The sequence below is a fragment of the Paraburkholderia sp. NMBU_R16 genome, assembly GCF_013282575.1.
Lineage (GTDB): Bacteria > Pseudomonadota > Gammaproteobacteria > Burkholderiales > Burkholderiaceae > Trinickia.
This window is the reverse complement of record NZ_JAAAYE010000028.1, coordinates 1-56,211: the sequence shown is the minus strand read 5'-3', so window position 1 is coordinate 56,211 and position 56,211 is coordinate 1. Positions and strand designations below refer to the sequence as shown.

At 64.8% G+C, this 56,211-nt stretch carries 54 protein-coding genes and 2 tRNA genes (1 of these 56 only partly in view); 34 read left to right on the top strand and 22 right to left on the bottom strand.

The window, feature by feature from the left end; genetic code table 11:
• The 10 genes from GWC77_RS15955 to fdxA all read right to left on the bottom strand — a co-directional run.
• On the bottom strand, window positions 1-969 hold the 5' portion of the coding sequence (locus tag GWC77_RS15955; protein WP_367949054.1) for a phospholipase D family protein. 597 nt of this gene lie to the left of the window's left edge; the window shows 969 of its 1,566 coding nt (coding positions 1-969); its start codon is at window positions 967-969; the stop codon falls past the left edge of the window.
• A 281-nt stretch (window positions 970-1,250) separates the two neighbouring features.
• The gene (locus GWC77_RS15950) at window positions 1,251-2,651 is read right to left on the bottom strand and encodes an MATE family efflux transporter (protein WP_173258417.1); all 1,401 of its coding nucleotides are present in this window, start codon (window positions 2,649-2,651) and stop codon (window positions 1,251-1,253) included.
• A gap of 189 nt (window positions 2,652-2,840) precedes the next feature.
• Window positions 2,841-3,062 (bottom strand): RNA-binding S4 domain-containing protein, encoded by a 222-nt coding sequence (locus GWC77_RS15945; protein WP_173258415.1) that lies wholly within the window; start codon window positions 3,060-3,062, stop codon window positions 2,841-2,843.
• A 136-nt stretch (window positions 3,063-3,198) separates the two neighbouring features.
• A complete protein-coding gene (locus tag GWC77_RS15940; RefSeq protein ID WP_173258413.1) occupies window positions 3,199-3,966 on the bottom strand; it encodes a DUF4088 domain-containing protein in 768 nt (255 codons plus the stop codon).
• Between the two features lie 242 nt (window positions 3,967-4,208).
• Complete coding sequence (locus tag GWC77_RS15935) at window positions 4,209-4,532, bottom strand: AzlD domain-containing protein (RefSeq protein WP_173258411.1); 324 nt, start codon at window positions 4,530-4,532, stop codon at window positions 4,209-4,211.
• Complete coding sequence (locus GWC77_RS15930; protein WP_173258469.1) at window positions 4,529-5,209, bottom strand: AzlC family ABC transporter permease; 681 nt, start codon at window positions 5,207-5,209, stop codon at window positions 4,529-4,531. Before GWC77_RS15930 ends, GWC77_RS15935 begins: the two co-directional genes overlap by 4 nt.
• A gap of 157 nt (window positions 5,210-5,366) precedes the next feature.
• On the bottom strand, window positions 5,367-6,197 hold the full coding sequence (locus GWC77_RS15925) for an AraC family transcriptional regulator (RefSeq protein ID WP_173258409.1): 831 nt from the start codon (window positions 6,195-6,197) through the stop codon (window positions 5,367-5,369).
• 156 nt (window positions 6,198-6,353) lie between these two features.
• Window positions 6,354-6,429 (bottom strand) — tRNA-Asn (locus GWC77_RS15920).
• A gap of 76 nt (window positions 6,430-6,505) precedes the next feature.
• Window positions 6,506-6,581, bottom strand: a tRNA-Asn gene (locus GWC77_RS15915).
• Between the two features lie 182 nt (window positions 6,582-6,763).
• Window positions 6,764-7,087 (bottom strand): ferredoxin FdxA, encoded by a 324-nt coding sequence (fdxA, locus tag GWC77_RS15910; RefSeq protein WP_173258407.1) that lies wholly within the window; start codon window positions 7,085-7,087, stop codon window positions 6,764-6,766.
• Between the two features lie 251 nt (window positions 7,088-7,338).
• On the opposite strand from fdxA, the gene pncB reads away from it, so the two are divergent.
• From pncB to rmuC, 5 genes are all read left to right on the top strand, one after another.
• Entirely contained in the window at window positions 7,339-8,535 is a 1,197-nt protein-coding gene (gene pncB, locus GWC77_RS15905; protein ID WP_173258405.1) for a nicotinate phosphoribosyltransferase, read from the top strand.
• A gap of 132 nt (window positions 8,536-8,667) precedes the next feature.
• A complete protein-coding gene (locus tag GWC77_RS15900; RefSeq protein ID WP_173258403.1) occupies window positions 8,668-9,339 on the top strand; it encodes a lactate utilization protein C in 672 nt (223 codons plus the stop codon).
• Window positions 9,340-9,470: 131 nt separating this feature from the next.
• Window positions 9,471-10,907, top strand: a complete 1,437-nt coding sequence (locus GWC77_RS15895) for a sodium:proton antiporter (RefSeq protein ID WP_254366989.1) — start codon at window positions 9,471-9,473, stop codon at window positions 10,905-10,907.
• 32 nt (window positions 10,908-10,939) lie between these two features.
• On the top strand, window positions 10,940-11,929 hold the full coding sequence (locus GWC77_RS15890; protein ID WP_173258399.1) for a D-glycerate dehydrogenase: 990 nt from the start codon (window positions 10,940-10,942) through the stop codon (window positions 11,927-11,929).
• On the top strand, window positions 11,926-13,416 hold the full coding sequence (rmuC, locus tag GWC77_RS15885; RefSeq protein ID WP_173258397.1) for a DNA recombination protein RmuC: 1,491 nt from the start codon (window positions 11,926-11,928) through the stop codon (window positions 13,414-13,416). The genes GWC77_RS15890 and rmuC overlap by 4 nt, the downstream gene beginning before the upstream one ends.
• Before the next feature lie 21 nt (window positions 13,417-13,437).
• Here the strand turns inward: rmuC and GWC77_RS15880 are convergent, their stop codons facing one another.
• From GWC77_RS15880 to GWC77_RS15860, 5 genes are all read right to left on the bottom strand, one after another.
• Window positions 13,438-13,713 (bottom strand): hypothetical protein, encoded by a 276-nt coding sequence (locus GWC77_RS15880; protein ID WP_173258395.1) that lies wholly within the window; start codon window positions 13,711-13,713, stop codon window positions 13,438-13,440.
• A gap of 42 nt (window positions 13,714-13,755) precedes the next feature.
• Entirely contained in the window at window positions 13,756-15,063 is a 1,308-nt protein-coding gene (gene glp, locus GWC77_RS15875) for a gephyrin-like molybdotransferase Glp (RefSeq protein WP_173258393.1), read from the bottom strand.
• Window positions 15,064-15,187: 124 nt separating this feature from the next.
• The gene (gene mobA / locus GWC77_RS15870; RefSeq protein ID WP_254366988.1) at window positions 15,188-15,805 is read right to left on the bottom strand and encodes a molybdenum cofactor guanylyltransferase MobA; all 618 of its coding nucleotides are present in this window, start codon (window positions 15,803-15,805) and stop codon (window positions 15,188-15,190) included.
• Between the two features lie 16 nt (window positions 15,806-15,821).
• On the bottom strand, window positions 15,822-16,931 hold the full coding sequence (gene moaA / locus GWC77_RS15865) for a GTP 3',8-cyclase MoaA (protein WP_173258389.1): 1,110 nt from the start codon (window positions 16,929-16,931) through the stop codon (window positions 15,822-15,824).
• A gap of 186 nt (window positions 16,932-17,117) precedes the next feature.
• The gene (locus GWC77_RS15860; protein ID WP_173258387.1) at window positions 17,118-20,219 is read right to left on the bottom strand and encodes an Rne/Rng family ribonuclease; all 3,102 of its coding nucleotides are present in this window, start codon (window positions 20,217-20,219) and stop codon (window positions 17,118-17,120) included.
• Between the two features lie 727 nt (window positions 20,220-20,946).
• Between GWC77_RS15860 and GWC77_RS15855 the strand changes: the two genes are divergently transcribed.
• From GWC77_RS15855 to GWC77_RS15840, 4 genes are all read left to right on the top strand, one after another.
• Window positions 20,947-21,972 (top strand): RluA family pseudouridine synthase, encoded by a 1,026-nt coding sequence (locus GWC77_RS15855; RefSeq protein WP_173258385.1) that lies wholly within the window; start codon window positions 20,947-20,949, stop codon window positions 21,970-21,972.
• Window positions 21,953-22,612 (top strand): HAD-IA family hydrolase, encoded by a 660-nt coding sequence (locus GWC77_RS15850; RefSeq protein ID WP_173258383.1) that lies wholly within the window; start codon window positions 21,953-21,955, stop codon window positions 22,610-22,612. Before GWC77_RS15855 ends, GWC77_RS15850 begins: the two co-directional genes overlap by 20 nt.
• Window positions 22,609-23,025 (top strand): Rieske 2Fe-2S domain-containing protein, encoded by a 417-nt coding sequence (locus GWC77_RS15845; protein ID WP_173258382.1) that lies wholly within the window; start codon window positions 22,609-22,611, stop codon window positions 23,023-23,025. Before GWC77_RS15850 ends, GWC77_RS15845 begins: the two co-directional genes overlap by 4 nt.
• 78 nt (window positions 23,026-23,103) lie before the next feature.
• On the top strand, window positions 23,104-24,126 hold the full coding sequence (locus tag GWC77_RS15840; protein WP_173258380.1) for a S49 family peptidase: 1,023 nt from the start codon (window positions 23,104-23,106) through the stop codon (window positions 24,124-24,126).
• Window positions 24,127-24,149: 23 nt separating this feature from the next.
• On the opposite strand, the gene GWC77_RS15835 is transcribed toward GWC77_RS15840, so the two are convergent.
• The gene (locus tag GWC77_RS15835) at window positions 24,150-24,869 is read right to left on the bottom strand and encodes an SAM-dependent methyltransferase (RefSeq protein ID WP_173258378.1); all 720 of its coding nucleotides are present in this window, start codon (window positions 24,867-24,869) and stop codon (window positions 24,150-24,152) included.
• Window positions 24,866-25,513 carry a Maf-like protein gene (locus GWC77_RS15830; protein WP_173258376.1) on the bottom strand — a complete coding sequence of 216 codons (648 nt, stop codon included), beginning with the start codon at window positions 25,511-25,513 and terminating at the stop codon, window positions 24,866-24,868. The genes GWC77_RS15835 and GWC77_RS15830 overlap by 4 nt, the downstream gene beginning before the upstream one ends.
• A gap of 99 nt (window positions 25,514-25,612) precedes the next feature.
• On the opposite strand from GWC77_RS15830, the gene GWC77_RS15825 reads away from it, so the two are divergent.
• The 22 genes from GWC77_RS15825 (at window position 25,613) to nagZ (ending at window position 45,614) form a co-directional block, all read left to right on the top strand.
• Window positions 25,613-26,287 (top strand): DUF177 domain-containing protein, encoded by a 675-nt coding sequence (locus GWC77_RS15825; protein ID WP_173258375.1) that lies wholly within the window; start codon window positions 25,613-25,615, stop codon window positions 26,285-26,287.
• Window positions 26,288-26,405: 118 nt separating this feature from the next.
• Window positions 26,406-26,585 (top strand): 50S ribosomal protein L32, encoded by a 180-nt coding sequence (gene rpmF, locus GWC77_RS15820; RefSeq protein ID WP_007741736.1) that lies wholly within the window; start codon window positions 26,406-26,408, stop codon window positions 26,583-26,585.
• A 195-nt stretch (window positions 26,586-26,780) separates the two neighbouring features.
• Window positions 26,781-27,884, top strand: coding sequence for a phosphate acyltransferase PlsX (gene plsX / locus GWC77_RS15815; RefSeq protein WP_173258374.1), 1,104 nt, complete (start codon window positions 26,781-26,783; stop codon window positions 27,882-27,884).
• The gene (locus GWC77_RS15810) at window positions 27,884-28,873 is read left to right on the top strand and encodes a beta-ketoacyl-ACP synthase III (protein ID WP_173258373.1); all 990 of its coding nucleotides are present in this window, start codon (window positions 27,884-27,886) and stop codon (window positions 28,871-28,873) included. The genes plsX and GWC77_RS15810 overlap by 1 nt, the downstream gene beginning before the upstream one ends.
• Before the next feature lie 105 nt (window positions 28,874-28,978).
• Window positions 28,979-29,917: an ACP S-malonyltransferase gene (gene fabD, locus GWC77_RS15805; protein WP_173258372.1), complete on the top strand. Its 939-nt coding sequence runs from the start codon at window positions 28,979-28,981 to the stop codon at window positions 29,915-29,917.
• 134 nt (window positions 29,918-30,051) lie between these two features.
• Window positions 30,052-30,801, top strand: a complete 750-nt coding sequence (fabG, locus tag GWC77_RS15800) for a 3-oxoacyl-ACP reductase FabG (RefSeq protein WP_173258370.1) — start codon at window positions 30,052-30,054, stop codon at window positions 30,799-30,801.
• A gap of 156 nt (window positions 30,802-30,957) precedes the next feature.
• On the top strand, window positions 30,958-31,197 hold the full coding sequence (gene acpP / locus GWC77_RS15795) for an acyl carrier protein (RefSeq protein WP_004197638.1): 240 nt from the start codon (window positions 30,958-30,960) through the stop codon (window positions 31,195-31,197).
• Between the two features lie 155 nt (window positions 31,198-31,352).
• Complete coding sequence (gene fabF / locus GWC77_RS15790) at window positions 31,353-32,591, top strand: beta-ketoacyl-ACP synthase II (protein ID WP_173258368.1); 1,239 nt, start codon at window positions 31,353-31,355, stop codon at window positions 32,589-32,591.
• Window positions 32,592-32,606: 15 nt separating this feature from the next.
• Window positions 32,607-33,071: a hypothetical protein gene (locus GWC77_RS15785; RefSeq protein ID WP_173258366.1), complete on the top strand. Its 465-nt coding sequence runs from the start codon at window positions 32,607-32,609 to the stop codon at window positions 33,069-33,071.
• Between the two features lie 100 nt (window positions 33,072-33,171).
• A complete protein-coding gene (gene rpoE, locus GWC77_RS15780; RefSeq protein ID WP_173258364.1) occupies window positions 33,172-33,771 on the top strand; it encodes an RNA polymerase sigma factor RpoE in 600 nt (199 codons plus the stop codon).
• A gap of 80 nt (window positions 33,772-33,851) precedes the next feature.
• Window positions 33,852-34,472: a sigma-E factor negative regulatory protein gene (locus GWC77_RS15775; protein ID WP_173258362.1), complete on the top strand. Its 621-nt coding sequence runs from the start codon at window positions 33,852-33,854 to the stop codon at window positions 34,470-34,472.
• Window positions 34,473-34,476: 4 nt separating this feature from the next.
• Window positions 34,477-35,541, top strand: coding sequence for a MucB/RseB C-terminal domain-containing protein (locus GWC77_RS15770; protein ID WP_173258359.1), 1,065 nt, complete (start codon window positions 34,477-34,479; stop codon window positions 35,539-35,541).
• Between the two features lie 19 nt (window positions 35,542-35,560).
• A complete protein-coding gene (locus GWC77_RS15765; protein WP_173258357.1) occupies window positions 35,561-37,090 on the top strand; it encodes a DegQ family serine endoprotease in 1,530 nt (509 codons plus the stop codon).
• The gene (locus GWC77_RS15760) at window positions 37,087-37,356 is read left to right on the top strand and encodes a glutaredoxin family protein (protein WP_367949053.1); all 270 of its coding nucleotides are present in this window, start codon (window positions 37,087-37,089) and stop codon (window positions 37,354-37,356) included. The genes GWC77_RS15765 and GWC77_RS15760 overlap by 4 nt, the downstream gene beginning before the upstream one ends.
• 167 nt (window positions 37,357-37,523) lie before the next feature.
• Window positions 37,524-39,317, top strand: coding sequence for a translation elongation factor 4 (lepA, locus tag GWC77_RS15755; protein WP_173258355.1), 1,794 nt, complete (start codon window positions 37,524-37,526; stop codon window positions 39,315-39,317).
• Window positions 39,318-39,335: 18 nt separating this feature from the next.
• Window positions 39,336-40,229, top strand: coding sequence for a signal peptidase I (gene lepB / locus GWC77_RS15750; RefSeq protein WP_173258353.1), 894 nt, complete (start codon window positions 39,336-39,338; stop codon window positions 40,227-40,229).
• A gap of 168 nt (window positions 40,230-40,397) precedes the next feature.
• Window positions 40,398-41,474, top strand: coding sequence for a ribonuclease III (rnc, locus tag GWC77_RS15745; protein ID WP_173258351.1), 1,077 nt, complete (start codon window positions 40,398-40,400; stop codon window positions 41,472-41,474).
• Between the two features lie 64 nt (window positions 41,475-41,538).
• Window positions 41,539-42,438, top strand: a complete 900-nt coding sequence (era, locus tag GWC77_RS15740; RefSeq protein WP_173258350.1) for a GTPase Era — start codon at window positions 41,539-41,541, stop codon at window positions 42,436-42,438.
• Window positions 42,425-43,330, top strand: coding sequence for a DNA repair protein RecO (recO, locus tag GWC77_RS15735; protein ID WP_173258348.1), 906 nt, complete (start codon window positions 42,425-42,427; stop codon window positions 43,328-43,330). Before era ends, recO begins: the two co-directional genes overlap by 14 nt.
• Complete coding sequence (gene pdxJ / locus GWC77_RS15730) at window positions 43,327-44,091, top strand: pyridoxine 5'-phosphate synthase (RefSeq protein WP_173258346.1); 765 nt, start codon at window positions 43,327-43,329, stop codon at window positions 44,089-44,091. Before recO ends, pdxJ begins: the two co-directional genes overlap by 4 nt.
• A 36-nt stretch (window positions 44,092-44,127) precedes the next feature.
• A complete protein-coding gene (gene acpS, locus GWC77_RS15725) occupies window positions 44,128-44,535 on the top strand; it encodes a holo-ACP synthase (protein ID WP_173258344.1) in 408 nt (135 codons plus the stop codon).
• 50 nt (window positions 44,536-44,585) lie between these two features.
• Complete coding sequence (gene nagZ, locus GWC77_RS15720) at window positions 44,586-45,614, top strand: beta-N-acetylhexosaminidase (RefSeq protein WP_173258342.1); 1,029 nt, start codon at window positions 44,586-44,588, stop codon at window positions 45,612-45,614.
• Between the two features lie 35 nt (window positions 45,615-45,649).
• On the opposite strand, the gene GWC77_RS15715 is transcribed toward nagZ, so the two are convergent.
• The 3 genes from GWC77_RS15715 to earP form a co-directional block, all read right to left on the bottom strand.
• Window positions 45,650-47,026, bottom strand: a complete 1,377-nt coding sequence (locus GWC77_RS15715; RefSeq protein ID WP_173258340.1) for a sigma-54 dependent transcriptional regulator — start codon at window positions 47,024-47,026, stop codon at window positions 45,650-45,652.
• Window positions 47,027-47,336: 310 nt separating this feature from the next.
• Window positions 47,337-47,894, bottom strand: a complete 558-nt coding sequence (gene efp / locus GWC77_RS15710; RefSeq protein WP_173258338.1) for an elongation factor P — start codon at window positions 47,892-47,894, stop codon at window positions 47,337-47,339.
• 88 nt (window positions 47,895-47,982) lie between these two features.
• Window positions 47,983-49,179: an elongation factor P maturation arginine rhamnosyltransferase EarP gene (gene earP / locus GWC77_RS15705; protein WP_173258336.1), complete on the bottom strand. Its 1,197-nt coding sequence runs from the start codon at window positions 49,177-49,179 to the stop codon at window positions 47,983-47,985.
• 113 nt (window positions 49,180-49,292) lie between these two features.
• Here earP and uvrC point away from each other — a divergent pair, with 113 nt between their 5' ends.
• Together uvrC and pgsA are read left to right on the top strand one after the other, a co-directional pair.
• Window positions 49,293-51,317, top strand: a complete 2,025-nt coding sequence (gene uvrC / locus GWC77_RS15700; RefSeq protein ID WP_173258334.1) for an excinuclease ABC subunit UvrC — start codon at window positions 49,293-49,295, stop codon at window positions 51,315-51,317.
• A 127-nt stretch (window positions 51,318-51,444) separates the two neighbouring features.
• On the top strand, window positions 51,445-52,035 hold the full coding sequence (gene pgsA, locus GWC77_RS15695) for a CDP-diacylglycerol--glycerol-3-phosphate 3-phosphatidyltransferase (protein WP_173258332.1): 591 nt from the start codon (window positions 51,445-51,447) through the stop codon (window positions 52,033-52,035).
• Between the two features lie 53 nt (window positions 52,036-52,088).
• Here pgsA and GWC77_RS15690 read toward each other — a convergent pair whose 3' ends face one another.
• Complete coding sequence (locus tag GWC77_RS15690) at window positions 52,089-53,999, bottom strand: tetratricopeptide repeat protein (RefSeq protein ID WP_254366986.1); 1,911 nt, start codon at window positions 53,997-53,999, stop codon at window positions 52,089-52,091.
• Window positions 54,000-54,140: 141 nt separating this feature from the next.
• On the opposite strand from GWC77_RS15690, the gene GWC77_RS15685 reads away from it, so the two are divergent.
• Entirely contained in the window at window positions 54,141-55,862 is a 1,722-nt protein-coding gene (locus tag GWC77_RS15685; RefSeq protein ID WP_173258328.1) for an FAD-dependent monooxygenase, read from the top strand.
• Window positions 55,863-55,904: 42 nt separating this feature from the next.
• On the opposite strand, the gene GWC77_RS15680 is transcribed toward GWC77_RS15685, so the two are convergent.
• On the bottom strand, window positions 55,905-56,147 hold the full coding sequence (locus tag GWC77_RS15680) for a formate dehydrogenase subunit delta (protein WP_173258326.1): 243 nt from the start codon (window positions 56,145-56,147) through the stop codon (window positions 55,905-55,907).
• Window positions 56,148-56,211 lie beyond the last annotated feature (64 nt).

The window sequence follows — 56,211 nt, the reverse complement described above, 5'->3', positions numbered from 1 at the left end:
CACGAAGTACGGGGAAAGAATCAGCACTTCGTGCTGTGCACTTTTCAGCAGATCCGCGAGCCGGTGCATGGGCGGACTGCGGTAGCTGCCATCGTCATCGGTGACTTTACGCGGTGAATCGAAGACAAACTGTGCCGGAGCCCATACGAGGCCGAGTTCTTTCTTCGAGATCTGCACGTCCAGCGATTCGCCGTTGAGCGGTTTTGCGCCGACCGCCTGCGCTTGCGCTCGCCAATGCGCGCGCAATGCCTCGCGAACATCGTGGAGTTCCTTGGGGGCGTAACGGTGTTTCTCTAGCGCGCCGACGGGGTAGGCGAGTGCGCTCGACCAGAAAATGTCGAAACTGCGGGAAACCTGCTGCACGATGGGGCCGGCGGCGAGTACGTCGAGATCGCGAAACTGCAGCGTCGGGCTCGCACTGAAATACTCGTCGCCGAGATTGCGCCCGCCGACGATGGCCACGGAACCATCGGCGATCATCGCTTTGTTATGCATACGTCGCGTGAAGCGGTCGATGCGCGTGAACACGTCTTCGGTGCGCGCGAAAACGCTGCGGCTGCTGCCGAACGGATTGAACACGCGTACCTCGATCGACGGATGCGTCGAGAGGGCGGCCATGAGGCGCTGGCTGTCGTGGAAGTTGAGATCGTCGACTAGCATGCGCACGCGTACGCCGCGGTCTGCCGCGTAGAGCGCGGCGGCGAGCAGCAGCCGCCCGGTCGTATCCTCGGAGGCGATGTAGTACTGCAGATCGAGTGTTTTCGTTGCGGCGCGCGCGAGTGCGACGCGCATTTGCAGTGCATCGGTGCCATCGGTCAGCAGACGAAAGCCCGTTTGGCCGGGATGCGCCGCATCGAGTGGGGCGAGCGCTTTGCCCAGCGGTGTATTTTGCGGGTCGGCGAGCGCGTGGCTTTCGGGGCGATGGAGCGAAGTGGCGGGCGGCAGCGTCGAACATGCCGCCAGCAACACGAGGGCGAGACCGAGCGCGAAGGTGACGGCACGCCGCGTTGCCTCCCGCGCCGCGGCGCAGCGTGCGATTTCGAGGCGTGGCTGAACGGGCAACCCCGCGGGATGCGGCGCCGATCGCTTTCGCCTCGATTGGTACACGTTGCGGACCCTCCGTCGCCAAGAATGGTTATTGCGCCGCAGTAAAACCGTCTGCTCTGGCACGAAAACTCATTCTATGCGCACTGCCCGCAATCCATGCAAGAAGAAGGCCCATGCGGACAGGGGCCTGGAGTTTGGCCGATTCAGCCTAGCGTCGTTGGCTGGCGTCGCGGGGTCGCGCGCGTCATGCGATCGAAGCGCAGCGTCATGAGGAGCGCGACGCTCGCGAGCCCGGCGGCGAGCCCCCACCACAATCCACGCGCGCCGAGGCCGGCATGGAATGCAAGCACATAGCCGGTTGGAAAGCCGACGCCCCAATAGCCGAAGGCGGCGGCGAGCATGGGGATGCGCGTGTCTTTCAAGCCGCGCAAGCATCCGGAACCGATCGTCTGCATGCCGTCGACGATCTGGAAGACCGCCGCCACACCGAGCAGCGACGCCGCGATGGCCGCCGTCGGGGCGTTGGCTGGATCGTCGAGCCGCAGGTAGAGCCCGACGATGGCGCGCGGCGCGACGATCAGGACGAGCCCGGAGAGCGACATGAACGCGATGCCAAGACCGAGCGCCACGAAGCCCGCGTGCCGCGCGGCGACAGGCTGCCCCGCGCCGAGCCAGTACCCCACGCGAACGTTGGCTGCCTGGCCGATCGCGAGGGGCACCATGAACGAAACGGAGGCCACGTTGAGCGCGATCTGATGCGCGGCGAGCTGCGTCTCGCCGAGCAGGCCGATCGTGAGACCGGTGCCCAGAAAGAGCATCGACTCGACACCGTACGTGATCGCCACCGGCCAGCCGATGCCGAAGAGCTCGCCCATGAGCGGCATGTTCGGGCGCGCCGCGCTGACGAAGTGGCGGTAGCGCCGGCGGCCGTGCAGCAAGACGACGAGCGCCAGCGCGGTGGCCCAGACGGTGATCGACGTAGCCGCCGCGGAGCCCAGCAAGCCGAGCCGCGGCAATCCGTAGGCACCATGAATGAGACCGTAGTTGAGCACCGCGTTGACACCGACACTGGCAATCGATATCCAGAGCAGCCGCTTGGCCGCGCCGATGGCCGGCAAGAAGGCGCGCATCATGCCGATGCCGATGAGACTGCCGAGCGACGCCCAGCGCAGTACGCCGGTGTAGGCACCGACGTCACGCGCGAGCGCGGCCGGTTCGCCGAATGCCAGCAGGATGGGCTGGCTGAACGACAGTAGAACGAACGCCGGCACGGCGAGCAGCGCGGACAGTACGAGGCCGGTCCAATAAATATGCGGCACGCGATCCTCGGCTTGGGCGCCGCGCGCGTTGGCAACGGTGACGCTGACCGAAGTGAGCACCCCTTGCAACAGCGTGACGACGACAAAAAAGATGCCGGCGCCGAGGCCGCCGGCCGCGAGCGCGTCTGCCCCGAGCGAGCCCAGCAGGATGGTGTCGGTCACGCCCATCGCCATTTGCGAGAGCTGAGAGATTGCGAGCGGCGCCGCCAGCCGGGCCGTTTCGGCGGCGTGGCGGGAGAACGTGGGTGGCGCGCCGGCGGCGTGCGAGAGACCTGAGTGCGACATGAGAGATCGAGAGCGCAAAGCGCCAGCCAAAGCGGCTGCGATAGACGGGCGACGGATTCGGTCGAAAGAACGGAAAGCTTATTGCGTTGCGGCGTGCGTGTCGATGGATGCCCCTGTCCGCGGCAGGTGCAACGCATGTCGGCGAATGGCGGGGCGGTACCGGCGGCGCTTACGAGCGGCGCGAGCGGTTCACGGCGCTTCGAGCACGGCGATGCGTGTATCGCCCAACATGACGACCTGGCCTGCGCGAATCTTGCAGGTCTTGCGTAGCTCGGGGCGGCCATCGACCTTGACGGCGCCCGAGGCGACGAGCATCTTCGCCGAGCCGCCGCTATCGGCCAGCCCCGTCACCTTGAGCAGATTGTGCAATTCGACGTATTCGCCGGTGAGCGTGAAATTGAGATTGGCCATGGCAAATGCGCGCACCGAGGGAAGACAGGGCACGCATCATAAGCCAAGTAGCGGGGTGGGGGAATAGGACAAGTCCGATTCGCGTTGGCCGGCGCGGACCGCATGCGTGGAATGCCGGGCGTGAGCGCCCGCTCCGCTAGCGCTGGCGGCGCTCTTGGGCGCGAGGCTGCTGCGTGGGTGGCATAAAGAAATTGCGCAGCCAGACTGCCATGCGCGAAAAAATGTCGTACGGCTCTTCGACAAAGATTTCGGGCTTGAGCAGGCGCAGGAATTCCATGATCTGCTGAGCTTCCTGCTTTTGGAACGAACCGTGCGCGAGCCCCAGCTTGAGCAGGCCGCGTAGCTCCCCGAGTTTCTCGCGCGCCGTGCTGCCGACGCTCGTCTCGCAGGCGATCTTGGCTTCGTAGACGCGCTGGCGCAGCGATTCCGCCAGACGCCAGGCGGGCGTCTGCATTTTTTCTTCGAGCGCCAGGATGTCCTTGGCCGACGATTTGATTTGCGCCGAGAGCGGATCGACGAGCGCCGCGTCGCCGCCGGCTTCCTTGACGATGGCCGCGGCCCAGTCGCGGCAGGCTTTGGCCAGCTCCTCCGGCGTCCATTGCGAGCGGTAAGCGAATGCGAAGCCGAACTCCTCGGCTTGTCGCACGAGGATCGCGACGACGTCGGGAAATTCCTTGTCGAGCGTGCGCTTGGCCCATGCGTATTGACCGCCCTGGAGCATGCGCTGCACAGCGTGCTCGGTCAGCGGCACCATGTTGTCGAGCAGCTTCGCGCGCAGGAAATCCTCGAACGACGGCGTCGCGAATTGCGGGTCGAGCTTCAGCGACACGCGCACGAAGGCTTCGAAGTCCTTGTGCAGCGAGGCAATGGTCTCATCTCGAAGAGAAAGGGTGATCTGACCCATGGCATGTCCTGATAGCTCGTCCGTCCGTGCGTGTGCGCCGGCGCCGACGCGCGGGCGGGACATCGACATGCCGTGCGCCTCGCCTCGCGGCCGAGTGCCGGCGCGTGCGCAATCCGCACGTTCCACGCGGCGTCGATGTATCCCAAGTACGAGGCGTGCAGCCCGGCTGCTGTCCGGCGCACGCGTTTCGTCTGTTTATCGGCCGCGCGAGCCGGAACTTGAGGCGGTTTTCGTGCACCGGATCAGTGCGCGACGAGCCATTGCCAGGCGAAGAAGACGATGAGCCCGGCCGCGATCGTGACGAGCGGTCTGCGCGTGGCGGCGGATACGACGCAGGCGGCGAGTGCGCCGACGAGCTGCGGGTTGCGCCAGGTGAGCTCCGGCTGCCCGCCATGCGGCGCCAGGGCCATCGGTACGATGATGGCCGTCAGGACGGTAACGGGGACGAAGCCGAGCGCGGTGCGCACGAGCGGCGGGAACGTAACGCGCTCGCCGAGCACGAAGAGCGTGGCGCGGATCAGGCACGTAATGACGGCCATGCCGAGGATGAGGACGACCGCATTCATTGAGTGGCCTCCGCATGCGCCGGCCGGCGAGCCCACGGACGCGACAGCACCACGCCGACCGCGACACCTCCCGCCACGGCCGCGAGCAACCCGAGCTTGTAGGGCCATGCGGCGCAGGCCAGCGCGAGAACGCCGGCTGTCAGTGCGGCCGCGATGAAGCGCAGGGCGACGAGCTGCGGCACGACGATCGCAATGAAGGTGGCGACCATGGCGAAATCGAGGCCCATCGATTGCAGACGCGGAAACGCGGCCCCGAACAGCAGTCCGACGAGGGTCCAGATCTGCCAGTTCACGTACATGGCGACCCCTGCGCCGAGGAAGTAATGCGGACCGATCGCCCCGGGCGGGGCGTGGCGATAGTGCGCGTAGGCGACGGCGAAGACCTCGTCGGTCAGGACTGCCGCGAGCGCCCATCGCCAGCGCGCCGGCAGCTTCGCGACATAGGGTGCGAGCGTCGCGCTGTAGAGCAGATGGCGCAGATTGACGATGAACGTGGTCGCCCATACCACGGCGAGCCCGGCATGACCGGCGATGAGGCCGAGCGCGATGAACTGGGCCGAGCCGGCGAATACCGTCAGCGACATCAGCTGGCCCTGCCACAGATGCAGCGGGCCAGAGCTCACGAGCGTGCCGAAAATGACGCCGAACGGCGCCGCGCCGACCATCATCGGGACCATGTCGCGCGCGCCGTCGGCAAATTCGTTGAGCGAAGTGCGTGGGTTCACTGCCGAATCCTCCTTTCCCGCCGAGCTTAGCCGTGCGTGGGAAAAGGAGCTTGTATGTTCTTGCGCTGGGCGCTTACGCGGGCAGGCCCGGGCCGCGGCGAGCGAACGTTCAGCTCGTCGTCTGCCAGCGGCCCGGCGGCACGCCGAACATGCGCCGGAAGTGCCGGGTGAAGTGGCTTTGGTCCGTGAACCCGCTTGCGGCGGCGACCTCGGTGACGGGCACGCCGGCCCGCAACGGCGCGAGCGCGCGTTGCAGCCGCAACTGGTTGCGCCATGCGTGCGGTGGCAGGCCTGTCGCGCGCGCGAACAGGCGCGCCGCGTGGAACGCGGAAAGCCCGACTTCGCTCGCGAGTTCGGTGAGGCTCAGCGATTCCGAGAGATCCGCAGCCAGCCGCGCCTGCATCGCGGCGACGCGCGGATGATCGATGCCGGCGAGCGCGGGATCCGGCCGCGCTTGCGCATGGCGGGTGACGAGCGTCGTCAATGCGTCGAGAAGTGCGGTCTCGGCGGCAAGCGAATTCGTGCCGTCCTCCAGCAGGCGATGCGCGCGCGCAATGCGCACGGCCAGATCGGTATCGCGTATCGGCTCTACCTGAAACCACGGCATCGCCTGCCGCTTGTTCGCAACCTGTTCGGCGAGGCGTTCGACATAGTCGATCGGCACATACAGCACACGGTAGCGCCAGCCGGCCTCGATCGCGCGCGAGCCGGTGTGAACCTCGCCCGGATTGATGATGGGTACCATGCCCGCATCGGCGACATGATGGGTCCCGCGATAGTCGTAGCCCTCGGCGCCCGCCTCGATCACCGCCACGGTATACGCCTCGTGCCAGTGCGGCGCGAACGTGTGCTCGCGGTATTCGGCAGTCAGCATCTCGGCTCCGGGCACGAGCGGCGTGCGCCAGTAGCGGGCTGAGTCGCGAAAGCGGGGCAAAGTCATGGGCGTCGATCAAAGAGGCGCGCGAGCCGCGAAAAAGCTTGGCTGCGAGGGGGCGACCGTTATCTCGAAACGGTAACACAGGTGGCGAAGGCGCATGGGACCGCCAAAGCGAAAGGCCCGCCGGGTGGGCGGGCCTTTCGCTTGCCTGCGCGTATTTGGCTCCCCGACCTGGGCTCGAACCAGGGACCTACGGATTAACAGTCCGGCGCTCTACCGACTGAGCTATCGGGGAAAAGACTGGCTGCTGAATCTAACGAGCTCGATGCAAAAGAGCCCGTCTTGAGAACGGGCTCTTCGCGTGCATTCTTTGGCTCCCCGACCTGGGCTCGAACCAGGGACCTACGGATTAACAGTCCGGCGCTCTACCGACTGAGCTATCGGGGAACAACAGCAGAGAAGCGAGATTCTATGGGGCGACGCCGGTACTGTCAATACCCCGGGTGCTCGAAGCACGGTCTGTCATCAGAGGCAAAGCCGTGCAAACCGCGCGAGGAGCAGGGGCGGTGGCGCGGGGGACGAACACGCCGGCGCGCAAGAACCGGCGCATTCGGCGAGCGTTCGACGCGTTATCGTTCGAGCTGGCTCAGCTTTTCCGCGACGTCTTTCCACTGATCGGCTTCGGGCAGCGCCCCTTTGGTCTTCGTAATGCTCGGCCAGCCTTTGGCCAGCTCGGCATTCAGTTCGATGAACTGCTGCTGATCGCCGGGGACGTCTTCCTCGGCGTAGATCGCATTCACCGGGCACTCGGCCACGCACACGGCGCAGTCGATGCATTCATCGGGATCGATCGCGAGGAAGTTGGGACCTTCGCGAAAGCAGTCGACCGGACAGACGTCCACGCAGTCGGTGTATTTGCACTTGATGCAGCTTTCGGTCACAACGTGAGTCATTCAAACTCCTGCATACGGAATATCGGGGGAAGCGGATGCCAGGCGAGCAAACGAGATATTGTAGCGTAAGGTAAAGGCCCGATCGGCCAAACGCCCCGACTCCGCTTTAGATTGATTCGTGATTAGTTTATGGCGCGCGAAGTGCGACGTCCGCGCGCGGGCAGCCTGCCATTGCTTCTTTTGGCGTGCGCCGCGCGAAGTAGTGCAAGAATAGGGGTTCCCATCGACAGGCTCTGTGGCACGTGCGTTCCATGATCATTACCTCGCTGCTCGACACCGATCTTTACAAGTTCACGATGATGCAGGTGGTGCTGCATCATTTCCCCGCGGCGAACGTGGAGTATCGGTTCCGCTGCCGTACGCCGAACGTCGATCTCACGCCGTACGTCGAAGAGATTCGCGACGAGATTCGCCAGCTCTGCCGGGTTTCGTTCAACGAGGACGAACTCGACTATCTGCGCCGTATGCGCTTCATCAAAAGCGATTTCGTCGACTTTCTCGCGCTCTTTCACCTGAACGAGAAGTACATCTCGGTTTCGCCGTCCCCCAAACGCAACGGCGAGATCGACATCGTCATCAACGGCCCCTGGTTGCACACGATTCTCTTCGAGATTCCGGTGCTGGCCATCGTGAACGAGGTCTACTTCCGCAATACGCAGCGTCAGCCCGATTACGCGATCGGTCGCGAGCGCCTGCGCGAGAAGATTGCGCTGCTCGGCGCGCGCCCCGAGTTCGCCGATTGCAAGATCGCCGATTACGGCACCCGGCGGCGCTTCTCGCGGCGCTGGCACGAAGAAGTGCTGCTTACGCTGATGAGCGGGATCGGCGAGCAGTTTGCCGGCACGAGCAACGTCTATTACGCGAAAAAGCACGGTCTCACGCCGCTCGGCACGATGGCCCACGAGTACTTGCAGGCCTGCCAGGCGCTCGGGCCGCGGCTGCGCGACTCGCAGACCTACGGTTTCGAGGTCTGGGCAAAAGAGTACCGGGGCGATCTCGGCATCGCGCTGTCGGACGTCTACGGCATGCAGGCGTTCCTGCGCGACTTCGACATGTATTTCTGCAAGCTGTTCGACGGCGCGCGCCACGATTCGGGCGATCCGTTCGAATGGGGCGAGCAACTCCTGCGCCACTACGAAGAGAATCGCTGCGATCCGCGTACGAAGGTGCTCGTCTTCTCGGACGCGCTCGACATCCCCAAGGTGCTGCAGCTCTATGAACGGTTTCGCGGACGCTGCAAACTCGCGTTCGGCGTCGGCACCAATCTCACCAACGATCTCGGCTACAGTCCGCTGCAGATCGTCATCAAGATGGTCCGCTGCAATGGCCAGCCCGTCGCGAAGCTCTCCGATTCGCCGGGCAAGAACATGTGCGACGACAAAGCCTACATCGCTTATTTACGACAGGTCTTCGGCATCACGACACCGATCGACGTCGGCGGCGAGTAGCGCGGCGGTTCGCCGGCATCGCCGAGAATCGTCTCATTTGCGGCGCTTCGTCCGGTTCGCCCGTCGGGACGGTATATCTCGAAAAAGTCCATCGGTATAATCGGCCATTCGATGTCGCCAAGGAGAATCGTCATGGATACAACGGCTGCCCGCCGCAACATCCTCGCGCGCATACGCGCCGCGAGCGGTCGTGCTGCGCAGCCGGAGGCGGACGAACTCGAGGCCGCGGCCGATTATCTCGCGCGGCATCCGGCGGGGCCGCGTCCTCCGATGCCTGAGGATGCCGCCGGGCTTGTCGCGCGGTTCATCGCAGAAGCGCGTCTCATGGGCACTACCGTAGACGAAGTGGCGACGCTCGCCGAGGTCCCCGAGGCTGTCGCGCGTTATCTGGCAGCGGGTGGTTTGCCGGTGCGCGCCGTTGCGTGGCGGGATCTGGAGCCGCTGCCGTGGGCGCAGGCGGGTCTGTCGGTCGAGTTTCGCAAACCGCAAGACGCCGATCTGATCGGCATCACCGGCTGTTTTTGCGCGACGGCCGAAACCGGCTCGCTCGCGCTGCTTTCAGGGCCCGGCATGGAGGTCTCGGCGGGACTCCTGCCCGAGACCCATATCGCCGTCGTGTCCGCTTCGCGCATCGTTGCCGGGCATGAGGAGGCATTCGCCCTCCTGCGTGCGGAGCGCGGGCAGTTGCCGCGCGCAGTTAATTTCATCTCGGGACCTTCGCGCACGGGCGACATCGAGCAGACCATCGTGCTGGGCGCGCACGGTCCCTATCGCGTTCACGCGATCGTCGTCCGGGGTGCCTGAGCGCCCCGATACCTGGTATGCGGCAGGCTTCGCGACGCGTCGGCGCGTCGGCAGGCCACGGGCGTCCTGCGCACCGCACACCGCATCACAAGAGGAAGTCAATGAAACCACGACATGCGGCAATGCCGCGCATGCCGTTCGACGGTCGTATTGCAATCATGCTGCTCGTGGCGCTCTCAAGCGCTGTATTGCCAGCGCCCGCTGCCGCGGCAACGCTCGACGGTGCGGCGCTTTCCCCCGCCTGGGCATTGCCGTTTGCCGGCATCTTGCTGTCGATCGCGATCGCTCCGCTCATGGCACCCGCGCTTTGGCATCGCCATTTCGGCAAGATCGCGGCGGCCTGGGCCGTGCTGTTCGTCGTGCCCTTCGGCTATGCGAACGGCGGCGGGGCGGCACTGGCAACATTGGCGCATGCGCTCTTCGAGGAATATCTGCCGTTCATCGTGTTGCTGACGGCGCTTTATACGATCGCCGGCGGGATTTGCGTGCGCGGCAACCTGCACGGTTCGCCGAGGACGAATACCGTCATGCTCGCGCTCGGAACTTTGCTTGCCAGCATCATGGGCACGACGGGCGCGGCGATGCTCCTCATTCGGCCGGTCTTGCGTGCGAACGACAATCGAAAGCATGTCGTCCATGTCGTCGTGTTCTTCATCTTTCTCGTCGCCAATGCCGGGGGCTCCCTTACGCCGCTGGGAGATCCGCCGCTTTTTCTCGGCTTTTTGAACGGCGTCGGTTTCTTTTGGACGACGCAACATCTGGTAGCGCCGATGCTCGTCATCTGCGGCCTGCTGCTCGCGCTCTTTTATGTGCTCGACAGCTACTACTATCGGCGCGAAGGTGAAGAGCGCACGCCGTTTCTCGATCCCTCGCCCGACACGCGGGGTCTCGCGATCGAGGGCAAAGCGAACTTCGCGCTGCTTGCGCTCGTGATCGCCGCCGTGCTGGCGAGCGGGCTTTGGCGGCCCGGCCTGGCGCTCGAAGTACTGGGTGTCCACGTCGAGCTGCAAAACGCGGCGCGCGATGTGCTGCTCGTCGTGCTGACGCTCGCATCGCTTGCGCTCACGCCGCGCTCCGCACGGGTCGGTAACGCCTTCAACTGGGCGCCGATCGAGGAAGTCGCCAAGCTGTTCGCCGGCATCTTCGTCACCATCGCGCCCGTCATCATGATGTTGCGCGCGGGGCCGCAGGGGCCGTTTGCGGCTGTCGTCGATCTCGTCACCGATGCGCGCGGCCAGCCGATCGACGCGATGTACTTCTGGGCCACGGGTCTTTTGTCGTCGTTTCTCGACAATGCGCCGACCTATCTCGTGTTCTTCAATCTCGCGGGTGGCGATGCGCAGGTGCTGACGACGTCAGGCGCGACGACACTCGCGGCCATTTCAGCCGGCGCGGTGTTCATGGGCGCGATGAGCTACATTGGCAACGCACCGAATTTCATGGTGAAGTCGATGGCCGAGGCGCGCGGCGTACGCATGCCCAGCTTCTTCGCTTATCTCGGCTGGTCGGGGGTCATCCTCGTACCGGTTTTTCTGCTGACGACGTGGTTGTTTTTTTGGGGGCCGTGACGAACGCGCGGCCTCAGTGACGGAGACACCCGATGCAAAAAATTCTTGTCGCGCGCCCAATCTTTCCGGAGGTCGTCGAGCGGCTCAAAGCGCATTTCGAGGTCGATTGGAACGACGGCCCCGCGCTTGCACCCGACGAACTCGTGCGCCGGCTTGCCGATAAGGACGGCGCGCTGACGGCCGGCGACATGATCGATGCCACCGTCCTCGCCGCCGCGCCACGCTTGCGCGTGGTGGCCAACATGGCGGTGGGCTACAACAATTTCGATATCGCCGCATTCAACGCGGCAAACGTGCTCGCCACCAACACGCCCGACGTACTCAACGAATCGACGGCCGATTTCGGCTGGGCACTGATGATGGCGGCGGCGCGCAGAATTACGGAGAGCGAGCGCTGGCTGCGCGACGGGCAATGGCAGGGCTGGCGCCATGACGGCTTTCTCGGCGTCGATATCCACGGTTCGACGCTCGGGATCATCGGCATGGGGCGCATCGGGCAGGCGCTCGCTCGACGCGCGCGCGGCTTCGGCATGCACGTCATCTATCACAATCGCTCGCGCGTCGCGCCCGACGTCGAAGCCGAGCTTGCTGCCCAGTACCGGCCAAAGGCGGATTTGCTGCGTGAAGCCGATCACGTCGTCCTCGTGTTGCCGTATACACCCGAGAATCGCCATACCATCGGCGCGGCCGAGCTCGCGCTGATGAAACGTACGGCCACCCTGACGAATATCGCCCGCGGCGGGATCGTCGACGATGCGGCGCTCGCCGTCGCGTTGCGCGAGCGGCGCATCGCGGCCGCAGGCCTCGATGTCTTCGAGGGCGAACCGGGCGTGCATCCCGGCCTGCTTTCGGTGCCGAACGTGGTGCTGACACCGCACATTGCCAGCGCGAGCGAGACGACGCGCCGGGCGATGGCCGATCTCGCGGCGGACAATCTGATAGCGGGGCTCGACGTCGGACCGCTTGCGGGGCAGCCGCCCAATCCGATCAATCCGCAAGTGCTCGGGAAGGCGCGCTCATGACGACACTGCTTACCGTCGCGCTCTCGATCGCCGTTGTTATCCTCGCTTTTTCGCTGGCGCTGGCCTTGCGCGGTCTCACGCGGGCCAGCGAGCGCGACGCGCTCGCCGAACTTGGGGCGCGCGTCGAGGCCGCCGGGCAGCACCAGACGCAGGCATATGAGCGGCTCGAACGCGAACTGCGCTCGGAAATCGCGGAAACGGCGCGGCTGTCCCGCGGGGAACTAGGCGGCGGTTTTGCGCAGTTCCAACAGACGCTTGCGACCCAGTTGACGAGTGTCGCCGCGGTTCAGAACCAGCAGATCAACGGGTTCTCGGAGCGTCTCGCGTTGCTCGTCGATACGAATGCGAAGCAGCTGGAATCGATGCGCGAGAGCTTGCAACGTCAGGCGCTCCAGTCTCGCGAAGAGCAAAGCGCCACGCTCAAACGTTTTGGCGACACGCTCGCGCAGCAACTGGCGCAGCTCATGGAAGCCAACGACCGCCGTTTTGCCGAAGTACGTGCCACGCTCGAAGCGCGCCTGAAGGACATCGAAGCGAATAACGCGGCGAAGCTCGAGGAGATGCGCCGCACCGTCGATGAAAAGCTGCATGCGACGCTCGAGCAGCGCCTTGGCGAATCGTTCAAGCTCGTATCGGATCGGCTCGAGCAGGTGCATCGGGGGTTGGGCGAGATGCAGACGCTTGCGGCCGGTGTGGGCGATCTCAAGAAGGTGCTGACGAACGTCAAGACACGCGGCACCTGGGGAGAGGTTCAGCTCGAAGCGCTGCTCGAGCAGATACTGACGGCGGACCAATACGCCAAGAACGTTGCGACGGTGCCCGGAAGCGGCGAGCGCGTCGAATTCGCGATCAAGCTGCCGGGGCGTGCGGAACGCGGTAACGGCGAGGGCGCCGCGGCACCTGTCTGGCTGCCCGTCGACGCGAAGTTTCCGCGGGAAGACTACGAGCGCCTCATCGATGCGCAGGAGCGCGCCGATCCTGTGGCCGTGGAGGAGGCATCGCGCGCGCTTGAGACGCGCGTGCGCAACGAGGCGCGCACGATTGCCGAAAAATATCTGGCGCCGCCGCATACGACCGATTTCGCGCTGCTGTTTCTGCCCACGGAAGGGCTATACGCCGAGGTGTTGCGCCGCCCCGGGCTCACCGACCTGTTGCAGCGGGATTACCGGGTGACGGTTGCGGGTCCTACGACGCTGACTGCGTTGCTCAATAGCCTGCAGATGGGTTTCCGTACGCTTGCGATCGAAAGGCGTTCGAGCGAAGTCTGGCAGGTGCTCGGCGCGGTGAAGACCGAATTCGGCAAGTTCGGCGACGTGCTCGCGAAGACGAAATCGCAGTTGGAGACGGTGACGCGCTCGATCGAGGCGGCCGAGCGCCGTACGCGCGTCATGAGTACCAAGCTGCGCACGGTCGAAGCTTTGCCCGGAGACGAAGCGCAGGGCTTGCTCGGCGATGCGGACTCGAGCGGGTCGGAACCGGACGCTTGAGGGCGGCCGTGGCAATGGCCGTCAGGCTTCTTCCGGCACGTCCGCCAGAACGATCTCGATGCCGCCGAAACGCGAGGCCACCCAGTTATAAGCGTGGCAGGCGATCCAGAGCAGCACGAAGCCGAGGATCGCGTTGAGCAGCAACGCGCTGAAAATCGTGCTCAGTTCGACGGAACCGTACTTGATGAACGCGACGAGCATGCCGAGCAACACGATCGGTACGCTGAAGGTGAGATAGACGAGGATGAGCGCTTTGGCGGTCTGACCGGGTGCGATCGAGAGGATTTGTTTTTTCATGTGGAACGTGCCCCGTTGGAGACGATATTTTCGATTGGACGATCAGATCAGGCCGTCGAAGGGCACGATCTCGACTGGCGCGCCGGCCGCGACGTCGCCTTGCTCATGCGCAAGGACGATCAGGCAATTGGCTCGGCTCATCGAGCTCAAAACGCCCGAGCCTTGAGAGCCGGTCGGTGCGACGAGCCATGTGCCGTCGGCTGCGCGTGTCGCAACGCCGCGCTGATATTCGGTGCGGCCCGGGCGTTTTTTGATCGGTGTCGAACTGGTCGCCCGCAACTGCAAAGGTGCTTCGACTTTTGCTCCCGACATCGCCAGCAGCGCTTCGCGCACGAACTGGTAGAACGTCACCATGACGGCGACGGGATTGCCCGGCAGGCCAAAAAAAAGCGCGGGGCGCAGACCGTCGTCCCGGTGCGTGGGCCATAGCCGGCCGAATGCGAGCGGACGTCCCGGGCGCATCGCGAGTTGCCAGAACCCCACGTCGCCCAGCGTTTCGAACAGGCGGCGCGTGAAATCGGCATCGCCAACGGAGACGCCGCCCGAGCTCAGAACCACGTCCGCACAGGACGCGGCACTTCGCAATGCGGCTTCGAGCGCCGCCGGCTCGTCGCGTACGATGCCGAGATCGAGTGCCTCGACATTCAGGCGCGCGAGCATCGCGCCGAGCGTGTAGCGGTTGCTGTCGTAGACGCACCCCGTATCGAGCGGCTCGCCCACCGAGCGAAGTTCGTCGCCCGTCGAAAAGAAAGCGACGCGCAGCCGGCGATGCACCGCGACTTCTGCCACGCCGAGCGAAGCAAGCAGACCTACATCGGCGGCGCGGACGATACGTCCAGCGGTGAGCGCGGCGCGTCCCCGTGCCAGGTCTTCGCCGGCGCGCCGGCAGTTGGAGCCTTGCGATATCCGCCGTGCGTCGAAGGCAATGCGCTCGCCGGTGCGTACGGTTTGCTCCTGAGCGATGACCGTATCGCATTCGGCTGGAATTGTCGCGCCTGTCATGATGCGCACGCATTGACCGCGCGCCACATGACCAGTGAACGCATGTCCGGCCAGCGCCTGCCCGGCCACTTCGAGCTCGAGCTCCGCTGAGCCGCCGGGGGCGGGATCGGCGAGGACGGCGCTGTCGAACGCATAGCCGTCCATGGCGGCGTTGTTGTGCGACGGCACGTCGATCGGCGAAATCACATCCTCGGCCAGCACGCGGTCGAGCGAGGCGCGCAATGCAACGCGCTCCGCCGTCGCGACCGGCTGCGCCCAGCGACGCACGATGGCTCGCGCCTGGGCGACCGGCAGTGCCTGGGCGTCATGTTCGGGGACGCAGCGGGAAATGTCTTCGGAGGTGGTCATCGATGATTGGACGCGGCGATTATCTGCGATTGGCCGCGAACGTCCTTCTTTTTGGGGTGGCCCGGCCGTCGGCGCGGTGCGCGCACCGGCGGCTTGCATGCCCGGCCGGTCCACACCTTCGATATCAGGCACGCTCGAGGTCGGCGAGCTCCTGCAAGGAGTTGGCATTGTAAAACGCGTGCTCGTCGGCAAATGCGACTTCGACGTGCCTGTGGCGCGCGTACCACGCGCGAACCTTGCGCTCCCCGGCCGCGAGCCGGGCTGAGAGGTCGTCGGCAAGCGATGTGCGCATCAACGCGAAGACGGGGTGCAGCGTGGTTCGGCCGGTGCCGTCCCGTGTGGTGACGGTGGCGATGTCCGCTGACGCGGCATCGAGCGCGTTGCCGAGACACTCGGCGAGATCGGACGGCAGGTTCGGCGCGTCGCAGGGCACCGCGAGGACGAACGGCGTGCGCGCCGCGCGCAATCCGGCCAGCATGCCGGCCAGCGGGCCAGGGAAGTCGCCGCTGGCGTCGCTGACGATGCTCGCTTGAAACGCCGCGCCAAGCGACGCATAGGCATCGAGGTTACGGTTTGCACTGATGAGCATCGCGCCGACCTGCGGTGCGAGGCGTCTGGCGACATGCAGCGCCAGCGGCTCGCCGCGCAGCGGCTGCAGGCCCTTGTCGAGGCCGCCCATGCGTGTACCACGCCCGCCCGCGAGGATCAGGCCGGTGACGAGGGAAGAGGGCGGGTGCTCCATGCGAGCCATGGCGGCATCAACCGCCGATATAGGACATTTCGACGCGCGGTGCATCGTTGTCGGGGCCGGCCGGCACGCCACTGCCTCGCAACTGCGAGTAGCGATCATCGCGCGCCTGCCAGATACGCGCGATGGCTGTCGCAATGTCGGCGTCGGACGATCCGTTGCGCACGAGCGCACGCAGGTCGTGCCCCGATGAGGCGAAGAGACAGAGGTACAGCTTGCCTTCGGTCGAGAGCCGCGCCCGTGTGCAGCTACCGCAAAAGGCCCGCGTGACGCTCGAAATGACGCCGATTTCGCCCGTGCCGTCCGCGTAACCCCAGCGTTGAGCCGTTTCGGCCGCGCTATTCGGCTCGAGAGGAACGAGCGGAAAGACTTCGCCGATGCGCGCTACGACTTCCGCCGAAGGCAGCACTTCGGTCATGTTCCAGCCGTTGGACGTACCGACGTCCATGTATTCGATGAAGCGCAGCACCACGCCGGAGCCTTTGAAATGCCGGGCCATCGGGAGGATTTCACCGTCATTGGTACCGCGCTTGACGACCATGTTGACTTTCAGCGGCGCGAGGCCGCTCGCCTCGGCGGCTGCAATGCCGTCGAGGACGGCCGACGGCGCGAAGTCGGCGTCGTTCATGCGTTTGAAGAGCGCATCGTCGAGCGCGTCGAGACTGACCGTGACGCGCGTGAGCCCGGCGTCCCTGAGCGAGCGGGCTTTGCGCGCGAGCAGCGAACCGTTCGTCGTCAGTGTCACGTCGAGCGGCCGGCCGCTGGCGGTGCTCATGCGCGCGAGCCGTTCGATGAGCCATTCGATGTTCTTGCGCAAAAGCGGCTCGCCGCCGGTCAACCGGATCTTTTCGACACCGTGGGCGACGAAAACACGCGCCAGACGCTCGATTTCCTCGAACGTCAGTAATGCGCTGTGGGGCAGGAACGGGTAATCCTTGTCGAACACGGCGCGCGGCATGCAGTAGACGCAGCGGAAATTGCACCGGTCGGTGATCGATATGCGCAAATCGCGCATGGGACGGCTGCGTGCATCGGTCAGTGTCCCGCGGGGCGCGAACGCGGCGCCGGCGATATCGGGGACCGCGCTGATATCGGCGACGGGAATGATACGGCGGGACATGGTCGAATCGGGAAAAGGTCAGAAGGCCATTCTAGCTGAACGCGCAACATTCGGCCGGTTTTGCCCGGTCGGTGTTGCGGGTATCGCCGAGCGGAGAGATCCAGGCTTCGGGTCGCCGGCGCTCAGGCATAAAAAAGCCCGCCTCGGGGAGGCGGGCTGGCGCGGTGGGACAACAACCGATTCGAATTACTCGGACTTGCGAGTTTCGATCTGCTGCATCGGCGTGGTGTCGACGGTCGGCATTGGCTTGCGCTCGCGCGGCACCCGAGCGGGCGGAGCAATCCGCGCGGCCGCCTCCTGCGCGCTGCGCAGTTTTTCGGCGTCGGTGCTGACCCAGACGAGGCCGGCCGACTCGAGCATCGGCTGCAAGTCGCTCACCGATAGACCGTTTGCCCGCTTGGCGGGCGCCGCAGCAGGTGTCGTTTCGACTGCTGCCTGCTGCTGCGCCGGTTCTTCGGCCACGGCAGTGGGCTGAGCGGCTGCCGCGGGCGTTTCCGTTGCCGGTTCTGCGTGCGTCGGCGCGAGCTTCGCGGCGACGTCCGGATCGGACAGCGCGCCGCCCGACACCGCCGACACCGGTTCGGCCGTGGCAGCTGCAGGCTGCTCGACCGCGCCGAGGGCGGCAGGGGTGGCTTCGACGGGAGTCCGCTCGAGCGCAGCTTCCGCGGCGGCAGGCAGCGGCTCGGCGTGCGGTACGACCTCGGGCGCTGGCTCGGCGGCGGCAATCGGCGCTTCGGCAGGGATGGCCGGCGTCGACTCGCGTGCCTCGGCGGGTGCCGAGGGGGCTTCGGTCGCCGGCAGCGGCGTTGCGGCGGGTGCTTGCATCGGCACGGGGGTGACCACAGCATCGGCCGCGTGCGTCACGGCGGCGGGCTCGGCATGAGTAGTAGCCGGCGTTTGCGGCGCGACTTCGGCCACGGCGCCCTCGGCTTCGGCGACATCGGCCGCATGCGTGACATTCACGCCATCCTCTTCGCGCTCGCGACGTCCGCCACGGCGGCCGCGGCGACGGCGGCGACGCTCTTCCCCATCACGGGCGGCACCGGCATCCTGCTCGGCCGCAGCGGCGGGTCCTCCCGCCGTAGCGGCGGCTGAAGCACCGGCTTCGACGACAGGCGCCTCGGGACGCGTGACCGTCTCGGGGGCGATTTCGGTCAGCGGTTTGCGGCGCTCGCCGCGTTCGGGCCGCTCCCGGCGCTCGCCGCGTTCTTGCCGTTCGCCGCGTGCGGTCGCTTCGGCACCTTGTTCGGTACGTTCCTGCGCGCGCTCGCGGCCATCGCGGGCCTCCCGACCTTCCCGGCCTTCGCGTTGTTCGCGCTGACCGCGACCTTCGCGCGGCTCGCGCGGTTCGCGGGACTGCGGTTGCTCGTCGCGGCGTTGCCCCGGGGCTTGCTGGCGCGGGCTCGTCCCTTCGGCGCGTGCTGCGCCATCTCGGCCTCCGGCGCCGCCACGACGGTTGGTCCGGCCACGCTCGCCACCGCTACGCTCGCTCCGCTCGCGCGCAGGCTTCGGCTGTTGCACGGGTTCGGGGGCGACGGGCGCCGGGGCAGCCGGCGCAGCGCCGAACAGTCCCTTGAGCCAGCCGAAGAATCCGCCGCCGCCTGTGCGCACGGGTGCGATGACGGGCTGCGCGACGGATACCGGCCGGCTGGGCGCGCTCGGCGCCGGCTTCTCGGGCGTAATGCCTTTGACAGCCGCTTCCTGTTTGGGCTTCAGGTCTTCGCTGCGCTTGCTGTAACCGGTCTCCGATTCGAGCTCGCGCGCGGCTTCTTCGGCCATCTTCCACGAAGCGCGCGGATCATCGAGGCGGGCGTCGTCATGACGCAGGCGCTCGAGCTTGTAATGCGGCGTATCGAGATGCTTGTTCGGAATGAGGACGACGTTGACCTTGAAGCGCGATTCGATCTTGTTGATTTCCTGACGCTTCTCGTTGAGCAGAAACGCCGTGACCTCCACGGGCACCTGGCAATGGATCGCCGCGGTGTTTTCCTTCATCGCCTCTTCCTGGATGATGCGCAGCACCTGAAGGGCCGACGATTCGGTATCGCGGATGTGGCCGGTGCCGTTGCAACGCGGACAGGTGACGTGGCTACCCTCGGACAGCGCCGGGCGCAGGCGCTGGCGGGACAGCTCCATGAGGCCGAAGCGCGAAATCTTGCCCATTTGCACACGGGCGCGGTCGTGCTTGAGGGCATCCTTGAGCCGCTGTTCGACTTCGCGCTGGCTCTTGGCCGATTCCATATCGATGAAATCGATGACGATGAGGCCGCCCAGATCGCGCAGACGCAACTGGCGGGCCACTTCGTCGGCCGCCTCGAGGTTCGTGCGCGTGGCCGTCTCCTCGATGTCCGCGCCCTTGGTGGCACGCGCCGAGTTGACGTCGATGGCGACGAGCGCCTCGGTGTGGTCGATCACGATCGCGCCGCCCGAAGGCAGCGGCACCGTGCGCGAGTACGCCGTTTCGATCTGGTGCTCGATCTGAAAACGCGAGAAGAGCGGAACGTCGTCGTGGTAGCGCTTCACCTTGCCGACGTTGTCCGGCATGACGATATCCATGAAGGCGCGCGCCTGATCGTGGATTTCGGTCGTATCGATCAGTATCTCGCCGATATCGGGCTGGAAATAGTCGCGAATCGCGCGGATGACGAGGCTCGATTCGAGGTAGATCAGCATCGGCTGGCCGGTCTGGCCGCTTTGCGAGGCGGCTTCGATCGCGCGCCACAGCTGCATCAGATAGTTCAGATCCCATTGCAGCTCTTCGGCGCTGCGGCCGATCCCGGCCGTGCGCGCAATGATGCTCATGCCGTCGGGCAGTTGCAGTTGCGCCATCGTTTCGCGCAGTTCCTGGCGATCGTCGCCCTCGATTCGGCGCGACACGCCGCCGCCGCGAGGGTTGTTCGGCATGAGGACCAGATAGCGGCCGGCCAGCGAAATGAACGTGGTCAGGGCCGCGCCCTTGTTGCCGCGTTCTTCCTTTTCGACCTGGACGATCAACTCCTGGCCTTCGCGCAGCGCATCCTGGATGCGTGCCGAGCGCATTTCCACGCCGTCGCGGAAGTACTGACGGGCGACCTCCTTGAACGGCAGGAAGCCGTGGCGGTCTTCGCCGTAATTGACGAAGCAGGCTTCGAGCGACGGCTCGATACGGGTGACGATGCCTTTGTAGATGTTGCCCTTGCGCTGTTCGCGCCCGGCGGTCTCGATATCGATATCGATGAGCTTTTGCCCATCGACGATGGCGACGCGCAGTTCTTCCTGCTGCGTCGCATTGAACAGCATGCGTTTCATTGAACGGCTCCAGAGCGGCTTGGCCGGCGAGGGCGGACGGGGCATGGAGCCGCGACCGCATTCGCGAAGGCGCGCCGCGTCTTCGTTTTGTTGTCACAAGCACGCTGGAGCAGGAACGATGGCGGGGAGAATTGCCTGGATGGGGTTCGCTGCGGGTCCAATGGGCCGCGAACCGCCGGGCGCATGCGAACACGGCTTCAAATAACGGCGATGCACAGGGCGCGCTTTGCGTCGCCGTGCCTCGTGTGCCGCGGCTCGTAGCGTGCGGTGCACGCCTGCCGGCCGGAGCGGTGCCGCGTCGTCAGCGACGCGGCACGAAGCCCGTATGACGCTCGACAGCCGCGCGGGATGTCTCGCCAGTATTGACGTCGCCCAAAGCTCCGCTCGTCGCGGAACGCTCGCGGGCGCTCGCCGTAGTTTTCGCAATCGGGAGCCTCGTGACCTACGACATCGTCCGATACCGAGGCTCGCCTGATGAATTCTTTTTTACCACCCTTCCGTTACCGTCGGGACCGGCTGCGACCGAACGCGCCTGCGGGCGCCGTCCTTGCCGCTCGCCAATTCCGTGCGTGCAACTCGTTGCTAATTTTGAAAGGGCAAGCAACGCGCCCTCGGGTACCGCCAAGCAAGTAAAATAGCAGCTTCTCGCTTCGCCCCCGCGCAGCTCGCCGGATTCGCCGGCCAACACGCCGGCAGCCGCAGGCTGCTGGGGCAAATTATATTCAGAATGAATGAGTTAGGCAAAATATCCCAGAAATTGGTCGCGAGCGACCAAGTATCGATCATACAGGTGGATGACGGCGTTGCCGGCCAGCGGATCGACAATTTTTTGCTGAAAGTCTGCAAAGGGGTGCCGAAAAGTCACATTTACCGGATCCTGCGCAGCGGCGAAGTGCGGGTCAACAAGGGGCGTGTCGACGCGAAATATCGGCTCGTGACGGGCGATCTCGTCCGGGTGCCCCCGATTCGCGTCGCGCTGAGCGAGGCGTCCGCGTTCGTACCGGCGGCGCCGGCCGCCGAGTTTTCGGTGCTGTTCGAAGACGACTACCTGCTCGTCATCGACAAACCGGCCGGCGTGGCGGTGCACGGGGGCAGCGGCGTCGCGTTCGGCGTCATCGAGCAAATGCGCGAGGCGCGGCCGCTCGGCAAGTTTCTCGAACTCGTGCACCGGCTCGATCGCGAAACGTCGGGCGTGCTGATGCTCGCGAAAAAGCGTGTCGCGCTCGTCGGCTTGCACGAGCAGATTCGCGAGAACCGCATGGACAAGCGCTATTACGCCTGCGCGCATGGCGAATGGGCGCCGGATTGGGGGCAGCGGCGCGCGGTCAAGGCCGCGCTAACGAAATACCTGACGGCCGACGGCGAGCGTCGCGTACGTGTCGATCCGCATGGGCTTGCGTCACATACCGTGTTCAATCTCGTCGAGCGGTGGCCTGGCTACGTGCTCGTCGAAGCGGAGCTGAAAACGGGGCGCACCCACCAGATTCGCGTGCATCTCGCGCATCTCGGCTTGCCGATCGTCGGCGATGCGAAATACGGCGATTTCGCGCTGAATAAGGCGCTGGGGCGCGCGGACGCCCGTCCCGGACTCAAGCGCATGTTTTTGCACGCACACCGCTTGAGTCTCGTGCATCCGGTCACAGGCGAGCCGCTGACGTTCGAGGCGCCATTGCCCGCGGAATGCCGGCGTTTTCTGGATCAACTGAACGAATCGACCGACGAGGCGCGCGCCGATGGCCCGAGAACTCTTTGACCTGATCGTTTTCGATTGGGACGGCACGCTGATGGATTCCACCGCGCATATCACGCGCAGCATCCAGGCGGCATGCCGCGATCTCGGGCTGCCGGTGCCGGCCGACGAGGCGGCGAGCTATGTGATCGGACTCGGGTTGCGCGACGCGCTGCAAATCGCGGCGCCGACGCTCGACCCGAGCGAGTATCCGCGCCTGGCTGAGCGCTACCGCTATCACTTTCTGCTGAAAGACGCGCAGATCGCGCTTTTCGAGGGGGCGCGCGAGTTGCTGGAAGAGTTGCGCGATGCGGGCTATCTGCTCGCGGTGGCCACCGGCAAGAGCCGGGTCGGACTGAATCGCGCCCTCGACGGCGCGGGGCTCATGCGGATGTTCGACGGCACGCGCTGCGCGGACGAGACGTTCTCGAAGCCGCACCCGGCCATGCTGCACGAGTTGACGCGCGAATTGGGGCAGGATCTTGCGCGCACGGTCATGATCGGCGATACGACGCACGATCTGCAGATGGCGCAGAACGCCGGAACGGCAGGCATCGGCGTGGCTTACGGCGCGCATCGGGCCGATGCGCTCGAGGCGCTCGCGCCGCGGTTCGTGGCCGACAGCGTGGCGACGCTGGCCGGTTGGCTCAGGGAACACGCATGAGCGACGCTCGGCCGAATGGCGATCCGGCCGAGGGCCCCGAGGCGGTGCGCGTGTGCGCATCCGACATGCTTGTCGATGGCGGGGCGGGCGTGCGGGTTGCGGCGCGCCATGCCGGCCAGGACGCGGTGGTTTTTTTCGTGCGCTACGGCGAGGCTGTCTACGGATACCTGAATCAGTGCGCGCATGTACCGATGGAGCTCGACTGGGTCGAGGGCCAGTTCTTCGAATCGTCAGGCTTATACTTGATGTGCGCCACCCATGGCGCCATCTATGCCCCCGATAGCGGGCGCTGCGTCGGCGGGCCGTGCCGCGGCGGCCGCTTGCGGCCCGTGACGGTCGAAGAGCGCGAAACGCCCGATGGCCGGGCGATATTCTGGCTTCCGGACGAATCGCTTCGTCCGGCTCCCGGGTAGGGTACAAAGCGGGGCCGGGCGGGCATTGGTTCCCACCGTCATTCACATCCTTTCATCTGCGGCGATTCATCATCGAGCATGACCGACAATTTGACCCCTGAATCCGGCGAGAACGCCGATCGCCCGGCTGGCGCCGCACCCGCGCCGCAGATGCCGCCTTCGCGCGAGCCCAACTGGGAGCGCGCCGTCCTCGAGCGCGTGGCGCTCGCCGCCGTTCGGGAGCAGCGGGCCGCGCGGCGCTGGCGGATCTTTTTCCGCTTCGCGTTTTTGTTCGTGCTGGCGCTCATCGCATTCGCCCTGTTCGACGTGCCGGGCGAAAAGGTGGCGGCGGTGGCGGGCCGCCATACCGCGCTCGTCAGGATCGACGGCGAAATCGCCTCGGACAAGAACGCCAACGCAGAAGATATCGCAACGTCGTTGCGCCGAGCCTTCGAAGACTCGGACACGGCAGGTGTCGTGCTGCAGATCAACAGTCCCGGCGGCTCGCCAGTGCAAGCAGGCATGATCAACCGCGAAATTCGCCGTTTGCGATCGAAATATCCGTCGATCCCGCTTTATGTCGTCGTGGGGGACATGTGCGCATCGGGCGGTTATTACATCGCCGCGGCCGCGGACAAGATCTACGTCGACCGTGCGAGTATCGTCGGCTCGATCGGCGTATTGATGGACGGTTTCGGCTTCACAGGGTTGATGGACAAACTGGGCATCCAGCGGCGCCTGCATACGTCGGGCGCCAACAAAGGCTTTTTCGATCCGTTCTCGCCCGAAACGGCCGCCATGAACGAACACGCGCAGGTGATGCTCGACGCGATCCACCGGCAGTTCATCGATGCCGTGCGCGAAGGCCGTGGGAAGCGGTTGCGCGAGACGCCCGATCTGTTTTCCGGGCTCTTTTGGACCGGCGAAAAGAGCGTCGAGCTCGGCTTGGCGGACGGCTTTGGCGATACGGGTTACGTCGCGCGCGACGTCATCAAGGCGCCGCGCGTCGTCGATTACACGGTGAAGGAAAGCATTTCAGATCGAATCGCGCGCAAGTTCGGCACGGCCTTCGGTGCTGCAGCCGTGCACGCGCTCGCGGGTGCACGCGTATCGCTGCGCTGATAGTCGCCTTGCTCGCGGCCGGTTCAGGTCGCGAGCATCAGAAAGATCGCGGGCCGCTTGTGCAGTTCGGGGGCACCGGTCTTTTTCCAGGCCGATACCGGCCGGCTCACGATCGTTTCGGTCTCGAGCGTCAGGTCGACGGCAACGGCGACGAGCGTCGACGGCGCGCAGCCGGCCAGTATCGCGTCGAGCAGTGCGCGATTTCGGTACGGCGTCTCGATGAATATCTGCGTTTCCCTGGCCTTGCGCGAGTGGGCTTCGAGCTCGCGCAGCTTACGCGTTCGTTCGCCGGCATCGACCGGCAGGTATCCGTGAAAGGCGAAACGCTGACCGTCGAGGCCCGACGCCATCAGCGCAAGCAGGATCGAACTGGGGCCGACGAGCGGTACGACCTTGATGCCGCGCTCGTGCGCGCGGCGCACGAGCAGCGCACCCGGGTCCGCGACGGCGGGACACCCCGCCTCCGAGACGAGGCCCGCGTCCGCGCCCGCGAGCAGGGGCGCGAGCAATTGCTCGATGCCGGCGGCAGGCGTGTTGACGTTCAGCTCGCGAATCTCGATTTCCTGTATCGGGCGTTCGGTGCCGACACGCTTCAGAAATGCGCGCGTCGTTTTCGCGTTTTCGCCGATGAAGTAGCGCAGTTGCGCGGTGCGCGCAATGACACTGGCGGGAAGGACCGTCGCGAGCGCGGTGGCGTCGCCGTCGCCCAATGCATTCGGAATCAAATAGAGGGTGCCGCTCATTGCACACCTCGCGTGGTCCCGAAAAGCGGATACCCGGCGGTTCGCAGCATGCGGGTGAGCGCGATCAGCGGCAGGCCGACGAGCGCAGTCGGGTCGTCGGAGTCGATGGCGTCGACGAGTGCGATGCCGAGCCCTTCGGCTTTCGCGCTGCCGGCGACATCATATGGCGTCTCGGCAAGCAAGTAGGCCTCGAGCTCCTCGTCCGGCAAGTCGCGAAAGCGTACCCGCGTGACGACGTCCTCGATCTGTACGAGGTCGCGCGCGGCGTCGAAGAGCGTGAGCGCACTATGGAATTCGACGGTGCGCCCACGCATCTCTTTCAATTGAGCGAACGCAGCCTCGTGGCCGCCGGGCTTGCCGATCTGGCGTCCGTCGAACGTGGCGACCTGATCGGAGCCGATGACGAGCATGCCGGCCGCCCCCGGCGCGTCAAGGGTATCGGCTGCGCGCGCGGCAACGGCGCGGGCCTTGGCCTCGGCAAGCCGCAGCGCCGTGGCGGCCGGTGCTTCGCCGGGATGAGGCGTTTCGTCGAGTGACGGTGCGGCCACCTCGAACGGGATGCGCAGCCGCTCGAGCAACGCGCGGCGATAGGGCGAGCTCGAAGCGAGAATGAGACGCGGCAGCTGGGCGGATCGAATCGGCATCCGGATTGACCTGGTTAAGTATTTGACGGGAAACGGCAAAAGCATTATTCTAGCTGGCTTTTCACGGCCAGTTCGCGCCTTCGGCCGAGGAGCGTGTCCATGACTCAGCAGGCTGGTAAATCAGGCGGTGCAGGTGGTGCGGGCGGTGTCGTGGATCCGCACGCGCTCGACGTATTCGAATTCGCGCGAAGCGGGCGGCAGGCCGCCGGAGGTTTGCGGATATCGCAATTGCCGCGGTTGTCGAACGAGGTGCCGGCCGATGCCCGCGAGCGGGAGGCGTCGTTCACCTGGCAAGCCGAGGGTTCGACGCAACCGGAACTGCAGGACGACGGCAGCGAGGCTCCGCAGCCGTATTTGCGGCTGGCGGTGCACGGTTCGGCCTGGCTCGAATGTCAGCGTTGCCTCGCGCCGTACGAGCAGGCGTTCGATGTCGATGCCACTTATCGGCTCGTCGCGAGCGAGGAAGAGGCTGAGGCCTATCCGCTCGATGACGATGAACTCGATGTGATCGTGGGCTCGCGCCAGTTCGATCTCGTCGATCTGATCGAAGAGGAACTGTTGCTCTCGTTGCCGCTCGTTCCCAAGCACGACGTATGTCCGCAGGTGCACGAGAGCTTGAGCTCCGGCGCCGGTGGGGAGTTGGCTGGCGAGGCCGGCGGGCAATCGTCGGATGAAGGCGAGGGTGGCAAAGACGGGGAAGGCGGCAAGCCCAATCCGTTTGCGGCGCTCGAAGCATTGAAGCGCGACGGCGGTACGGGCGGCAATACGCACTGACCGTACCGTGCGGCGCAGGAGTGGAGCGCGCGGCAGCACGCAAGGGCCCTAGCCTGATGGCTAGGGGCGTTGCGCCGGTTGCGCTGTGTTAGAATCCCGAAAATTTTTAGGAGTTACCATGGCAGTTCAGCAAAACAAGAAGTCGCCGTCGAAGCGCGGCATGCACCGCTCGCACGATTTCCTGAATGCAGCGCCGCTCGCCGTCGAACCGAGCACGGGCGAAGTGCATCTGCGTCATCACGTCAGCCCGAATGGCTACTACCGCGGCAAGAAAGTCGTCAAGACGAAAAACGACTAATCGCGATTGGTGCGATGCTTGTCCGGCTCGGTCGCGCATCGCGTGGCCGGCGGCTTGTCGGACCGCTTGTCTGACATTTTCCCGGTTCAACGAAAAGGCGGCATTCAACTGCCGCTTTTTTGCGTCGACTGGAATGCGCGCGCTCTGCTCGCCGACTCCAGTTTCATGCACCGCGCCTGAAATTCGCCGCAGTCAATGACCATAAAGCTCACGATCGATTGCATGGGTGGCGATCACGGTCCGTCCGTGACCGTTCCCGCTGCCGTCAGCTTCGTTCGCTCGCATGCCGACGCCCACCTCGTGCTCGTCGGCCTCGAAGCCCCGATCCGCGCCCAACTGAAGAAGCTCAAGGCACAGGATCTCGACGCGCTGTCCGTCGTCGCGGCATCGGAAGTCGTCGCCATGGACGATCCCGTCGAAGTCGCGCTGCGCAAAAAGAAAGATTCGTCGATGCGCGTCGCGCTCAACCTCGTGAAAGAGGAGGCGGCGCAGGCCTGCGTGTCGGCCGGGAATACGGGCGCGCTGATGGCTGTGTCGCGTTACGTGCTGAAGACGCTCGCGGGCATCGAGCGGCCGGCGATCGCGTCGGCGCTGCCCAACCCGCATGGCTACACGATGATGCTGGACCTCGGCGCGAACGTCGATTGCGAGCCGCAGCACCTGCTTCAGTTCGCCGAAATGGGACATGCACTCGTCTCGGCGCTCGAAGGCAAGGAGCGCCCGACGATCGGGCTGCTCAATATCGGCGAAGAGGTGATCAAGGGCAACGAAACGATCAAGCGCGCGGGCGAACTGCTGCGGGCGAGCACGCTCAATTTCTATGGCAACGTCGAAGGCAACGATATATACAAGGGCACGACCGACGTGATCGTCTGCGACGGATTCGTCGGCAATGTCGCCCTGAAGACGTCGGAGGGCCTCGCCCAGATGCTCTCCGAAATCATTCGCGAAGAATTTGGCCGCTCGCTGCTCACGAAATTGATGGCGTTGCTCGCGCTGCCGGTGCTGCTGCGTTTCAAAAAGCGTGTCGATCATCGGCAGTACAACGGTGCGGCGTTGCTCGGTCTACGCGGTCTCGTGATCAAGAGCCATGGTTCGGCGGATGCCTATGCGTTTGAGTGGGCTATCAAACGCGGGTATGATGCCGTCAAAAATGGCGTCCTCGAACGCCTCGCGCGCGCGATGGAAGAAAACGCCTACCCGCTCGAGCAGGCCGCGCGCGATGCGGGCGGCGCCGGCTCCGCGAATGCTCCAGGCCGCTCGGCCGAGCCCTACGCTGCGGTATCTTCGAAAGCATAATGGCCCAATCGACAATCTATTCCCGCGTGCTCGGCACCGGCAGCTATCTGCCGGCCAACCGCGTCACGAATCAGGACCTGGCGGATCGTCTCGCCGAGCATGGTGTGGAGACCAGCGACGAATGGATCGTCGCGCGCACCGGCATCCACGCGCGCCACTTCGCCGCGCCCGATCAAACGACGAGCGATCTCGCCCTTGCCGCTTCGTTGCGCGCCATCGAAGCGGCCGATATCGATCCGCAGTCGATCGACCTCATCGTCGTGGCCACGTCCACGCCCGATTTCGTCTTTCCGAGCACCGCATGCTTGTTGCAAAACAAGCTGCAAATCAAGAACAACGGCGCAGCGTTCGACGTCCAGGCCGTCTGCTCCGGTTTCGCATATGCGCTTGCCACCGTCGACGCACTCATCCGCAGCGGTCAGCATCGCACGGCGCTCGTGGTCGGTGCCGAGACGTTTTCGCGCATTCTGGACTTCGACGACCGCACCACCTGCGTGCTGTTCGGCGATGGCGCCGGTGCCGTGATCCTGTCCGCATCGGAAGAGCCCGGTGTGCTCGCCAGCGCGTTGCATGCCGACGGCAGCCACGCCGACATCCTCTGTGTCCCGGGGCATGTCAACGGCGGCGCAGTGGCGGGTAACGCCTTCCTTCATATGGATGGTCAAGCCGTATTCAAGCTCGCCGTTCACGTGCTCGAAAAAGTTGCCGTGGAGGCGCTCGAGAAGGCGCATCTGTCGCCCGACCAGGTCGATTGGCTAATTCCGCACCAAGCCAATATCCGTATCATGACCAGCACGTGCCGCAAGCTGCGTCTGCCGCTGGAACGCATGGTCGTGACCGTCGGCGAGCACGGCAATACCTCCGCTGCATCTATTCCACTCGCGCTAGATCTCGCCGTGCGCGACGGGCGCATCAAGCGCGGCCAGACGGTTCTGATCGAAGGGGTGGGCGGCGGCTTCACCTGGGGCGCGTCCGTTATCCGCTACTGACGCAGTGGGTGCCGCGGTATTCGGCTGCGGCGCCCGAATCAGGCCTCTGGCGCGCTCTGCGATGCTGCGCGCGTATCCCTTATGACATCGGCAACTGGGGACGATATGAAATTTGCGTTTGTTTTTCCGGGACAAGGTTCTCAAGCTGTCGGCATGTTGAACGCGTTCGCCGATCGCGCGGTCGTGCGTGAGACGCTCCAGGAAGCGTCCGACGCGCTCGGGCAGGACCTCGGCAAGCTGATCGCCGACGGCCCGGCGGACGAGTTGAATCTGACGACGAATACCCAGCCCGTCATGCTGAGCGCCGCCTATGCGATCTATCGCGCCTGGCGCGAAGCGGGGGGGGCGGTTCCGGCAATCGTGGCGGGTCATAGTCTCGGCGAGTACACCGCGCTCGTCGCGGCCGGCGCGCTCGCGTTTCGCGATGCCGTTCCGCTCGTGCGCTTTCGCGCGCAGGCGATGCAAACGGCGGTGCCCGTCGGGGTCGGCGGCATGGCAGCCATTCTCGGTCTCGATGACGACACGGTTCGCGCGGTCTGTGCCGAAGCGGCCGCGCAAAGCGCGGGCGTCGTGGAGGCCGTGAACTTCAATGCACCGGCGCAGGTCGTGATCGCCGGTCATAAGGCCGCCATCGAAAAAGCCTGTGAGCTCGCCAAAGCGAAGGGCGCAAAACGCGCATTGCCTTTGCCGGTGTCCGCGCCCTTCCACTCGTCGTTGCTCAAGCCCGCTTCCGACCGGCTGCGCGAGTACCTCGCGAGCGTGGAAGTGAGCGTCCCGCAAATCCCCGTCTTGAACAATGTCGATGTCGCCACGGCCATGGAGCCCGCCGCGATCAAGGATGCGCTCGTGCGCCAGGCCGCCGGAGCCGTCCGCTGGGTCGAATGCGTGCAGGCGATCGCCAAGGCGGGCGCGACGCACGTGATCGAATGTGGCCCCGGCAAAGTACTGGCCGGCCTGACGAAGCGCATCGATGGCAACCTCGTCGGCGGGGCGATCGTCGATCCGGCCTCGCTCGAAGAGACGCTCAAGCTCGTCGCCGGTTAAGCGGCGGCAGGAACGGGGCGACGCTGCCCCTCGCGCGAGCGGCGCATACCGTTCACCTATTTTTGCGAAACAGATCCAACGTCCGGGCGCGGCATGAGCCGAGCGCCGATGCGGGCGGATTACTCGGATAGAACATGGAAAAAGCACTCGACAAGCAGACCGCCCTCGTCACCGGCGCCTCGCGCGGCATCGGGCGCGCCATTGCGCTGGAGCTGGCGCGGCAAGGCGCCATGGTAATCGGCACCGCCACGAGCGAAGCCGGTGCGAAGGGCATCGACGAAGCATTTGCGGCTGCGGGCGTCGCCGGGCGCGGTGCAGTATTGGATGTACGCGACGCCGCGGTGGTCGATGCGCTCGTCGATGCCACGGTCAAGGAATTCGGTGCGCTGAACGTGCTCGTCAACAATGCAGGCATCACGCAGGACCAATTGGCGATGCGGATGAAGGACGACGAGTGGGACGCCGTGATCGATACGAATCTGAAAGCTGTCTTCCGCTTGTCGCGTGCGGTATTGCGCCCGATGATGAAGGCGCGTGGCGGTCGCATCATCAATATCACCTCGGTGGTCGGCTCGGCGGGCAATCCCGGTCAGGTGAACTATGCGGCAGCCAAGGCCGGCGTGGCGGGCATGACGCGTGCGCTCGCGCGCGAAATCGGCAGCCGCGGCATCACGGTCAACTGCGTGGCGCCGGGTTTCATCGACACCGACATGACGAAGGTGCTTCCCGAGGAGCAGCAAACGGCGCTCAAGACCCAGATTCCGCTCGGACGGCTTGGCAGCCCCGAAGATATTGCCCATGCGGTGGCGTTCCTGGCCTCGCCGTTCGCGGGCTACATCACGGGCACCACGCTGCACGTGAACGGCGGCATGTATATGTCGTAACCGAATTCAGGTACCATCCGCGCCTTGGTGGCTCCGACTCTGAAAAGGCGCCTTCGGCGCGGCCCATCGGCTAGTCTTGCGCGCGCTTTTTTGCCAGAGCAAACCTGATAAAATGCGCGCACTTGGATTTTTGAACTTTTTTCCCTCGGAGGGGTAATGGACAACATCGAACAGCGCGTCAAGAAGATCGTCGCCGAACAACTGGGCGTCGCGGAAGCCGAGATCAAGAACGAAGCCTCGTTCGTGAATGACCTCGGCGCGGACTCGCTCGACACGGTCGAACTCGTCATGGCGCTCGAAGACGAATTCGGCATGGAAATTCCCGACGAGGAAGCGGAAAAGATCACGACGGTCCAACAAGCGATCGACTACGCTCGCGCCAACGTCAAGGCCTAAGGCCTGTCGCATACTTCCCGCACTGCCCGCGTCCGACGCGCGAGTCGCATCTGATGCCTAAGCGGGTGCCGAATTCATAGCCACAGGGCTCACAGGGGCAGGTCCCTGCGGCCGCTGTGGCTTTTGCTTTTGTCATTTATGAAAAAGGGGTTATCGTGAGCCGCCGTCGTGTTGTCGTTACTGGCCTGGGGCTGGTGTCGCCTGTCGGCAATGATGTCGCCGACGGGTGGGCCAATCTGGTGGCCGGCAAGTCCGGCATCGCCACCATCACGAAGTTCGACGCTGCGAACTTCTCGACCCGCTTCGCCGGCGAAGTGAAGGGTTTCAACGTCGAAGACTACATGCCGGCCAAAGAGGCTCGCCATATGGATACGTTCATCCATTACGGCATGGCGGCCGGGATTCAGGCGATGCAAGACAGCGGCCTCGAGGTGACGGAGGCGAACGCCGAGCGTTTCGGCGTCGTCGTCGGTTCGGGCATCGGCGGGTTGCCGTTGATCGAAATCACGCAGACGGAGCTGCTCAATCGCGGTCCGCGGCGGATCTCGCCGTTCTTCGTGCCGGCTTCGATCATCAATATGATCTCTGGGCATCTGTCGATGAGGTTCGGTCTGAAGGGCCCGAACCTCGCGCTCGTCACCGCCTGCACGACCGGCCTGCACTGCATCGGCGAGGCTTCGCGCCTCATCGAGTACGGCGATGCCGACATCATGCTGGCGGGCGGCGCGGAAGCGACGGTCTCTCCGCTCGGCATCGGCGGCTTTGCCGCCGCGCGTGCGCTCTCGCAGCGCAACGACGATCCCGCTACGGCGAGCCGTCCGTGGGACAAGGATCGCGACGGCTTCGTGCTCGGTGAAGGCGCCGGTGTCATGGTGCTCGAGGAGTACGAGCACGCGAAGGCGCGCGGGGCGAAAATCTACGCGGAAGTCGCCGGCTATGGGATGAGCGCGGACGCTTATCACATGACGGCGCCGCTCGAAGACGGCGACGGCGCGCGCCGCTGCATGCAGGCCGCGCTGCGCAATGCCGGCGTCAATGCCGACGAGGTGAACTACGTCAATGCGCACGGTACGTCCACGCCGCTTGGCGATATCGCCGAAACGACCGGTATCAAGCGGGCGCTCGGCGAGCAGGCCAAGCGCCTGATCGTCAACTCGACGAAGTCGATGACGGGCCACCTGCTCGGCGGCTCGGGCGGTCTCGAGTCGGTCTTCACGGTGCTCGCCGTGCATCATCAGGTATCGCCGCCGACGATCAATCTATTCAACCAGGACCCCGAGTGCGATCTCGATTACTGCGCCAATACGGCGCGCGATGCGAAGATCGACGTGGCGCTGAAGAACTCGTTCGGGTTCGGCGGCACCAACGGTACGCTCGTGTTCAAGCGGGTGTGAGCGATCGGCGCGCCATTGGCCGATAGTCGCGCTACGCTGGCGGCGTATTCGCCGTCAGCGGTCGTTGCGCTGCGGCGTTCGTCTGCACTCGTCGCGGCAACGCTTGCGTTCGCCTCGGTCGCCGCGTTCGGCCTTTATGCGATGCTGGCATCGCTCGCGGGCGCCGCGGCCGGGCTCGTCCTGTCCCTGGCGGGCTACGCCGCGCTGATGCTCGTAGCGCGTGCGCAGCTCTGGGGGCGGGTCGTCGCGCTGGGTATCGAATCCGACTCGATCGCCGCCTACGATCGCCAGGGGCGCATTCTTGTGCGTGGCCCCATTCTAGGCTGTACTCAGTGGGCGAACCGCCTCCTCGTCGTCGCCATCCGGCCGGAGGGGCGAACCCGGGTGGCATCGCTCGTCGTCGCAGCGGATTCGCTCGATGCCGAGACGTTCCGCTCGCTGGCCGTGCGGGCGCGGAACGCCGCGCATCACCATCTGTAAAGACAGTAACGGTCGTTACAGATGCGGCATGCCGCCTTGATGGGGACGCTACAATAGCGCTCCCGCGAAGCGCATCTTTCCAGGCAAACGGACCCATTCAGTGAGCGAAAAAGAAATTGACCAGGTGCTGGTCGAGCGCGTGCAAAAGGGCGATAAAGCCGCGTTCGAACTCCTGGTCGCCAAATACCATCGCAAGATCATTCGGCTGATCTCGCGCCTCGTGCGCGATCCCGCCGAGGTCGAGGATGTCGCTCAGGACGCGTTCATCAAGGCCTATCGCGCCTTGCCGCAATTCCGCGGCGAGTCGGCCTTCTATACCTGGCTATACCGCATCGCGGTGAATACGGCCAAGAACTATCTGGCGACGCAAAGCCGGCGCGCCCCCACTTCGACCGAAGCTGACGCGGAAGAGGCTGAAACTTTCTCGGACGCCGATCAACTAAGGGATATCAACACGCCCGAGTCGATGTTGATGAGCAAGCAGATAGCCCAGACGGTCAATGCCGCGATGGCGCTGCTGCCGGAGGAATTGCGCGTGGCGATTACACTGCGCGAGATCGAAGGCTTGAGTTACGAGGAAATCGCCGAAATGATGGGGTGCCCGATCGGCACCGTGCGTTCGCGTATTTTTCGCGCACGCGAGGCGATTGCGGCAAAATTGCGTCCGTTGCTGGATACGCCGGAAGGAAGGCGCTGGTAGAACCGGCGGCGCCTGAGGTACCGGCGTGGCGGCGGACATGGGTAGGTAGATTACGGGGTGTTCGTGAGATGGGGAGCGTCATGGGGTCGGTCTCGATGCAATCGCAAGTGGGCTCGCGCAGCGAGCATCTATCCGCCGTTGTGGATGGTGAATGGGCCGGTGAGCCCGGGCATATCGGCGAATTTCTTGCGCAGCTGAGCGGCGCCGACCGCGCCGCATGGTCCGAGTACCACCTCATCGGCGATGCGTTGCGCTCGGACGATCTGGCTGTGCATCCGGTCGCGAGCAGCAACTTTCTGCGGGGATTCGCGGCCCGGCTCGAAGCCGAACCGCATGTGCTGGCACCGGCCGCGGCTGGCTCGCGGGCGCGTGCGTCGGCGCTGCGGGCAGTGAAGCGCCGCGTGATTCCGGGGCTCGCTGTGGCCGCCGCTGCGGCGACGCTGAGCTGGATCGTGCTGCCTCAGCTGCAGCGCGCGGATGCACCGCACGCCGCGGTGCAAATGGCCGCCCAGCCTTCCCGCCACGATGCCGCGCTTCAAGTGGCCGCTGTGGGCGGCCCGGCCGGCTCCGACGGCAACATCATTCGCGATGCAGGGCTCGACCAATACCTCGAGGCGCACCAGCAGTTCGCGCAGCAGCCGATGGTGCCGGGTTCGGCTCCGTTCATTCGCGCCGCCGCAATGACGACGCAAGGTCAATAAGCTGATGCCGACCTCGCGAGCAGGGCGTCTCGCCGCCTCGGCGCGGCGGCGCGTCGCGTTGTTTTCCGTGGCTGTGTTGTTGCCGCTGGCGCAAGGGGCATTCGCGCAGGCTGCGGCGGCCCCAGCCTCCGACCCCGCCACCGCGGCCGCCATTCATGAGCGCGCCGCGGCCTGGCTCGACAGGATTCCGCGCGCGGCGCAGCAGGAAAATTACGAAGGCGTGTTCGTGTATCAGCGCGGCACGTTCGTCCAGTCTTCGCGCATCGCGCACTATGCGACGCGTGGCGACGGCGAGTTCGAGTCGCTCGAAAGCCTCGACGGCAAACCGCGCAAACTTCTGCGCCACGACGACAGCCTCTACACGTTCGTACCGGAACGCCATCTGTGCATCGTCGAACAGCGCCAGAACAAGGATTCGTTCCCGGCTTTGCTGAGCGAAAGCGGGCAGCAAGTGTTGGCGACTTACGAGCCGAAGCTGCTGGGCCCCGATCGAGTGGCCGGCATCGACGCGCAGGTGATCGAGCTCGACCCCAAAGACGCCTATCGCTTTACCTACAAGTTCTGGACCGATGCGAAGACTGGGCTTTTGCTGCGGGCCCAGACGCTCGACGCGAGCGCGCAGGTCCTCGAGCAGATCTCGTTCACGCAGTTGCGCATCGGCGTACCGGTCAACAAGGCGCCGATTGCAGCGGGCATCCGTAATACGGCGGGCTGGACGCTCGTTCGCCCCCCGTTGCAGCCCGTCGACATGGAGGCACAAGGCTGGCGGTTCGGTCCCGAGGTACCGGGTTTTCGCAAGATCCGCGAGTTGCGGCGGCCGATGGCGGCCCGCGAAGCCGGCGCGCCGCCGATTCCGGTCGATCAGGCGGTGTTTTCGGATGGCCTCGCGACGGTGTCCGTTTTCGTCGAACCGGTCGAGAAAAGCTCGCGCAAGGAGGGAGCCGGCGCGAGCGGCGCGACGCATGTGCTCGTCACGCGGCACGGGGATTACTGGATCACCTTGCTCGGCGAGGTTCCGCAAGGCACACTGCAGCTCTTTGCCTCTGCCATAAAATACCCGGGCAAGTAACACTTCGGTCGATCCCTTTATGACGATTCATTCGGTGCGCAACTTTCTCGCGGCCGCGGCTATGCTCGCGTGCCTGCCGCTCATCTCGCCTGCGGCAGCGGCCTCGCCGGCGGCCAACCTGCCCGATTTCACGGATCTCGTCGACAAGGTCGGACCGGCCGTCGTCAATATCCGGACGACGGCGCGCGTGTCGAGTTCGCCGACACAGCGGGCGCTGCCCCCCGGCGCTGACGAAGGCGACATGTCCGAGTTCTTCCGGCGCTTCTTCGGCATTCCGTTGCCCAATACGCCCAATACGCCGAACACGCCCAACGCACCGCGCGACCGGGGCGACCGGGGCGACAACGGCGGTGGCCAGGACGGCTCGGACAACGGCGATTCGGAACAAAGCGCGGGCGTGGGTTCGGGCTTCATTCTATCGGCCGACGGCTACGTGATGACGAACGCGCACGTCGTGGACGATGCGGACACCATCTACGTCACGCTGACGGACAAGCGCGAGTTCAAGGCCAAGCTGATCGGCGCCGACGATCGGACGGACGTGGCCGTCGTGAAGATCAGCGCCGCGAATCTGCCGACGGTGACGATCGGCGATTCGAACAAGGTCCGCGTCGGAGAGTGGGTCGTCGCGATCGGCTCGCCGTTCGGCCTCGACAATACGGTGACGGCCGGCATCGTCAGCGCGAAGGGACGCGACACGGGCGACTACCTGCCGTTCATCCAGACCGACGTTGCGGTCAATCCCGGCAACTCGGGAGGCCCGCTCATCGACATGCAGGGCCAGGTGATCGGTATCAATTCGCAGATCTATAGCCGAACCGGCGGCTTCATGGGCATCTCGTTCGCGATTCCGATCGACGAAGCGATGCGAGTGGCGGAACAGCTCAAGACGACAGGCAAAGTGGTGCGCGGACGTATCGCCGTGGCCATCGGCCAGGTCACGAAGGATGTCGCCGATTCGCTCGGGCTGCCGAAGGCGGGCGGCGCGCTGGTGAGCAGCGTCGAGCCGGGCGGGCCGGCGGACAAGGCGGGCATCCAGCCCGGCGACATCATCCTCAAGTTCAACGGCGTACCCGTCGAGGCGGAAACCGACCTGCCGCGCATGGTCGGCGATACCAAGCCCGGCACCAAATCGACGGTCACGATCTGGCGCAAGGGTCACACGACCGAGCTGCCCATCGTGGTCGCCGAGACGCCCACCGATAAAACGGTCAAAACCACGGAGCGTCGCACGCCGCCGCCGAAAGCGCGGCCGCGCAACCTGCTTGGCGTCACGGTGGCGGACCTGCCGGCCGATCAGCAAAAGGCGCTCAAGCTGCGTAACGGCGGCGTGGAAGTGCAGAGCGTAGAAGGCCCGGCCGCGCGCGTCGGACTGCAAAAAGGCGACATCATCTTGCGCATCGGCGATACGGACATCGCGACGGCGAAAGATTTCGATCAGGCCGTGGCGCATCTCGATCCGCAAAAGACGGTAGCCGTGCTCGTGCGGCGCGGGGACAATACACAGTTCGTGCCGATGCGCCCTCGCGCGGCGCCGGCTCAGAAGTGACGGGCGGCCCGGGCGGCGTGCGGCTGACGCTGTACGGACGGGCCTGGTGTCATCTCTGCGATGACATGCTCGCCGCCCTTGCACCGCTTGCTGCCGAGTTCGGCGCGCAGGTCGACGTGATCGATGTCGACTGCGATCCCGAACTCGAAGCGCGCTATGACGTACTGGTACCGGTGCTCGTGCATGAGGGTGTCGAGCTTTGCCATCACCGGCTCGATGCGGCACGCGTGCGCACGGCGCTCGCCGCAACGCGTACTCCACAATGAGCATCGGCGCGGGCACGGCACGCGCGCCCAGCAGTGTTTGTGCCATGCTCGTCGCCGAAATCCCCCGTCGGACGGCCATTTCAGCTAAAATAGCCCGGTTTTTCACGTACTTACGAGGCGTGCTCCGCGGTTGTCCGAGCGCGCCTTTTTTGCTTGATCGGCACTGAATGGATCATATTCGTAATTTCTCGATCATTGCGCACATCGACCATGGCAAGTCGACGCTCGCCGATCGCATCATCCAAATCTGCGGCGGCCTGTCCGACCGTGAAATGGAATCGCAGGTGCTCGATTCGATGGACCTCGAACGCGAGCGCGGCATCACCATCAAGGCTCAGACCGCGGCGCTCAGCTATCGCGCGCGCGACGGCAAGGTCTATAACCTGAATCTGATCGACACGCCGGGCCACGTCGACTTTTCCTACGAGGTGAGCCGCTCGCTCTCCGCTTGCGAGGGCGCACTGCTCGTCGTCGACGCAAGTCAGGGCGTCGAGGCCCAGACCGTCGCGAATTGCTACACCGCGATCGAACTCGGCGTCGAAGTCGTGCCCGTGCTCAACAAGATCGACTTGCCTGCGGCCAATCCCGAGAACGCGATTGCCGAAATCGAGGACGTGATCGGCATCGATGCGACCGATGCGGTGCGTTGCAGTGCCAAGACGGGGCTCGGTGTCGAAGACGTGCTCGAGGCCCTCATCGCCAAAGTGCCGGCCCCGAAGGGCGACCCGTCCGCGCCTTTGCAAGCCCTCATCATCGATTCATGGTTCGACAACTATGTCGGCGTAGTCATGCTCGTGCGTATCGTCAACGGTACGTTGCGCCCGAAGGACAAGATCAAGCTGATGGCGACCGACGCGCAATTTCCGGTTGAACACATCGGTGTGTTCACGCCCAAGTCGAAGAACCTCGAATCGCTTTCGGCCGGGCAGGTCGGTTTCATCATCGCGGGGATCAAGGAGCTGACGGCCGCGAAGGTCGGCGATACGGTCACGCTCGCGGCGAAGCCGGCAGCTGCGCCGCTGCCTGGGTTCAAGGAAGTGAAGCCACAGGTCTTCGCCGGGCTTTACCCCGTCGAAGCGAACCAGTACGACGCGCTGCGCGAATCGCTCGAAAAGCTCAAGCTCAACGACGCCTCGTTGCAATACGAGCCCGAGGTTTCGCAAGCGCTCGGATTCGGTTTTCGCTGCGGCTTTCTCGGCCTGCTGCATATGGAGATCGTGCAGGAGCGGCTCGAGCGCGAGTTCGACATGGATCTCATCACGACCGCCCCGACGGTCGTCTATGAAGTCGTGCAGCGCGACGGCACGACGATCATGGTCGAAAATCCCGCGAAGATGCCCGACCCGTCGAAAGTCGAAGAGATTCGCGAGCCCATCGTCACGGTGAACCTCTATATGCCGCAGGACTATGTCGGCTCGGTCATCACGTTGTGCACGCAAAAGCGCGGCTCGCAGATCAACATGCAGTATCACGGCCGGCAGGTGCAGCTCACCTACGAAATTCCGATGGCCGAGATCGTGCTCGACTTCTTCGATCGCCTGAAATCGGTTTCGCGCGGCTACGCGTCGATGGATTACGAGTTCAAGGAGTATCGCGCGTCCGATGTCGTCAAGGTCGACATGCTGATCAACGGCGACAAGGTCGATGCGCTTTCGGTGATCGTGCACCGCTCGCAGTCGCAGTACCGCGGCCGCGAAGTGGCGGCCAAGATGCGCGAGATCATTCCGCGTCAAATGTACGATGTGGCCATTCAAGCGGCCATCGGTGCGCATATCGTTGCGCGCGAAAATATCAAGGCATTGCGCAAGAACGTGCTCGCAAAGTGTTACGGCGGCGACATCACGCGCAAAAAGAAGCTCCTCGAAAAGCAAAAAGAAGGCAAGAAGCGAATGAAGCAGGTCGGGTCGGTCGAGATCCCGCAGGAGGCTTTTCTCGCAATCTTGCGCGTGGAAGACAAATAACAAAGGATCCCGACTTTCATGAATTTTGCACTGATTCTTTTTGTGCTGGTCATTTTGACTGGCGTGGCCTGGGTTGCCGACAAACTGATCTTTCTGCCGCAGCGGCGGCGCGCGGCCGATGCCGCGGTAGCCGAGTTCGATCGCCAGCAAGCCCGCGTCGGCGAGCGCTTCGCCGATGAAAACGCTCCGCAAACCCGTGCGCGGCTGCGCGAGGAAAAACTGCGGCAGCCCTGGTGGCTCGAATACACGGCAAGCTTTTTCCCGGTGATTCTCGTCGTGTTCCTCGTGCGCTCGTTCGTCGTCGAGCCGTTCAAGATTCCATCGGGTTCGATGGTGCCGACGCTGCTCGTCGGCGATTTCATCCTCGTCAACAAATACGATTACGGTCTGCGGCTTCCGATCGTCAATACGAAGATCACTGCGGGGCGGCCGCTCGCACGCGGCGATGTCGTCGTGTTCCGCTATCCGAAGGATGAGTCGGTCGACTACATCAAGCGCGTGATCGGTCTGCCCGGCGACGTCGTCGCCTACGAGGACAAGAAACTCACGATCAACGGCCGGCCGGTGTCCGAGACCCCGCTGCCCGATTTCTTCGATGAAGAGCGCATCGGTTACGCCAAGCAGTTCGAAGAGTCGTTCGGCTCGCGCAAGAACGCGATTCTGAACAATCCGGCGGTGCCGCCTTTCGTCATCGGCGCCGAGGACTTCCCGTATCGCGACAACTGCACCTACAACAGCCGCGGCGTCATCTGCAAGGTGCCGCCCGGACATTACTTCATGATGGGCGACAACCGCGATAACAGCGCCGACAGCCGCTATTGGGGTTTCGTGCCCGATGCCAACATCGTGGGCCGTGCGTTCTTCATCTGGATGAACTTCGGCAATCTGAAACGCATCGGCTCGTTCGAATGATACGAGGCCGGTCATCGCCGGCCTCGCCGTTTCGCTCTCACTCTCGCTCGAAGTCGCGCTTCGTATTGAATCGTGGCGTCGGACCGTTTTCGACGCCACTCGCGTTACGCTTTTCGCGCACCGGCCACGCCCAATCGACCGGGCTGACGTGCGCGTTATACTCTGCACATGCCGCTATCTCCGCTGGAAAGCCGGTTGCGCTACGAATTTCGCAATGCGGAATTATTGCGCCAGGCGTTAACTCATCGCAGTCACAGTGCCTCGCACAACGAACGGCTCGAATTTTTGGGCGATTCCGTTCTAAATTGCGCGGTAGCCGCACTATTGTTTCAGCGATTCGGCAAATTGGACGAAGGCGATCTTTCCCGCGTGCGTGCCAACCTCGTCAAACAGCAGTCGCTGTACGAGATTGCTCAGGCCCTGAATATCGCGGACAGCCTCCGGCTCGGCGAAGGGGAACTGAGAAGCGGCGGTTTCAGGCGGCCTTCCATCCTTGCGGACGCGTTCGAGGCAATTCTCGGTGCCATCTTCCTGGACGGCGGGTTCGAGGCTGCCCAGACGGTCATCAAGCGTCTGTACGTGCCGATTCTCGACCACATCGACCCGCGCACGCTCGGCAAGGATTCGAAGACGCTGCTGCAGGAGTACCTGCAAGGCCACAAGATTGCGCTGCCCACCTACACCGTCGTGGCTACCCACGGTGCCGCCCACAATCAGCAGTTCGAAGTCGAATGCACGGTGCCGAAGCTCGAGGTGAAGGTTTCAGGGTCCGGTGCGAGCCGGCGTGCGGCCGAGCAGGCAGCGGCAAAAAAGGCGCTCGACGAAGTGCTGGCTCTGATGCCGGCCATGGGCGTCAAGACGAAGCGCTCGCGCGGCGCGCGTACGGCCAAGCAGGGTGAGCCCGAGGTGGTGCCGGGCGTGAAGGGCGTGCAGGCCGCGCTCGATCTGCGAGCGCCCGAACGAAAGGAGAAAGCGGCGCGCGGCGAAGCCAAGGCGGCTACGGCGGATGCCGAATCGGCCGAGCGTGCGCCAGCCGTGCCGCCGGCGATGATTCGCGCGGCCCACGTCGAGCACAAGCCCGCTTCGCGCGGGCAAGGCGAAGCCCCGGTCAAAGCGACGGAGACGGCGGCCAAGGCAGACGCGCCGAACGTCCCGTCGGATGCGGCTGCCGGTGGCGATACGGAGCTCGTCTCCGACATCGCCGGCGGCGCCCGCCCGCACGCGGCCGAACCCGATCATCCATGAGTGAAAGCGTGCGTTCGTCGCCTGAGCGAACGACGCGCCCCTATCCGAACCGGCAGCCAGCCACATGAACGACCCCCTCTCCACCGGTTTTCGCTGCGGCATGATCGCGATCGTCGGCCGTCCGAACGTCGGCAAGTCGACGCTGATGAATGCACTCGTCGGTCAGAAGATCAGTATCACGTCGCGCAAGGCGCAAACGACGCGCCATCGCATCACGGGTATCCATACGTTCGACGATGCGCAGTACGTCTTCGTCGATACGCCGGGGTTCCAGACGCAGCACAGCGGTGCGCTGAACCGTTCGCTGAACCGTGCCGTGACATCGACGCTCACCTCGGTCGATGCGATCCTCTTCGTCATCGAGGCCGGGCGCTTCGGTCCCGACGACCAGCGGGTACTCGATTTGATTCCGCCGTCGGTCCCGACGCTGCTGATCGCCAACAAGCTGGACCGTGTGAGCGACAAGAAAACGCTGTTCCCGTTTTTGCAGAAAATGGGCGCATTGCGCGATTTCAAGGAGATTGTTCCGCTCTCGGCCAAGCACCCTGACGACATCACACGGTTGCTCGCGACGATCAAGCCGTATCTGCCCGAAGGCGAGCCGATCTATGGCGAGGACGATCTGACCGATCGCAGCGAGCGCTTCCTGGCCGCGGAGATTTTGCGCGAAAAGGTGTTTCGCTGGACAGGGGACGAACTGCCTTATACGAGCACGGTGCTCATCGACAAATTCGAGACCGAGGGCCGTCTGCGTCGCGTGTTCGCGACGATTCTCGTCGACCGCGATTCGCACAAGGCGATGATCATCGGTCAGAAGGGCGCGAAGCTCAAGCAGATCAGCACCGAAGCGCGCCTGGACATGGAAAAACTGTTCGACGGGCCCGTCTACCTCGAGACTTTCATCAAGGTGAAGAGCGGCTGGGCCGATAACGAAGCCGGGCTGCGTGCCTATGGGTACGAATGACACGTGCGTGAGCGAATCGGCCCCCGGGCCGGGTGACGCGGACGGACAGTCTGGCCACGGTGAACCCGAGGGCGGCAGCGCATCGACCAACGCCCCGCCGCGCCGGCGCGCCCGGCGCCAGGGTAGCCAGGCGCATGGGGAGGCCCGCGCCAACACCCGTACATCGGCGCGTGCGTCTGAATACCGCATCGCGGAGCAGCCGGCTTTCGTCCTGCACAGCTATCCCTATCGCGAAACGAGTCTCGTCATCGATGTGTTTTCGCGTGATCACGGTCGGCTCGCGCTCGTCGCAAAGGGCGCGAAGCGTCCGCATTCGGCATTGCGCGGCGTGCTTCAGACGTTCCAGCCGCTTTCCATGTCGTGGTCGGGCAAATCGGAAATGCGCACGCTGACGGGCGCCGAATGGGTGGGCGGCATGCTGCCGCTTTCCGGCGACGCACTGTTGTGCGGCTTTTACGTCAACGAATTGCTCGTCAAGTTCTGCGCGCGCGAAGACCCGCATCCACAGCTTTTCCATCACTACGTGGTCACGCTCACCCGGCTTGCGCACGATGAGCCGGCGGTGCAGGTGCTCCGTTCGTTCGAGCGGGTCCTGCTGCGCGAAACCGGCTATGCGATGGCCCTCGATCGCACGGCCGCGCGCCGTGCGGTCGACGCCGGGGGCCGCTATGTCTTCGATCCCGAACGCGGCGTGTGCGAAGCGTCCCCCGATATGCCCGCCCATTGGCCCGTCGTCGCCGGACAGACGTTGCTCGATATGGAGAACGACGATTACCATCGCGTGCAGACTGTCGCGCAAAGCAAGACGCTCATGCGCTTTTTGCTCAACACCTATCTTGGCGGCGCACCGCTTGCGACGCGCCAGATCCTGATCGACCTCCAGAATCTATGAGCTTTTTTCTTACGTCGCCCCACGTGATCGATCTCGGTGTCAACATCGATCACGTTGCCACGCTGCGCAACGTGCGCGGCACGTCCTATCCCGATCCGATCGAGGCCGCGCTGCTGGCCGAGCATGCCGGTGCCGACGCGATCACGCTGCATCTGCGCGAGGATCGCCGCCACATCCGCGACGCCGATGTCCATGCGCTGCGTTCGCAGCTCACTACGCGGATGAACCTCGAGTGCGCCGTGACACAAGAGATGCTCGACATCGCGTGCGACGTCCGTCCGCACGATGTCTGTCTCGTGCCGGAAAAGCGTGCCGAACTCACGACCGAGGGCGGGCTCGATGTGGCCGGCCATCTCCAAGCCGTGCGTTCGGCCTGCCGTCAACTGGCCGATGCGGGTGCGCGCGTATCGCTTTTCATCGACGCCGAGGAAGCGCAGATTCGCGCCGCTCACGATGCCGGCGCGCCCGTCATCGAGCTGCACACGGGACGCTACGCCGATGCGCATGACGAGCGCGAGCAACGCGCGGAATACGAGCGGATCGTGCGCGGCGTTGCGCTTGGCGCGTCGCTCGGTTTGAAGGTCAACGCCGGCCACGGACTGCACTACACGAACGTTCAGCAGATCGCGGCAATCGAGGGCATCGTCGAGCTCAACATCGGGCATGCGATTGTCGCGCGCGCCGTGTTCACGGGCTGGGAAAACGCTGTGCGCGAGATGAAAGCCATCATGGTAGCCGCGCGGCTCGCGGCCACCCACTGATTGGCCTTCGGGGCAAGCTGCAAGGACAAAAAACGCATGGCGATCTACGGCATCGGCACGGATCTCATCCAGGTAAGCCGCGTCGCGGCGGTGATGACGCGCACGAATGGGCGCTTCGCGGAAAAAGTATTGGGCCCGGACGAATTGCGTGTCTATCATGCCAGGCGCACGCGCTCGGAAGCGCGAGGGCTGGCCTATCTGGCGACGCGTTTTTCGGCGAAAGAGGCTTTTTCCAAGGCGATCGGGCTCGGCATGCACTGGCCGATGACCTGGCGCGCGTTGCAAACACTGAACGAGGCGAGCGGCAAGCCGTTCGTCGTCGCGTCGGGAGAGCTTGCCGCGTGGCTCGCCGAGCGCGGTATCAGCGCGAGCGTGACCCTCAGCGATGAACGTGACTATGCCGTCTCCTTCGTCGTCGCGGAAACGGGTGGCACGGCGGACTGAACGCACCGCACGGTTTCATCTCCTTATTTTTTCGCAACGGATCTCAATCGATGAAGCGGATTCCCGGGCCTGTCATGCTCGATGTCGAGAGCACGGTACTCAACGAAAACGATGTGCGACGTCTCTCGCATCCGATGACGGGTGGCGTCATCCTGTTTGCCCGCCACTTCGAGGACCGCGCGCAACTGACGGCGCTGACCGACGCCATCCGCGCCGTGCGCGAGGAACTCATCATCGCGGTCGATCATGAAGGCGGGCGCGTGCAGCGCTTTCGCACCGATGGCTTTACGGTGCTGCCGCCCATGCGCCGGTTGGGCGAACTCTGGGACAAGGACGTACTGCTGGCGACGAAGGTCGCAACCGCGACAGGCTATATCCTGGCGTCCGAATTACGCGCTTGCGGCGTGGACCTCAGCTTCACGCCTGTGCTCGATCTCGACTACGGTCATTCGCAGGTGATCGGCGACCGCGCGTTTCACCGCGATCCGCGCGTCGTGACGTTGCTCGCCAAGAGTCTCAGCCATGGGCTCGCGCTGGCGGGCATGAGCAACTGCGGCAAGCACTTCCCAGGGCATGGCTTCGCGACAGCCGATTCGCACGTGGCGTTGCCGACCGACGATCGTCCGCTCGATACGATCCTGCGTGGCGACGCGGCGCCCTATGGTTGGCTCGACATTGCCCTCGGTTCGGTCATCCCGGCACACGTGATTTATACCCAGGTGGATGACAAGCCGGCCGGCTTCTCGCGCATCTGGCTCGAGGAAATCTTGCGCGGTAAGCTGGGCTTCACCGGTGCCATTTTCAGCGACGATCTGTCGATGGAGGCCGCGCGCGCGGGCGGTACGTTGACGCAAGCGGCTGCGGCGGCGCTCGCAGCGGGCTGCGACATGGTGCTCATCTGCAACCAGCCTCAAGCGGCCGAGACGGTGCTCGATGAGCTCAGGTATGCGCCGTCGAAGGAATCGGGGCGCAGGATCGGCCGATTGCGCGGGCGCGGCAAGCCGCCCCGATGGGGCAAGCTCGTCGCGCGCGCCGACTATCAGGCGGCGCAAAGGCTGCTGCGCAGCACGCTGGGCTGACGCGACATCCTGGGGGCCGCGGCCTGATGCCCGCTTCAGGCCATCTTCATGCGCTGCAGCTTGTTGTAAAGCGTCTTGGGGCTGATGCCGAGCAGTGTCGCCGCGCGGTGGCGCGTGCCGCCAACCGCATCGAGTGTCGCGCGAATCAGCAAATCCTCGACATCCGAAAGCGGTGTGCCGACCGTCACCTGAACGCTGCCGCCGTTCACACGCCGGCCGCCGATCGTGGTGGCCTCGTCGGCGCGCAGTGTATCGACGATATCGTCGGAGACGTTGTAGGCGCGCCGCACACGCTCGTGGAGCTCGCGCACATTCCCTGGCCAGTCGTAGCTGAGACATTCGCGCATGAGGTTCGGCCCGATGCGTTTGTTGACGGTGGCGAGCCCGCTTGCATTGATTTCGCGGTTGAGATCGTCGACGAGGGCTTCCGCCAGTAGCACCGCATCGTCGTCGCGCTCACGCAACGGCGGCAGCGCCACGGAAGCCGCATCGAGCCGCAGCCAAAGATCCTCTCGCAAGACGCCTGCGTTGACCGCTTCGCGAGGCGGTTTGCGCATCGTCGCGACGATGCGGCAATCGAGACTGATCGGATTCGCGCCGCCGGCACGGGTATAGGTCTGCGAATCCAGCGCACGAACGAGCGTTTCTTGCTGAGCGAGCGGCAGCTCGGCGATCTCGTCGAGAAACAGCGTCCCGCCGGCCGCCTGCTCGAACAGCCCCGGCTCCCGCCGCTCGGCGCCGATACCGGGCTCCTGGCCGAGCAGAATGCCGTCGAGGGGACGATCGGTATCGGTGTCGCGCGCGAAGCCGCGGCAATCGAAGACCACGAACGGTCCCTTGCGGCGCCGGCTCATCTCGTGCAGCGTGCGGGCGGCGACTTCTTTTCCGGCTCCGGCTTCGCCGGCAATCAGTACCGCGCTCTCGGTGGGTGCGAGGCGTTCGATCGAATCGTAGACGTGCTGAATCGCATTGCTGCGCCCGATCATTGGACCGAAGCGGCCGAGCCGGCGCAATTTCGCACGCAATGCCTGGACTTCCTCGGTGAGTTCGTAGGGCCGCGGAATGCGCGCGAGCAGGCTGCGCAGGCGCGGGATGTTGACGGGCTTGAGCAAGTAATCCCAAATGCCGTGGCGCAGCCCCTCGATCGCGCTTTCGACCGTCGCATTGCCGGTCATGACGATCACCGGGAGCACGCCATCCGGCTGGGCGGGCAGGTGCGAAAGCAGATCGAGACCGCTGCCGTCGGGCAGGTTCAGATCGATGAGCACGACATCGGGGATGAAGCGGCTCAACGCGGCGCGCGCTTCGGCGAGCGAGACGGCGGTGTCGACGGAAAATCCGTCTGCTGCGACGATCGCGGACAGGCCGGACAGGCTGTTGGGATCGTCTTCGACAATCAGAGCATGTGGCATTGCGGGCGGCAATCAATCAATTCAAGGGAGCGGCTCGCCCGGCGGACTGGGCCGGCGCCGGGCGAAAACGTTTTGAGCCGAATCGGCAATCGTTGCGACAAGCAGGTTTCACGCCATAAGAATTTTTGGTTTTAAAACAGCGGGCTAGCAAAAAACGCCAAGCATCGCTGCAGGTTTGTCGGGCCAGGGACGGAAAAAACGACCGGTAAAGTTTTCTCAACCATACACCAGTCATACGAAAAAAAAAGCGCCCCGATGGGGCGCCCGGATTCGGCAGGGTGCTTGCCGCTTGCTTTTGCTTTCTAGAAGCTTACGCGCGGCTGCGATATTCGTGCGTGCGCGTGTCGATTTCGATCTTGTCGCCGATATTGCAAAAGAGCGGGACTTGCAGTTCGAAGCCGGTGTTGATCTTGGCGGTCTTCAGGACCTTGCCCGACGACGTATCGCCCTTCACAGCCGGTTCCGTGTAGGTGATCTCGCGCACGACCGTGGTCGGCAGTTCGACGGAGATCGCCTTTTCGTTGTAGAACACTACTTCGCAGGCCATACCTTCCTGGAGATAGTTGAGCGCATCGCCCATCATCTCTTTTTCGACTTCGTACTGGTTGTAGTCGGCGTCCATGAACACGTACATCGGGTCGGCAAAGTACGAGTAGGTCACTTCCTTGCGGTCGAGCACGACGACGTCGAACTTGTCGTCGGCCTTGTAGACCGTTTCCATGCCCGCGCCCGTCAGCAGGTTCTTGAACTTCATCTTGACGACGGCGGCGTTGCGGCCCGATTTGTTGTATTCGGCTTTCTGGACGACCATGGCATCGCTGCCGATCATCACGACGTTGCCCGTGCGGAGTTCTTGTGCGATCTTCATAAAAAACACTGTCCTTGCGAATGAGGTTTCCTGTTGCTCAACGGCATCGATCGCTTGAAAACGCCAGACCGCCGTTGGAGATAACCGCTTATTTTAACTGGCTTTTTGCAAACTGCGCTAGGTTTGATGCGAGATCGCCGAGCGTCGCGAGCTCATCGGCCCAACTGGCGGCGCGCGCGTAAAAGGCTTCCCGGTGGGACCAGAAGTCCGCCCAGTCGGGCGTGCCGGCCCCGTTCCAGGCGTGCCAGAAGCGATCCATCGCCGCGCGAGCCGGGGCCGGCAGCGGGGCCGCATAGTGAGCCAGCGCGGCATCGAGCTTCGGCAGATGGGCGGCGTCGGCTTGCGGGTAGATGTGCCAGACGAGCGGCCGCCGCGCCCATTGCGCGCGCACGAAAGAGTCTTCTCCGCGCACGAAATTCAGGTCGCTTGCCCAGAGCATGGTGTCGAAGGCAGCTTGGGGCACGAACGGCAGCGCATGCGCGCGCAGGTTGCCACGCTCCGCCAGCGCCGCGGCCTTGAACGAAGCAAGATCGAAAAAGCGCGCGACCGCACCGGAGATGCGTCCTTCCGGCACGAGCAATATCACCGGGCCCGGCGCGTCGCGCCATTGCTCGAGCAGTGCTTCCACGGCGGGATTTTCGTACGCGAACAGCGAGATGACCGTTGCCTCGGGGCCGGGGGGCGGCCCGAGCGTCATGCGCTGCCACCACGTCTGGCGCGCTTCGAGGGACGAAAGGAAACGCTCGCGCGCCGCGTCGAGATCGCGCTCCTTGATGACACCGCCCGTGCCCTGCCCGAGACCGGGGAAGAAAAATGTCTTCACGAGCGCATGGCGTGGATGCGGTGAAGGTTTCAAGTGGACGTCGGCCACCCAGTCCTCGGCGCTCAGATACTCCAGGTTGAGCCAGACCGGCACGCGTTCTCGCCGCGCCATTGCCGCGAGATAGGGCGCCGGCAATTCGCAGGCGAACGCCTCGATGACGACATCGGCGACGCGCAACGTTTCGCCGGCATGAACGTCGTGCCATTGCTCAATCTCGATGCCGGCCACTGTCTGCCTTGCTGCGGCGACATCGACGGCCGGCTCGAGCCGCGCGAAAGTAGGAAGATCGTCCACGATCACGCGCACCTGCCAGCCATGTTCACCGGCTAGCTGGCGGGCCAGACGCCAGCAGACGCCGACATCGCCGAAGTTGTCGATGACGGCACAAAAGATGTCGCAGGCGAGCACGGTCGGCGCTGCACTCGCTGGCGCCGAGGCGCTCGGATGGTACGGATCGGACATGATGCAGCGCGCCGCGCGGGCGCGGGAGCCGGTGCAAATGTTCTAAACTGGCGATTCTAAAGCACGCCGTGCCGCCTCGCTGCCAGGCGCGGCGCTTTCCGTCCGACATCCGCATGACCGAACCGCACGCCCCCGAAACCGTCTTAGAGCCGAAGCGCATTCTGGCTCAATTGCCGCATATGCCCGGTGTCTACCGGTACTACGACAAGCTCGGTGCAGTGCTTTACGTGGGCAAGGCGCGCGACCTCAAAAAGCGCGTCTCGAGCTATTTCACGAAGACCCAGCTCTCGCCGCGCATCGCGATGATGGTCACGCGCATCGCACGCATCGAAACGACGGTGACGCGCTCCGAAGCCGAAGCGCTGCTGCTCGAGAACAATTTGATCAAGGCGCTGGCGCCGCGTTACAACATCCTGTTTCGCGACGACAAGTCCTACCCCTATCTCAAGCTGACGGGGCACAAGTTCCCCCGCATGGCGTATTACCGCGGAGCCGTCGACAAGAAGAATCAGTATTTCGGGCCGTTTCCGAGCGCGTGGGCGGTGCGCGAAAGCATCCAGATCCTGCAGCGCGTGTTTCAATTGCGGACCTGCGAGGACTCGGTGTTCAACAACCGCACGCGGCCTTGCCTGCTGCATCAGATCGCGCGCTGCACAGCGCCGTGCGTCGGTGCGATCAGCGAGGAGGACTATGCGCGCGACGTCGAAAACGCATCGCGCTTTTTGCTCGGCCGCCAAAGCGAGGTGATGAAAGAGCTCGAGACGAAGATGCATGCCTTCGCGGCGGAGCTCAAGTTCGAGCAGGCGGCGGCCGTGCGCAACCAGATGAGTTCGCTGTCGACGGTCCTTCATCAGCAGGCGATCGAAGTCGGCAGCGACAGCGATGTGGACATCCTCGCCGTCGTCGCGCAAGGAGGACGCGTCTGCGTCAATCTGGCAATGGTCCGCGGCGGGCGGCACCTCGGCGACAAGGCCTATTTCCCGGCGCATGTCGACACCCCGCCCGGCGTCGAGGAGCCGGCGTTGGAGGCTGCGCTGGATGCGCCCGGGCCGCTCGACGCCGACGACATGCCGGAATCCGGCATCGTGGGAGGCATCGAAGCCGAGGTCCTCGAAGCGTTTATCGCGCAGCACTACCTCGGCAATCGGGTACCGCCGGTGCTCGTCGTCAGCCACGCTCCGGCGAGCCGCGAACTCGTCGATCTCCTGAGCGAGCAGGCGGGCCACAAGGTCACGCTCGTGCGTCAACCTCAAGGCCAAAAACGCGTCTGGCTCGGCATGGCCGAAAACAATGCCCGTCTTGCGCTGACGCGACTGCTGTCGGAGCAGGGCTCGCAGCAAGCGCGCACACGCGCACTCGCCGAAACGCTCGGTCTCGAATGCGACGATCTCGCGCATCTGCGTGTCGAATGCTTCGACATCAGCCATACGATGGGCGAGGCCACACAGGCTTCGTGCGTCGTGTACCGCGATCACAAGATGCAGTCGAGCGAGTACCGGCGCTACAACATCACCGGAATCACGCCCGGGGACGATTACGCGGCCATGCGCCAAGTGTTGACGCGCCGGTACGAGAAGATGGTCGAGTCGGCCGCGGGCAACGCGGACGATCGCGCTGCCGAGCTGCAGCCCGAGGCGGCAGCCGATCCGGGGCTCGCCGCCGATGCGGCCGAACCGACCGCGGCCGGCGGCACGCTGCCGAATATCGTGCTGATCGATGGCGGCAAAGGGCAGGTCGAGGTCGCGCGCCAGGTCTTCGCGGAGCTGGGGATCGACCGCTCGATTCTCGTCGGCGTGGCGAAAGGAGAAGGGCGCAAGGTGGGACTCGAAACCCTCGTGTTCGCCGACGGCCGCGCACCGCTGGAGCTCGGCAAGGAAAGCGCTGCGCTCATGCTGGTCGCCCAGATTCGCGACGAGGCGCATCGCTTTGCGATTACCGGCATGCGCGCCAAGCGTGCCAAGGCGCGCCAGACCTCGCGGTTGGAAGAGCTCGAGGGCATCGGCGCCAAACGCCGGCAGCGGCTTTTGGCGCGATTTGGCGGGCTGCGCGGCGTGGTGGCGGCAAGCGTCGAGGATCTGGCAAGCGTCGAAGGTATTTCGCTCGCGTTGGCCGAGCAGATCTACAAGCAACTGCACTGAAGGGGCGCGAAGGGCATCGGCGGCTGAGACGCCCACCGCTGCGGCTTGGCTTGTGGCGGGTCCGTCGACACGGCACAATGGCGTCTCCTTGTTCCGTTAACTTCGCGGGGCCGCCGGCCATTCGCTCATGCCGTTCAATTTTCCGATTTTCCTGACGTGGCTGCGGATCGTGCTGATTCCGCTCGTCGTTGGCGTGTTCTATGTGCCGGACGCGTGGATGAGCGAGCCGCATCGCAACGCGGCGGCCTGCGTCATCTTCGTGCTCGCCGCGCTGACCGACTGGTTCGACGGCTATCTCGCCCGCAAATGGAATCAGACCTCGGCGTTCGGTGCGTTTCTCGATCCCGTGGCAGACAAGCTGATGGTGACGGCCGCGCTCCTGATCCTGGTACAGCTCGGCCGCATCGAAGCGGCGATCGCGCTCGTGATCGTGGGGCGCGAAATCGCGATCTCAGCCCTGCGCGAATGGATGGCGCAAATCGGAGCATCGAAAAGCGTGGCGGTCAATCAGCTCGGCAAGTTCAAGACGGCCTGCCAGATGGTTGCGATTCCGATGCTGCTCTTCGAGGCGCCGCTGCGCATCGGTGGGTGGGTCATCGCGACACACGTTTGGGGCGTCTGGCTCATCTATCTCGCTGCCGTCCTGACGATCTGGTCGATGCTGTATTACATGAAGCTTGCCTGGCCTCAAATTCGCGAGCGCGGCGGCATTCTGTAGGGCGCAAGGCTCTCGGCGTTCGTCGAAACGTTTTTCTGACGGATCGAGCCTCGTTAAAGACCCAGTTCGCGCCGCAAAAGCCGCGCGGCGGCTTGCGTCACCTCCAGCCACGCGCCGGGCATCGGTTGGCGAATCAGGCGTGCGCTCGGATACCACGGAGTGGGCTCCCCAGCCATGTCGGCTTGCGCCGGCGTGCCGGGCTCAGGCGTGAACCATCGCCAATCGGCGGCGAACGGCAGCATCAGCAAAAGCGGTTTGCCCAGTGCGCCGGCAAGGTGGGCAATCGACGTATCGATCGACACCACGGCATCGAGCCTTTCGACGATGGCGGCGGTATCGGCGAAGTCGCGAATCCGGCCGTCGTAACGATGAATCGACGCGCGCTTGGCCTGCATGGCCAGCGATTGCGCATCGAGTTCGCCGATAGCCGGCTGCAGAACGATCCAGTCGATGCCCGCAAGCGCGAAAAGCGGCGCGAGTGCGTCGACCGGCATCGTGCGCGTCTCGTGGGCCTGAATGCGACCGGCCCACGCGATTCCCACCTTGAAACGCGCGTGACCGCCCAGCGAGCCCCGCCAGCGGCGTCGGTAAGGCCCGGGTACTTCGACGTAGCGGCGTTGGGCGGGCAGTGTGTCGCGCGTCGTGCCGAGCGCAAGCGGCAGGCTCAGTAGCGGGCACTGCAGATCGGCTTCGACTTGAGCTTCGTCGCGCGCTACGATCTTGACCCGCCAAAGCAGGCCGAGCGGCTCGAGGAGCGGCAGCAGCTCGGGCTGCACGGCAAATACGACACGCCTCGCGCGTTCGCGCGCGAGCGGCACGAAGCGCATGAATTGAAGCGTATCGCCGAAGCCCTGTTCGGCCTCGACGAGTAGCGTCCGCGTTTCGATCGGCTCGCCATGCCAGCGGGGCAGGGTACGTTGCACCGCGCGGCCCGATGCGGCGTCGGCGGCCGCCGCCAGTTCCAGCCGGGCTTCGTATTCGGGCAACCCCCGCGCGAAGTCGCCGAGTGCAAGCAGCGTCAGCGCCCGGTTCAGCCGGACCGAAGCGAGTTCCGGACGCAGCCGCAATGCCTGATCGTATGCGCGCAGCGCTGCATCGTGCGCGCAAAGCGCATGGTGCGCGTTGCCGAGACTGAGCCAGGCGAGGCTCATGCGCGGATCGAGCCCGACCGCGCGCTCGAGTGTGGAGATCGCCTGCGCATGACGGCCCAGCGCGGCGAGCGCATTGCCGAGCCCGAGAAGTGCCGGTGCAAACGGCGCGTGCAGCGCGAGTGCCGCCTCGAATGCCGTGACGGCCTGCTCGTGCAGGCCTGTCGCGTCGAGCGTGTTACCCAGATTGAAGTGTGCGGCGATGAAGCGCGGCTCGAGCGCCAGCGCCCGGCGGAAATGCTCGATGGCGTCATCGGCTCGGCCGAGTGCCGCATAGGCCATGCCGAGGTTGTTATGAGCGCCCGCGTGGTCGGGGCGCAGGGCCAGCGCCTGCCTGAAAGCCTCGATCGCGTCGTCGTGCCGCCCAACCGCGTGCAGCGCGTTGCCGAGATTGTTCCAGGTCGGCGCGTCGTCGGGCGTAAGAAGCAGCGAGCGCTCGAATGCGTCGACGGCGTCCGCGTGCCGGCCTGCCGCTGCATAGGCGTTGCCAAGGTTGTAATGCGCGAGCGGGAACTCGGGTGCAAGCGACAGCGCGTTGCGAAACCGCTCGATGGCACCGTCCAGTTGGCCGAGCGCCTTCAGTGCATTACCGAGGTTGAGCTGCAGGCCGGCGTCGTCCGGACGCAGCCGTACCGCGCGGCCGACGAGATCGGCAGCTTCGGCGTGTCGTCCTTGCTGATGGCGCAGTACGCCGAGCAGATGCAAGGCGTCGGCGTGCGTGGGGTCGGCGGCGAGCGCCGCGCGATAATCGCGCTCGGCGTCGGCGAGCCTTCCGTCACGATGGGCCGCGTAAGCGCGGGCGAAAAGAGAATCCATGACGGCGGGAAAAGCGGTGAACGCGGCATTTTCCCACACTCGCCGCGCCACGCGAAAAGCGCGTTCGCCGCGGCGGCCAGCGGGCGGCCAGCGGGCGGCCAGCGTACACTAGGCGAGTCGTGGTTCGCCGGAGGAAAACGCATGGCCGCCGCCGCAAACGAGCAGCCCGTGCTGATCGTCGGCGCAGGCCCAACCGGGCTTGCCGCCGCGATGAGCCTCGCACGTGCGCAGGTCGCCGTGCGCATCATCGATCGAGCGCCGCAACCGGCAGCGCACTCGCGTGCGATCGGCATACAAGCCCGCACGCTCGAACTCCTGGAGCAGCATCGCGTCGTCGAGCCGTTTCTCGCGGCCGGTCACCGGTTGCGAGCCGCCAACCTGTATTCGAACGGTCATCGGGTCGCGCGGCTCGATTTCGACCCGCTGCAGACGCGCTATCCCTACTTGATGTGTCTCGATCAGACAGTGACGGAGCGTATCCTGACCGAGCATCTCGCCACTTTCGGCGTGACAGTGGAACGCGGTACCGAACTGGTCGGCCTGACGCAGGGGGCCGCGCGCGCCGAGGCGGAACTCGTTGGCGCCGACGGCCGGCGCGAGACGGTGCACGTCCCATTCATCGTCGCGGCCGACGGCGCTCATAGCACCGTGCGCCGCTTGCTCGGACTCAGCTTTGCCGGTAAGACATTCGAGCAGACGTTCGTGTTGGCGGACCTGCATGCCGATTGGGATTTGCCCGACGACGAGTTCCATCTATTTGCATCGGGAGAGGGCTTGGCGGCCGTGTTCCCGATGGGCGGCGGCCGTCACCGGTTCATCGCCGATCACCCGGAGCCGGTCGCCGATGCAAAGGCAAAGCCGCAGGCGCACGCCGATGCAAGTTCGCGCGACGATGACGATCCGCCCGGCGATCCACCGCTCGCGCTTTTTCGCGAGACTGCCGGGCGCCGCATCCATCGTCCGCTCGAGTTGTCGGGGCTTGAATGGTCGTCGTATTTTCGGTTGAACAGCCGGATGGTCGACCGGTTGCGCGTGCAACGTACTTTCCTCGCGGGCGACGCGGCGCATGTGCATAGTCCGGCTGGCGCACAGGGCATGAACACCGGCATCCAGGAAGCATTCAATCTGGGCTGGAAAGTGGCGCGCGTGCTCAAAGGACACGCGTCGGAGCACCTGCTCGATACCTACCAGGCGGAGCGTCACCCCATCGAGCGCGACGTACTGCGGCAGACGAACTTCATTACCCAGTTGGCCGAGGCCGAACGGGGGCCGCTGAAGCTGTTGCGCGAACGGGCGATGCCGATCCTCGCGGCATTCGGGCCGCTGCGCGATGCGGCGCGCCTGATGGTGAGCGAGCTTTCGATTCAGTACCGGCGCAGCGCGCTGACGCTCGAGCGCGTGCTCGATGGAGGCCCACGTGCCGGCGAGCGGGCGCCGGATGCACTCGTGCATGTGATCGATGGGCCGCTCGGCCGGGCACCGGGCACCGGCTGCATTTTCGATCTGCACGACCCAGCCTACTTTTCGCTCTTTTTACTGGTGGGCGCGCCCGGCGACGATCCGAGGCGTTTCGATGCCTCCGACGCGCTTGCCGAGACGTCGGCACCGACCGATCCGAGCATCGAGAAGCTTGCCTCGCTCGTCGAGCGTGTATTGGCGGGGAATGTGCGCATTTGGCGTGTGACCGATGCGCAAAGCGGAAGCGGCACGCCGCTGATGGAGGCTTACGGAAGGACTCGCCCGGCGTTCTATCTGCTGCGGCCCGATGGCTACATTTGTGCGCGTGGCCGTCCGTCATCCGATGCCAGCGCACTGGCAAGGCATTGCGAGACCTGGTTCGCGGCGGGGCGCGAAAACGGTTGACGGTTGCTGTTCCCCCGGGGGAGCGATTCCCCGGGGTTCAGATCATGCAGCTTCGGCTGGCGTGAGCTTCTCGCGTGTCTGGATCAATGCGTCTTTGACGATCGGCAGCATTGCGGCGCTCGCTTGAGCATCGTCGAGTGTCGCCAGAATCGCCCGCCGCATGCGCGGCTCCCAAAAGCGCCGGATGTGCTCCGAGATGCCGGCAAGGGCCTCGTCGCGATTGGGCATCGATTCGAAGAACTCGCCGATGCGGTTGGCCATCTCGATCAGGTGCTGCTCGTTCATCGTCGGTCTCTCACTATGCTCACTTGCCCGTGCCCGCATGGGCCGCGCCGCGCTCGCGCTCGTT

What these genes read in the sequence shown, in the direction of transcription:
- GWC77_RS15765 (WP_173258357.1), top strand. Translation starts at nt 35,561, where the DNA reads ATGACGATTCATTCGGTGCGCAACTTTCTCGCGGCCGCGGCTATGCTC.
- mobA (WP_254366988.1), bottom strand. Translation starts at nt 15,805, where the DNA reads ATGGAGCACCCGCCCTCTTCCCTCGTCACCGGCCTGATCCTCGCGGGC.
- rpmF (WP_007741736.1), top strand. Translation starts at nt 26,406, where the DNA reads ATGGCAGTTCAGCAAAACAAGAAGTCGCCGTCGAAGCGCGGCATGCAC.
- GWC77_RS15770 (WP_173258359.1), top strand. Translation starts at nt 34,477, where the DNA reads ATGCCGACCTCGCGAGCAGGGCGTCTCGCCGCCTCGGCGCGGCGGCGC.
- GWC77_RS15680 (WP_173258326.1), bottom strand. Translation starts at nt 56,147, where the DNA reads ATGAACGAGCAGCACCTGATCGAGATGGCCAACCGCATCGGCGAGTTC.
- glp (WP_173258393.1), bottom strand. Translation starts at nt 15,063, where the DNA reads ATGACCACCTCCGAAGACATTTCCCGCTGCGTCCCCGAACATGACGCC.
- GWC77_RS15825 (WP_173258375.1), top strand. Translation starts at nt 25,613, where the DNA reads ATGACTCAGCAGGCTGGTAAATCAGGCGGTGCAGGTGGTGCGGGCGGT.
- GWC77_RS15775 (WP_173258362.1), top strand. Translation starts at nt 33,852, where the DNA reads ATGGGGTCGGTCTCGATGCAATCGCAAGTGGGCTCGCGCAGCGAGCAT.
- moaA (WP_173258389.1), bottom strand. Translation starts at nt 16,931, where the DNA reads ATGTCCCGCCGTATCATTCCCGTCGCCGATATCAGCGCGGTCCCCGAT.
- GWC77_RS15890 (WP_173258399.1), top strand. Translation starts at nt 10,940, where the DNA reads ATGCAAAAAATTCTTGTCGCGCGCCCAATCTTTCCGGAGGTCGTCGAG.
- GWC77_RS15880 (WP_173258395.1), bottom strand. Translation starts at nt 13,713, where the DNA reads ATGAAAAAACAAATCCTCTCGATCGCACCCGGTCAGACCGCCAAAGCG.
- GWC77_RS15895 (WP_254366989.1), top strand. Translation starts at nt 9,471, where the DNA reads ATGCCGTTCGACGGTCGTATTGCAATCATGCTGCTCGTGGCGCTCTCA.
- GWC77_RS15930 (WP_173258469.1), bottom strand. Translation starts at nt 5,209, where the DNA reads ATGGTCCCGATGATGGTCGGCGCGGCGCCGTTCGGCGTCATTTTCGGC.
- rnc (WP_173258351.1), top strand. Translation starts at nt 40,398, where the DNA reads ATGCCGCTATCTCCGCTGGAAAGCCGGTTGCGCTACGAATTTCGCAAT.
- GWC77_RS15860 (WP_173258387.1), bottom strand. Translation starts at nt 20,219, where the DNA reads ATGAAACGCATGCTGTTCAATGCGACGCAGCAGGAAGAACTGCGCGTC.
- lepA (WP_173258355.1), top strand. Translation starts at nt 37,524, where the DNA reads ATGGATCATATTCGTAATTTCTCGATCATTGCGCACATCGACCATGGC.
- acpP (WP_004197638.1), top strand. Translation starts at nt 30,958, where the DNA reads ATGGACAACATCGAACAGCGCGTCAAGAAGATCGTCGCCGAACAACTG.
- plsX (WP_173258374.1), top strand. Translation starts at nt 26,781, where the DNA reads ATGACCATAAAGCTCACGATCGATTGCATGGGTGGCGATCACGGTCCG.
- fabG (WP_173258370.1), top strand. Translation starts at nt 30,052, where the DNA reads ATGGAAAAAGCACTCGACAAGCAGACCGCCCTCGTCACCGGCGCCTCG.
- fabD (WP_173258372.1), top strand. Translation starts at nt 28,979, where the DNA reads ATGAAATTTGCGTTTGTTTTTCCGGGACAAGGTTCTCAAGCTGTCGGC.
- GWC77_RS15685 (WP_173258328.1), top strand. Translation starts at nt 54,141, where the DNA reads ATGGCCGCCGCCGCAAACGAGCAGCCCGTGCTGATCGTCGGCGCAGGC.
- uvrC (WP_173258334.1), top strand. Translation starts at nt 49,293, where the DNA reads ATGACCGAACCGCACGCCCCCGAAACCGTCTTAGAGCCGAAGCGCATT.
- GWC77_RS15810 (WP_173258373.1), top strand. Translation starts at nt 27,884, where the DNA reads ATGGCCCAATCGACAATCTATTCCCGCGTGCTCGGCACCGGCAGCTAT.
- GWC77_RS15925 (WP_173258409.1), bottom strand. Translation starts at nt 6,197, where the DNA reads ATGACTTTGCCCCGCTTTCGCGACTCAGCCCGCTACTGGCGCACGCCG.
- recO (WP_173258348.1), top strand. Translation starts at nt 42,425, where the DNA reads ATGGGTACGAATGACACGTGCGTGAGCGAATCGGCCCCCGGGCCGGGT.
- GWC77_RS15855 (WP_173258385.1), top strand. Translation starts at nt 20,947, where the DNA reads ATGAATGAGTTAGGCAAAATATCCCAGAAATTGGTCGCGAGCGACCAA.
- pdxJ (WP_173258346.1), top strand. Translation starts at nt 43,327, where the DNA reads ATGAGCTTTTTTCTTACGTCGCCCCACGTGATCGATCTCGGTGTCAAC.
- efp (WP_173258338.1), bottom strand. Translation starts at nt 47,894, where the DNA reads ATGAAGATCGCACAAGAACTCCGCACGGGCAACGTCGTGATGATCGGC.
- GWC77_RS15830 (WP_173258376.1), bottom strand. Translation starts at nt 25,513, where the DNA reads ATGCCGATTCGATCCGCCCAGCTGCCGCGTCTCATTCTCGCTTCGAGC.
- GWC77_RS15935 (WP_173258411.1), bottom strand. Translation starts at nt 4,532, where the DNA reads ATGAATGCGGTCGTCCTCATCCTCGGCATGGCCGTCATTACGTGCCTG.
- GWC77_RS15940 (WP_173258413.1), bottom strand. Translation starts at nt 3,966, where the DNA reads ATGGGTCAGATCACCCTTTCTCTTCGAGATGAGACCATTGCCTCGCTG.
- GWC77_RS15835 (WP_173258378.1), bottom strand. Translation starts at nt 24,869, where the DNA reads ATGAGCGGCACCCTCTATTTGATTCCGAATGCATTGGGCGACGGCGAC.
- lepB (WP_173258353.1), top strand. Translation starts at nt 39,336, where the DNA reads ATGAATTTTGCACTGATTCTTTTTGTGCTGGTCATTTTGACTGGCGTG.
- GWC77_RS15715 (WP_173258340.1), bottom strand. Translation starts at nt 47,026, where the DNA reads ATGCCACATGCTCTGATTGTCGAAGACGATCCCAACAGCCTGTCCGGC.
- GWC77_RS15845 (WP_173258382.1), top strand. Translation starts at nt 22,609, where the DNA reads ATGAGCGACGCTCGGCCGAATGGCGATCCGGCCGAGGGCCCCGAGGCG.
- GWC77_RS15840 (WP_173258380.1), top strand. Translation starts at nt 23,104, where the DNA reads ATGACCGACAATTTGACCCCTGAATCCGGCGAGAACGCCGATCGCCCG.
- fdxA (WP_173258407.1), bottom strand. Translation starts at nt 7,087, where the DNA reads ATGACTCACGTTGTGACCGAAAGCTGCATCAAGTGCAAATACACCGAC.
- GWC77_RS15950 (WP_173258417.1), bottom strand. Translation starts at nt 2,651, where the DNA reads ATGTCGCACTCAGGTCTCTCGCACGCCGCCGGCGCGCCACCCACGTTC.
- nagZ (WP_173258342.1), top strand. Translation starts at nt 44,586, where the DNA reads ATGAAGCGGATTCCCGGGCCTGTCATGCTCGATGTCGAGAGCACGGTA.
- GWC77_RS15900 (WP_173258403.1), top strand. Translation starts at nt 8,668, where the DNA reads ATGGATACAACGGCTGCCCGCCGCAACATCCTCGCGCGCATACGCGCC.
- acpS (WP_173258344.1), top strand. Translation starts at nt 44,128, where the DNA reads ATGGCGATCTACGGCATCGGCACGGATCTCATCCAGGTAAGCCGCGTC.
- GWC77_RS15850 (WP_173258383.1), top strand. Translation starts at nt 21,953, where the DNA reads ATGGCCCGAGAACTCTTTGACCTGATCGTTTTCGATTGGGACGGCACG.
- rmuC (WP_173258397.1), top strand. Translation starts at nt 11,926, where the DNA reads ATGACGACACTGCTTACCGTCGCGCTCTCGATCGCCGTTGTTATCCTC.
- pgsA (WP_173258332.1), top strand. Translation starts at nt 51,445, where the DNA reads ATGCCGTTCAATTTTCCGATTTTCCTGACGTGGCTGCGGATCGTGCTG.
- era (WP_173258350.1), top strand. Translation starts at nt 41,539, where the DNA reads ATGAACGACCCCCTCTCCACCGGTTTTCGCTGCGGCATGATCGCGATC.
- pncB (WP_173258405.1), top strand. Translation starts at nt 7,339, where the DNA reads ATGATCATTACCTCGCTGCTCGACACCGATCTTTACAAGTTCACGATG.
- earP (WP_173258336.1), bottom strand. Translation starts at nt 49,179, where the DNA reads ATGTCCGATCCGTACCATCCGAGCGCCTCGGCGCCAGCGAGTGCAGCG.
- GWC77_RS15690 (WP_254366986.1), bottom strand. Translation starts at nt 53,999, where the DNA reads ATGGATTCTCTTTTCGCCCGCGCTTACGCGGCCCATCGTGACGGAAGG.
- GWC77_RS15945 (WP_173258415.1), bottom strand. Translation starts at nt 3,062, where the DNA reads ATGGCCAATCTCAATTTCACGCTCACCGGCGAATACGTCGAATTGCAC.